At 70.0% G+C, this 56,004-nt stretch carries 54 protein-coding genes and 2 pseudogenes (2 of these 56 only partly in view); 30 read left to right on the top strand and 26 right to left on the bottom strand.

The window, feature by feature from the left end; genetic code table 11:
• Positions 1–127: the final stretch of a chemotaxis response regulator protein-glutamate methylesterase gene (gene cheB / locus HWY45_RS00725; protein ID WP_059884219.1), read on the top strand. 881 nt of this gene lie to the left of the window's left edge; 127 of the gene's 1,008 nt are visible here — the last part of the coding sequence; its start codon lies off the left edge, out of view; the stop codon is at positions 125–127.
• A 47-nt stretch (positions 128–174) separates the two neighbouring features.
• On the top strand, positions 175–1,293 hold the full coding sequence (locus HWY45_RS00730) for a diguanylate cyclase (RefSeq protein WP_059884220.1): 1,119 nt from the start codon (positions 175–177) through the stop codon (positions 1,291–1,293).
• A gap of 39 nt (positions 1,294–1,332) precedes the next feature.
• Here the strand turns inward: HWY45_RS00730 and HWY45_RS00735 are convergent, their stop codons facing one another.
• From HWY45_RS00735 to HWY45_RS00745, 3 genes are all read right to left on the bottom strand, one after another.
• Entirely contained in the window at positions 1,333–3,585 is a 2,253-nt protein-coding gene (locus HWY45_RS00735) for a putative bifunctional diguanylate cyclase/phosphodiesterase (RefSeq protein WP_059884221.1), read from the bottom strand.
• A 566-nt stretch (positions 3,586–4,151) separates the two neighbouring features.
• The gene (locus HWY45_RS00740) at positions 4,152–4,763 is read right to left on the bottom strand and encodes a J domain-containing protein (RefSeq protein WP_059884222.1); all 612 of its coding nucleotides are present in this window, start codon (positions 4,761–4,763) and stop codon (positions 4,152–4,154) included.
• 86 nt (positions 4,764–4,849) lie between these two features.
• Positions 4,850–5,809, bottom strand: coding sequence for a LysR family transcriptional regulator (locus HWY45_RS00745; RefSeq protein WP_059563599.1), 960 nt, complete (start codon positions 5,807–5,809; stop codon positions 4,850–4,852).
• Positions 5,810–5,965: 156 nt separating this feature from the next.
• On the opposite strand from HWY45_RS00745, the gene HWY45_RS00750 reads away from it, so the two are divergent.
• From HWY45_RS00750 to mmsB, 3 genes are all read left to right on the top strand, one after another.
• Positions 5,966–7,285, top strand: coding sequence for an MFS transporter (locus HWY45_RS00750; protein ID WP_059808324.1), 1,320 nt, complete (start codon positions 5,966–5,968; stop codon positions 7,283–7,285).
• 98 nt (positions 7,286–7,383) lie between these two features.
• Complete coding sequence (locus tag HWY45_RS00755; RefSeq protein WP_059884223.1) at positions 7,384–8,910, top strand: CoA-acylating methylmalonate-semialdehyde dehydrogenase; 1,527 nt, start codon at positions 7,384–7,386, stop codon at positions 8,908–8,910.
• Positions 8,911–8,975: 65 nt separating this feature from the next.
• Positions 8,976–9,872, top strand: a complete 897-nt coding sequence (gene mmsB, locus HWY45_RS00760; RefSeq protein WP_059884224.1) for a 3-hydroxyisobutyrate dehydrogenase — start codon at positions 8,976–8,978, stop codon at positions 9,870–9,872.
• A gap of 58 nt (positions 9,873–9,930) precedes the next feature.
• Here the strand turns inward: mmsB and HWY45_RS00765 are convergent, their stop codons facing one another.
• From HWY45_RS00765 to HWY45_RS00780, 4 genes are all read right to left on the bottom strand, one after another.
• Positions 9,931–10,263, bottom strand: coding sequence for a hypothetical protein (locus HWY45_RS00765; RefSeq protein ID WP_059884225.1), 333 nt, complete (start codon positions 10,261–10,263; stop codon positions 9,931–9,933).
• Positions 10,264–10,462: 199 nt separating this feature from the next.
• On the bottom strand, positions 10,463–11,914 hold the full coding sequence (rpoN, locus tag HWY45_RS00770; RefSeq protein WP_059884226.1) for an RNA polymerase factor sigma-54: 1,452 nt from the start codon (positions 11,912–11,914) through the stop codon (positions 10,463–10,465).
• Between the two features lie 224 nt (positions 11,915–12,138).
• A complete protein-coding gene (locus tag HWY45_RS00775; protein WP_059884227.1) occupies positions 12,139–12,450 on the bottom strand; it encodes a hypothetical protein in 312 nt (103 codons plus the stop codon).
• Positions 12,447–12,647 (bottom strand): hypothetical protein, encoded by a 201-nt coding sequence (locus tag HWY45_RS00780; RefSeq protein ID WP_230946920.1) that lies wholly within the window; start codon positions 12,645–12,647, stop codon positions 12,447–12,449. Before HWY45_RS00780 ends, HWY45_RS00775 begins: the two co-directional genes overlap by 4 nt.
• 388 nt (positions 12,648–13,035) lie before the next feature.
• Between HWY45_RS00780 and HWY45_RS00785 the strand changes: the two genes are divergently transcribed.
• The 3 genes from HWY45_RS00785 (at position 13,036) to HWY45_RS00795 (ending at position 14,244) form a co-directional block, all read left to right on the top strand.
• Entirely contained in the window at positions 13,036–13,191 is a 156-nt protein-coding gene (locus HWY45_RS00785) for a hypothetical protein (protein WP_167361398.1), read from the top strand.
• Positions 13,192–13,241: 50 nt separating this feature from the next.
• The gene (locus HWY45_RS00790) at positions 13,242–13,673 is read left to right on the top strand and encodes a CBS domain-containing protein (RefSeq protein ID WP_059563590.1); all 432 of its coding nucleotides are present in this window, start codon (positions 13,242–13,244) and stop codon (positions 13,671–13,673) included.
• 76 nt (positions 13,674–13,749) lie between these two features.
• Positions 13,750–14,244 (top strand): PRC-barrel domain-containing protein, encoded by a 495-nt coding sequence (locus tag HWY45_RS00795; RefSeq protein WP_059884230.1) that lies wholly within the window; start codon positions 13,750–13,752, stop codon positions 14,242–14,244.
• A gap of 444 nt (positions 14,245–14,688) precedes the next feature.
• Here the strand turns inward: HWY45_RS00795 and HWY45_RS00800 are convergent, their stop codons facing one another.
• Positions 14,689–15,300: a DUF4142 domain-containing protein gene (locus HWY45_RS00800; RefSeq protein WP_059884231.1), complete on the bottom strand. Its 612-nt coding sequence runs from the start codon at positions 15,298–15,300 to the stop codon at positions 14,689–14,691.
• A 144-nt stretch (positions 15,301–15,444) separates the two neighbouring features.
• Positions 15,445–15,849, bottom strand: a complete 405-nt coding sequence (locus HWY45_RS00805; protein WP_059884485.1) for a BON domain-containing protein — start codon at positions 15,847–15,849, stop codon at positions 15,445–15,447.
• Between the two features lie 259 nt (positions 15,850–16,108).
• Between HWY45_RS00805 and HWY45_RS00810 the strand changes: the two genes are divergently transcribed.
• From HWY45_RS00810 to HWY45_RS00820, 3 genes and pseudogenes are all read left to right on the top strand, one after another.
• Entirely contained in the window at positions 16,109–16,306 is a 198-nt protein-coding gene (locus tag HWY45_RS00810) for a hypothetical protein (protein ID WP_059563587.1), read from the top strand.
• A gap of 228 nt (positions 16,307–16,534) precedes the next feature.
• Positions 16,535–16,840 carry a hypothetical protein gene (locus HWY45_RS36675; RefSeq protein ID WP_059884232.1) on the top strand — a complete coding sequence of 102 codons (306 nt, stop codon included), beginning with the start codon at positions 16,535–16,537 and terminating at the stop codon, positions 16,838–16,840.
• A gap of 24 nt (positions 16,841–16,864) precedes the next feature.
• Positions 16,865–17,926, top strand: a pseudogene (locus HWY45_RS00820) (LysR family transcriptional regulator); the annotation flags it as partial.
• A 389-nt stretch (positions 17,927–18,315) separates the two neighbouring features.
• Here HWY45_RS00820 and HWY45_RS00825 read toward each other — a convergent pair.
• A complete protein-coding gene (locus HWY45_RS00825) occupies positions 18,316–19,899 on the bottom strand; it encodes an MFS transporter (RefSeq protein ID WP_059884233.1) in 1,584 nt (527 codons plus the stop codon).
• A gap of 100 nt (positions 19,900–19,999) precedes the next feature.
• Here HWY45_RS00825 and HWY45_RS00830 point away from each other — a divergent pair, with 100 nt between their 5' ends.
• Positions 20,000–20,878 (top strand): LysR family transcriptional regulator, encoded by an 879-nt coding sequence (locus tag HWY45_RS00830; RefSeq protein WP_059808356.1) that lies wholly within the window; start codon positions 20,000–20,002, stop codon positions 20,876–20,878.
• Positions 20,879–20,938: 60 nt separating this feature from the next.
• Here the strand turns inward: HWY45_RS00830 and HWY45_RS00835 are convergent.
• Positions 20,939–21,288 (bottom strand): annotated as a pseudogene (locus HWY45_RS00835) (phage protein NinX family protein).
• A 246-nt stretch (positions 21,289–21,534) separates the two neighbouring features.
• On the opposite strand from HWY45_RS00835, the gene HWY45_RS00840 reads away from it, so the two are divergent.
• Together HWY45_RS00840 and HWY45_RS00845 are read left to right on the top strand one after the other, a co-directional pair.
• The gene (locus tag HWY45_RS00840; protein ID WP_059884234.1) at positions 21,535–22,635 is read left to right on the top strand and encodes a glycosyltransferase family 2 protein; all 1,101 of its coding nucleotides are present in this window, start codon (positions 21,535–21,537) and stop codon (positions 22,633–22,635) included.
• A 15-nt stretch (positions 22,636–22,650) separates the two neighbouring features.
• The gene (locus HWY45_RS00845; RefSeq protein WP_059884235.1) at positions 22,651–23,913 is read left to right on the top strand and encodes a glycosyltransferase family 87 protein; all 1,263 of its coding nucleotides are present in this window, start codon (positions 22,651–22,653) and stop codon (positions 23,911–23,913) included.
• On the opposite strand, the gene HWY45_RS00850 is transcribed toward HWY45_RS00845, so the two are convergent.
• The 13 genes from HWY45_RS00850 to HWY45_RS00910 form a co-directional block, all read right to left on the bottom strand.
• Complete coding sequence (locus tag HWY45_RS00850) at positions 23,877–24,917, bottom strand: TadG family pilus assembly protein (protein ID WP_059884236.1); 1,041 nt, start codon at positions 24,915–24,917, stop codon at positions 23,877–23,879. The genes HWY45_RS00845 and HWY45_RS00850 overlap by 37 nt on opposite strands.
• Entirely contained in the window at positions 24,910–25,338 is a 429-nt protein-coding gene (locus HWY45_RS00855; RefSeq protein ID WP_059563580.1) for a TadE/TadG family type IV pilus assembly protein, read from the bottom strand. The genes HWY45_RS00850 and HWY45_RS00855 overlap by 8 nt, the downstream gene beginning before the upstream one ends.
• Positions 25,335–26,198, bottom strand: a complete 864-nt coding sequence (locus HWY45_RS00860; protein WP_059563579.1) for a tetratricopeptide repeat protein — start codon at positions 26,196–26,198, stop codon at positions 25,335–25,337. Before HWY45_RS00860 ends, HWY45_RS00855 begins: the two co-directional genes overlap by 4 nt.
• Entirely contained in the window at positions 26,195–27,139 is a 945-nt protein-coding gene (locus tag HWY45_RS00865) for a type II secretion system F family protein (protein WP_059884237.1), read from the bottom strand. Before HWY45_RS00865 ends, HWY45_RS00860 begins: the two co-directional genes overlap by 4 nt.
• Positions 27,136–28,113, bottom strand: a complete 978-nt coding sequence (locus tag HWY45_RS00870; RefSeq protein WP_059808374.1) for a type II secretion system F family protein — start codon at positions 28,111–28,113, stop codon at positions 27,136–27,138. The genes HWY45_RS00865 and HWY45_RS00870 overlap by 4 nt, the downstream gene beginning before the upstream one ends.
• Complete coding sequence (locus tag HWY45_RS00875) at positions 28,110–29,507, bottom strand: TadA family conjugal transfer-associated ATPase (protein ID WP_059884238.1); 1,398 nt, start codon at positions 29,505–29,507, stop codon at positions 28,110–28,112. Before HWY45_RS00875 ends, HWY45_RS00870 begins: the two co-directional genes overlap by 4 nt.
• Positions 29,504–30,718, bottom strand: coding sequence for a CpaE/TadZ family protein (locus HWY45_RS00880; protein WP_059884239.1), 1,215 nt, complete (start codon positions 30,716–30,718; stop codon positions 29,504–29,506). The genes HWY45_RS00875 and HWY45_RS00880 overlap by 4 nt, the downstream gene beginning before the upstream one ends.
• Positions 30,719–30,735: 17 nt before the next feature.
• Complete coding sequence (locus HWY45_RS00885) at positions 30,736–31,119, bottom strand: CpaD family pilus assembly lipoprotein (protein ID WP_059563574.1); 384 nt, start codon at positions 31,117–31,119, stop codon at positions 30,736–30,738.
• Positions 31,120–31,136: 17 nt separating this feature from the next.
• A complete protein-coding gene (locus HWY45_RS00890) occupies positions 31,137–32,516 on the bottom strand; it encodes a type II and III secretion system protein family protein (protein ID WP_059884240.1) in 1,380 nt (459 codons plus the stop codon).
• A gap of 51 nt (positions 32,517–32,567) precedes the next feature.
• Entirely contained in the window at positions 32,568–33,569 is a 1,002-nt protein-coding gene (gene cpaB, locus HWY45_RS00895) for a Flp pilus assembly protein CpaB (protein WP_059884241.1), read from the bottom strand.
• A 19-nt stretch (positions 33,570–33,588) separates the two neighbouring features.
• The gene (locus tag HWY45_RS00900; protein WP_059563571.1) at positions 33,589–34,077 is read right to left on the bottom strand and encodes an A24 family peptidase; all 489 of its coding nucleotides are present in this window, start codon (positions 34,075–34,077) and stop codon (positions 33,589–33,591) included.
• Positions 34,078–34,166: 89 nt separating this feature from the next.
• Complete coding sequence (locus tag HWY45_RS00905) at positions 34,167–34,349, bottom strand: Flp family type IVb pilin (protein WP_059884242.1); 183 nt, start codon at positions 34,347–34,349, stop codon at positions 34,167–34,169.
• A 413-nt stretch (positions 34,350–34,762) separates the two neighbouring features.
• Entirely contained in the window at positions 34,763–35,125 is a 363-nt protein-coding gene (locus tag HWY45_RS00910; protein WP_150998204.1) for a hypothetical protein, read from the bottom strand.
• An 87-nt stretch (positions 35,126–35,212) separates the two neighbouring features.
• Here HWY45_RS00910 and HWY45_RS00915 point away from each other — a divergent pair, with 87 nt between their 5' ends.
• The 6 genes from HWY45_RS00915 (at position 35,213) to HWY45_RS00940 (ending at position 41,042) form a co-directional block, all read left to right on the top strand.
• Complete coding sequence (locus HWY45_RS00915) at positions 35,213–36,298, top strand: ABC transporter substrate-binding protein (RefSeq protein ID WP_059884243.1); 1,086 nt, start codon at positions 35,213–35,215, stop codon at positions 36,296–36,298.
• A gap of 16 nt (positions 36,299–36,314) precedes the next feature.
• Positions 36,315–37,160: an ABC transporter permease gene (locus tag HWY45_RS00920; RefSeq protein ID WP_059884244.1), complete on the top strand. Its 846-nt coding sequence runs from the start codon at positions 36,315–36,317 to the stop codon at positions 37,158–37,160.
• 41 nt (positions 37,161–37,201) lie between these two features.
• Positions 37,202–38,002 carry an ABC transporter permease gene (locus tag HWY45_RS00925; protein ID WP_059884245.1) on the top strand — a complete coding sequence of 267 codons (801 nt, stop codon included), beginning with the start codon at positions 37,202–37,204 and terminating at the stop codon, positions 38,000–38,002.
• Between the two features lie 51 nt (positions 38,003–38,053).
• Complete coding sequence (locus HWY45_RS00930; RefSeq protein WP_059884246.1) at positions 38,054–38,911, top strand: ABC transporter ATP-binding protein; 858 nt, start codon at positions 38,054–38,056, stop codon at positions 38,909–38,911.
• A gap of 147 nt (positions 38,912–39,058) precedes the next feature.
• Positions 39,059–40,012, top strand: coding sequence for a TauD/TfdA dioxygenase family protein (locus HWY45_RS00935; protein ID WP_059884247.1), 954 nt, complete (start codon positions 39,059–39,061; stop codon positions 40,010–40,012).
• A gap of 82 nt (positions 40,013–40,094) precedes the next feature.
• Complete coding sequence (locus tag HWY45_RS00940) at positions 40,095–41,042, top strand: TauD/TfdA dioxygenase family protein (protein WP_059884248.1); 948 nt, start codon at positions 40,095–40,097, stop codon at positions 41,040–41,042.
• A gap of 51 nt (positions 41,043–41,093) precedes the next feature.
• Here HWY45_RS00940 and HWY45_RS00945 read toward each other — a convergent pair whose 3' ends face one another.
• Complete coding sequence (locus tag HWY45_RS00945; protein ID WP_059884249.1) at positions 41,094–42,755, bottom strand: ABC transporter substrate-binding protein; 1,662 nt, start codon at positions 42,753–42,755, stop codon at positions 41,094–41,096.
• 228 nt (positions 42,756–42,983) lie between these two features.
• On the opposite strand from HWY45_RS00945, the gene HWY45_RS00950 reads away from it, so the two are divergent.
• The 3 genes from HWY45_RS00950 (at position 42,984) to HWY45_RS00960 (ending at position 45,209) form a co-directional block, all read left to right on the top strand.
• Positions 42,984–43,391: a DUF427 domain-containing protein gene (locus tag HWY45_RS00950; RefSeq protein WP_059884250.1), complete on the top strand. Its 408-nt coding sequence runs from the start codon at positions 42,984–42,986 to the stop codon at positions 43,389–43,391.
• A gap of 214 nt (positions 43,392–43,605) precedes the next feature.
• Positions 43,606–44,604: a sulfonate ABC transporter substrate-binding protein gene (locus tag HWY45_RS00955; protein WP_059884251.1), complete on the top strand. Its 999-nt coding sequence runs from the start codon at positions 43,606–43,608 to the stop codon at positions 44,602–44,604.
• A 65-nt stretch (positions 44,605–44,669) separates the two neighbouring features.
• Entirely contained in the window at positions 44,670–45,209 is a 540-nt protein-coding gene (locus HWY45_RS00960) for a hypothetical protein (protein ID WP_059884252.1), read from the top strand.
• Between the two features lie 2 nt (positions 45,210–45,211).
• Here the strand turns inward: HWY45_RS00960 and HWY45_RS00965 are convergent, their stop codons facing one another.
• A complete protein-coding gene (locus HWY45_RS00965; RefSeq protein WP_059884253.1) occupies positions 45,212–46,369 on the bottom strand; it encodes an iron-containing alcohol dehydrogenase in 1,158 nt (385 codons plus the stop codon).
• A gap of 434 nt (positions 46,370–46,803) precedes the next feature.
• On the opposite strand from HWY45_RS00965, the gene HWY45_RS00970 reads away from it, so the two are divergent.
• The 7 genes from HWY45_RS00970 to HWY45_RS01000 all read left to right on the top strand — a co-directional run.
• Positions 46,804–49,509: a type VI secretion system Vgr family protein gene (locus HWY45_RS00970; RefSeq protein ID WP_081069871.1), complete on the top strand. Its 2,706-nt coding sequence runs from the start codon at positions 46,804–46,806 to the stop codon at positions 49,507–49,509.
• 6 nt (positions 49,510–49,515) lie between these two features.
• Positions 49,516–51,315, top strand: coding sequence for an alpha/beta hydrolase family protein (locus HWY45_RS00975; RefSeq protein WP_059884255.1), 1,800 nt, complete (start codon positions 49,516–49,518; stop codon positions 51,313–51,315).
• The gene (locus HWY45_RS00980; RefSeq protein ID WP_059884256.1) at positions 51,312–52,649 is read left to right on the top strand and encodes a T6SS immunity protein Tli4 family protein; all 1,338 of its coding nucleotides are present in this window, start codon (positions 51,312–51,314) and stop codon (positions 52,647–52,649) included. Before HWY45_RS00975 ends, HWY45_RS00980 begins: the two co-directional genes overlap by 4 nt.
• A gap of 62 nt (positions 52,650–52,711) precedes the next feature.
• Complete coding sequence (locus HWY45_RS00985; protein WP_059563611.1) at positions 52,712–52,975, top strand: PAAR domain-containing protein; 264 nt, start codon at positions 52,712–52,714, stop codon at positions 52,973–52,975.
• Positions 52,976–53,113: 138 nt separating this feature from the next.
• Positions 53,114–54,418 carry a TolC family protein gene (locus HWY45_RS00990; protein ID WP_059884257.1) on the top strand — a complete coding sequence of 435 codons (1,305 nt, stop codon included), beginning with the start codon at positions 53,114–53,116 and terminating at the stop codon, positions 54,416–54,418.
• Positions 54,419–54,428: 10 nt separating this feature from the next.
• Positions 54,429–55,886: an efflux RND transporter periplasmic adaptor subunit gene (locus HWY45_RS00995; RefSeq protein WP_059884258.1), complete on the top strand. Its 1,458-nt coding sequence runs from the start codon at positions 54,429–54,431 to the stop codon at positions 55,884–55,886.
• 63 nt (positions 55,887–55,949) lie between these two features.
• Positions 55,950–56,004 carry the start of an efflux RND transporter permease subunit gene (locus tag HWY45_RS01000; protein ID WP_059884259.1) on the top strand. The gene runs 3,206 nt beyond the window's last position, so the window shows 55 of its 3,261 coding nt (coding positions 1–55); its start codon is at positions 55,950–55,952; its stop codon lies beyond the right edge, outside the window.

Genomic DNA, 56,004 nt, shown 5'->3' on the forward strand with positions numbered 1-56,004 from the left:
CGCGCAGGACCAGGCGACGAGCGCCGTCTACGGGATGCCGAAGGCGGCCGCGACGCTCGGCGCCGCGCGCGCGATCCTGCCGCTCGAGCGCATCGCGGGCGAGCTGGCGGCGCTCGCCCGGATCTGAACCCATCGCCCCACACGACAGTACTGGCAGAAACAGGTATCGACGACATGACTAGTGACACCACGCGAAGCTGCGGCGACGACGGCGACATGCCCGCCGCGGACGGCGCGGACGCGGCGCTCGAGGCCGCGCGCAAGACGCTGCAGAACCCGCCGGCCACCGACGTGCCGGTGATGGTGCTGCTCGTCGACGACCAGACGATCGTCGCCGAGGCGATACGGCGCGCGCTCGCCGACGAAGAGCGCATCGACTTCCATTACTGCACGCGCTCGGACGACGCGATGACCGCGGCGATCGAGACGCGGCCGACCGTGATCCTGCAGGATCTCGTGATGCCCGGCATCGACGGGCTGAGCCTCGTGAAGGCGTACCGCGCGAACCCGGCGACCCGCGACGTGCCGATCATCGTGCTGTCGACGAAAGAGGAACCGATGATCAAGAGCGCCGCGTTCGCCGCCGGCGCGAACGACTACCTCGTGAAGCTGCCGGACCGCATCGAGCTGGTCGCGCGGATCCGCTACCACTCGCGCTCGTACGTGAACCTGCTGCAGCGCGACGAGGCCTACCGCGCGCTGCGCCAGTCGCAGCAGCACCTGCTGGAAGCGAACCTCGAGCTGCGGCGCCTCACGCACTCGGACGGCCTCACGGGGCTGTCGAACCGCCGCTATCTCGACGAATACCTGGGCGCCGAATGGCGGCGCGGCGCGCGCGAGCGCACCGAGCTGTCGCTGCTGATGATCGACGTCGACAACTTCAAGCTGTACAACGACACGTACGGCCACGTGTCGGGCGACGACGTGCTCAAGCAGGTCGCGTCGACCGTCGAGCGCTGTCTCGGCCGGCCCGGCGATCTCGCGGCGCGCTTCGGCGGCGAGGAATTCGCGGTGGTGCTGCCGGGCACGTCGCCGGGCGGCGTGCGCCTGCTGGCCGAGAAGATGCGCCTCGCGATCGAGGCGCTGAAGCTGGAGCACGCGCATTCGTCGACGGGCCGCTACGTGACGATCAGCATCGGCGGCGCGGGCGTCGTGCCGTCGGCCGACACGCCGATGACGTCGCTGATCGAGGCCGCGGACCGCGCGCTGTACCGCGCGAAGCGCGACGGCAAGAACCGCGTGGTGATCGGCGCGGCCGCGCGCGCGCAACAGGAAGGCAGCCAGCCGGCCTGACGCGCGGCTTGCGCCCTGCCCGCGCGTGCGCCGCGCGGGTCAGGACACGGCGGCGAGCCGGCGCGCGTAGTCGGCCGGCTCCAGCGGACGGCTGAACAGGTAGCCCTGCTGCTGGTCGCAGCCGATCTGCCGCAGGAACGACGACTGCGCCTCGGTCTCGACGCCTTCGGCCGTGACCGTCATCCCGAGCGAATGCGCCATCGCGACCACGGCCTGCGTGATCGCGACCGCGTCGCGGTGCTCCGGCACGCCCGACACGAACGAGCGGTCCACCTTCAGGTTGTGCAGCGGAAAGCGCTTCAGGTAGGACAGCGACGAATAGCCGGTGCCGAAATCGTCGACCGAGATCCGCACGTTCATCGCCGTGAGCGCCCTGAGCATCGGCAGCACGGTGTCGGTGTCGTACATCAGCAGGCCTTCGGTGATCTCGAGCTCCAGCGCGGACGGGTCGAGCCCCGCCTGCTCGAGGCAGCGGCCGACCGATTCGACGAGCCCCTCGTGGAACTGCCGCGGCGACAGGTTGACGGCCATCATCAGGTCGGGCGCGATCGTGCGGCGCCATTCGGCCGCCTGCCGGCACGCGGTTTCGAGCACCCACTGGCCGATCGCGACGATGAGCCCCGTGTCTTCCGCGACCGGGATGAATTCCGCCGGCGACAGCGGCCCGAGCTCGGGGCTCGTCCAGCGCAGCAGCGCCTCGGCGCCGACCGTGCGCCCGTCGCGGCCGTCGACGACGGGCTGGTACGCGAGCCGCAGCGCGTTGGATGCGAGCGCGCGGCGCAGCGACTGCTCGATCGCGAAGCGGCGCTGCAGCCGCAGGTTCAATTGCGCGGTGAAGAACGTGAAGCAGTTGCGCCCGCGCTGCTTCGCGTCGTACATCGCGGAATCGGCGTTGCGCATCAGCGTCGCCGCATCGTCGCCGTCGCGCGGCGCGAGGCTGATGCCGATCGACACGCCGAGGTAATACTCGTTGTCCGCGACCGCGAACGGCCGCGCGATCGCATCGGTCACCCGCCGCGCGAGCGCCGCGAGATCGTCCGGTGCGTCGTAGTCGTCGACCAGGATCACGAACTCGTCGCCGCCGACGCGCGTCAGCGCGTGCCGTTCGCCGACGCAGGCCGCGAGCCGCTCGGCCACGCTGCGCAGCAGCGCGTCGCCCGCGTCGTGGCCGGCCGTGTCGTTGACCTTCTTGAAGCCGTCGAGATCGATGAACAGGATCGCGACGCGCGCGGCGCCGGTAGACGCGTCGCGCGCGTCGAACAGCTCGCGCATCCGGTCCGCGAGCCAGCGGCGGTTGTAGAGGCCCGTCAGCGCATCGCGCGTCGCGAGGTAGCGCAGTTGCTGCTGCGCCTCGCGCACGGGGCCCACGTCGTTGAACGACACCAGCACCGAATCGGCCTGCGTCTCGCCCGGCCGGACGATCGGCACCGCATTGCCGCGCACCCACGTCACATCGCCGTCGGCGAGGCCCAGGCCGACCGTATAGCCGAGCCACGGCACGCCGGTCGCGAGCGCGCGCCGGCTCGGCCAGTCGTCCGGCGCGATCGGCGTGCCGTCCTCGTGGAACTCGCGCCAAATCACGGTCGACAGCCGGCAGCCGACGAGGCTGCCCTGCGCACGCAGCATCCGGCTCGCGCTCGGGTTGCTCGCGGTGATGGTGCCGTCGCGCGCGACGACGAGGATGCCTTCGTTCAGGCTGTTGACGACGAGCCGGTGATGCTCCTCGCTGCGCGCGAGCTGCCGCGCGATGCGATCCTGGTGCACCGCGAGCCCGACGCTGTTGCTGATGTCGCGCAGCAGCGCCGTTTCCTCGTCGGTCGGCCGGCGCGGCGTGCGATGGTAGACCGCGAACGCGCCGAGCACCGCGCCCGCTTCGTCCTGGAACGGCACCGACCAGCACGCGCGCAGGCCGAGCGGCAGCGCGAGGCCTTTGTAGACCTCCCACAGCGGATCGGTGGCGATGTCCTCGACCGCGACCATGCGGCGCTCGTACATCGCGGTGCCGCACGACCCGGCGACGGGGCCGATCGTCGCGCCGTCGATCGCCGCGCTGTAATGAGCCGGCAGCGACGGCGCGGCGCCGACGCGGATGTGCACGCCGTCGTCGTCGAGCAGCAGGATCGTGCACGACGCGCCCGCGCCGAGCAGCGCCTCGGCGCGCCGGCACACTTCCGCGAGCAGTTCGGGCAGCGGCGTGTTGCGCGTGATCAGGCGCAGCACGCTCTGCTCGGATGCGAGCACTTCGGCTGCGAGGCCAAGGCTGTAGCGAGGGCTTTGCGGTGAGGTATCCAAGTGAAACAGCCCGTCCGTGTTCGATCGCGCCTGGGGCGCCTGATTCGTTATCGTGTAATCGCGCCGCTTTCTTGATCCGGGTTTACGCCGAGATTCGGCGCAGCCGGACGGACGCCGTGCGGGCGTCGTGCCGCAGTACATTTAACACCAATCGGATGTCCGCAGCATGCTGAATTGCATAGGGAGTTGCACGGGACGGGGATGAGGCGGGGAATGTGCGCCGCGCGGCGACGAACCAATCGGCAGGATCGTTGCGCACTGCGAAGGAGCAACGCGGTAAGCCCATCGTCGATTTGTGAAGTTTTCGATGCGGCGAGCGGCTTTTGCCGCGCCGTGCGGCGCCCGGCCGGCGGCCGATGCAATCAACGGCTCCGCCCGGCACGCATGCCGGGCTCGAGCCGTCAGTTCGGATTCGAATCACGGGCAACCGCGCCGCGACTTGTAAGCACACGTTTCGCGGCGCGCGCGGCCGTCAACGTTTGGTTACATCCTTACGGCGGAATTCGGCAGGTATGACATGACGGGCACGGCGCATGGCCAGATGGGGCCGGACACCTCATCGACGCCTACTGGCGCAGCCCGAACACGCTGTGCCACAGCGCGCTGAAAAAGTCCGTGTGCGCGTGTTCGTCGCTGCGGCGGGTGTCATCCTTCGGTGCGTCCGCCGGCGCCGGTTCCGGCTCGCGTGCGTCCTGGGTCGATGCCGCCGGTTTCGCCGGCTCGTCGCGCGCCGCGCCCCGTGAGACGTCCTGCCGACGCGACGCATGCAGCGCGGCCACGCTGTTCGCAATCTGTTCGGCGATCGGCGCTTCGCAATCGCGTCCGAGCAACACGCCGAACACGACGTCGCGGTTGTGCCCCTGCTCGGCGAAGCGCATCGCCAGTGCCACGCGCTCCGCGTATTGCGCGTCGCGCTCGGCCTGCCTGCGCGCCTCTTCTTCGTGCAGGTGCGCGTGGCGGCGCATCTCCTCGGCATAGACGGTGTCGTACACGCGGCGTTGCGCGGGGTCCGAGAGAATCGCGTAAGCCTCGTTGATCTCCTGGAACCGCACATGCGCGGCGTCGCACCCGACGTTGCGGTCGGGATGCGCCTTCATCGCGGCGCGCCGGTAGCCGCGCTTGATTTCGGCGTCGGTGGCATCCTCCGGCACACCAAGCAATTCGTACAGGGTCGTCATTGCGGACCGGGTGAGAGTCGGATCGCGTCGATCCTAGCACGCCAATGCAGCACCGGCGTGGCTCGGGCAGTGACGCCCAACCCAGCCTAACCCGCCGCCCCGACGAACCGCATTTCCCCCGACTCCCCCGCCAGCAACGCCCGATTCGCGTCCGCCGCCGCCCGCAGGTAATCCCACAGCGCCGTCACCCGCCGCAGCTTGCGCAAGTCCTCCCGGCAGGTCAGCCAGAAGCACCGCGTGACGGCGACCTCGTCGGGCAGCACCGGCACGAGCGCCGGCTGCTGCGCAGCGATGAAGCACGGCAGGATCGCGAGCCCGCCGCCCTGCAGTGCCGCGAAATACTGTGCGATCACGCTCGTCGTCCGCAGCCCGGCCGTCGCGCCGGGCACCGCGCGCTCCAGGTACAGCAGTTCGCTGCTGAAGGCCAGATCGTCGACGTAGCTGATGAACGTGTGCGCGGCAAGATCGCCGACGCCCGCAATCGGCGCATGGTTCGCCAGATACGCCTGCGTCGCATACAGCCGCAACTGGTAATCGCACAACCTGGTGCACACATACGGCCCGCGTTCGGGCCGCTCGAGCGTGATCGCAAGGTCGGCCTCGCGCTTGGGCAGGCTCACGAAGTGCGGCACCGGCAGCAGGTCCACCGTCACATGCGGGTGCGCGGCGCGGAACTGCGCAAGCTGCGGCGCCAGGAAGAAACACCCGAAGCCTTCCGTCGACCCGATCCGCACGTGCCCGGACAACGCATGCCCCGTATTCGCGACCTGGTCGCACGCCGACTGCACCGTCGTCTCCATCGCGTCCGCGTAGGCGACCAGCCGCTGCCCTTCCGCGGTCAGCGTGAAGCCGCCCGAGCGCGACTTGTCGAACAGCAGCGTGCCCATCGCCTCCTCCAGCGCGCGGATGCGCCGGGCGACGGTCGTGTAGTCGACGCCGAGCCGCTTCGCGGCGCCGCTCGCACGCTGCGTGCGCGCGACTTCGAGGAAGAACCGCAGGTCGTCCCAGTTCAGGTTGCCGGAGACCGGCTCGGGAAGGTGTCGCATCGTCGGGAAGGCAGGGTGGGAAGGTCTCCGGGCCGGCCGTCGATATGCAAATTTGCATATCCAACCGGTTTCTTTATCGGTACTCCATGAATCTGCGCATAACTATACTCGACCACGACCTGCGGACTACGAGCCGCGGCACACTCAGGAGACACCATGCAGACCCGATCCACCCTTGACGAACATGCGGCGATGGCGGCCCCGGCGCCCGCCCGCACCGCGAAGGACTACCTGCTGGCCGGCTGGGCCAGCATGGCCGGCACGACGATCGAGTGGTACGACTTCTTCCTGTACGGCACCGCCGCCGCACTCGTGTTCAACCGCATCTTCTTCCCGTCGCTCGACCCCGTCGTCGGCACGCTCGCCGCGTTCGGCACGTTCGCGGTCGGCTTCATCGGCCGGCCGATGGGCGGCATCGTGTTCGGCCACTTCGGCGACCGCCTCGGCCGCAAGTCGATGCTGATGATCACGCTGCTGCTGATGGGCGTGCCGAGCATGATCATCGGCCTGATCCCGTCGTACGACAGCATCGGCTACTGGGCCGCCGCGCTGCTGATCGCGATGCGCTTCCTGCAGGGGATGGCGGTCGGCGGCGAATGGGGCGGCGCGGTGCTGATGGCGGTCGAGCATGCGCCGGACGGCCGCAAGGGGCTGTTCGGCAGCCTGCCGCAGACGGGCGTCGGCCTCGGCCTGATCCTGTCGTCGGTCGCGATGGCCGCGGTGGCGGCGCTGCCCGAGGCCGACATGCTGTCGTGGGGCTGGCGCATCCCGTTCCTCGCGAGCATCGCGCTCGTCGGCCTCGGCTGGTTCATCCGCGCGAAGGTGCCGGAATCGCCGGATTTCGAGAAGATGAAGCACCAGGGCAAGGCCGAGAAATCGCCGGTGATCGCGGCGATCCGCCGGCATCCGCGCGAGGTGCTGACGATCGTCGGCGCGCGCGCCGCCGAGAACACCTGGTTCTACATGGTCGTCACCTTCGCGCTCGCGTATGCGACCCAGCAGCTGAAGCTGCCGAAGGCCGACATGCTGCATGCGATCACGGCCGGCGCGGTGCTGTCGCTCGTGACGATGCCGCTGTGCGGCCACCTGAGCGACCGCATCGGCCAGCGCCGCATGTTCGCGTTCGGCCTCGTGCTGATGTGCGCGTTCGCCGCGCCGTTCTTCATGCTGCTCGGCACGCAGCAGACGGCGCTCGCGTGGTGGGCGATCGTGCTCGGCCTCGGCGTCGTGTTCCCGATCCTGTATGCGCCGGAATCGCTGCTGTTCGCGAAGCAGTTTCCCGCGGAAATCCGCTACAGCGGCATCTCGCTGTCGGTGCAGCTCGCCGGCGTGCTCGGCGGCGGCTTCGCGCCGATGATCGCGACGTCGCTGCTCAAGGCCGGCGGCGGCCAGCCGCACTACGTGATCGCCTACCTCGTCGGGCTCGGCGTGTTCGCGCTGGTCTGCACGATGCTGATGCGCAACCCGCGCGGCTGACGCCCTTGCCGTTTTTCCCCGCCCGGCCCGGCGCGCATTCGCGCCGAGCGCGGGCCCCGCTTTCGCCTTTGATCGACGTTTCGTCTCGGAGATTGTTCATGAACGCTGCCGTACCCCAGTCCACCCTCGCCCTGCCCACCGCCCGGCTGCTGATCGACGGCCAGTTCGTCGAATCGCAAAGCGCCGAATGGGGCGACATCGTCAACCCCGCGACGCAGGAAGTGATCGGCCGCGTGCCGTATGCGAGCGTCGACGAGGTCGATGCCGCGATCGCGTCCGCGCAGCGTGCATTCCAGACCTGGAAGACGACGCCGATCGGCGCGCGCATGCGCATCATGCTGAAGTTCCAGGACCTGGTGCGCCAGAACCTGGAACGCATCGCGAAGACGCTGACGGCCGAACAGGGCAAGACGCTGCCCGACGCGCAGGGCGACATCTTCCGCGGCCTCGAGGTGGTCGAGCATGCGTGCTCGATCGGCACGCTGCAGCTCGGCGAGTTCGCGGAGAACGTCGCGGGCGGCGTCGATACCTACACGCTGCGCCAGCCGATCGGCGTGTGCGCGGGCATCACGCCGTTCAACTTCCCCGGCATGATCCCGCTGTGGATGTTCCCGATGGCGATCGTGTGCGGCAACACGTTCGTGCTGAAGCCGTCCGAGCAGGACCCGCTGTCGACGATGCAGCTCGTCGAGCTCGCGATCGAGGCCGGCGTGCCGAAGGGCGTGCTGAACGTCGTGCACGGCGGCAAGGTCGTGGTCGACCGGCTGTGCACGCATCCGGACGTGAAGGCGATTTCGTTCGTCGGCTCGACGCGCGTCGGCACGCACGTCTACAACCTCGGCAGCGAGCACGGCAAGCGCGTGCAGTCGATGATGGGCGCGAAGAACCACGCGGTGGTGCTGCCCGACGCGCATCGCGAGCAGACGATCAACGCGCTCGTCGGCGCGGGCTTCGGCGCGGCCGGGCAGCGCTGCATGGCGACGTCGGTCGTCGTGCTGGTCGGCGCCGCGCGCGACTGGCTGCCGGACCTCGTCGAGAAAGCGAAGCAATTGAAGGTCAACGCGGGCCACGAGCCGGGCACCGACGTCGGCCCGGTCGTGTCGAAGGCCGCGCATGCGCGCATCGCGGGGCTGATCGACGAAGGCGTGAAGGCCGGCGCGACGCTCGTGCTCGACGGCCGCGACGTGAAGGTGCCCGGCTACGAGCGCGGCAACTTCGTCGGCCCGACGATCTTCTCCGGCGTCTCGACCGACATGTCGATCTACACCGAGGAAATCTTCGGGCCGGTGGTGGTCGTGCTCGAAGCCGACACGCTCGACGACGCGATCGCGCTCGTCAACCGCAACCCGATGGGCAACGGCGTGGGCCTGTTCACGCAGAGCGGCGCGGCCGCGCGCAAGTTCCAGAGCGAGATCGACGTCGGCCAGGTCGGCATCAACATTCCGATCCCGGTGCCGGTGCCCTACTTCAGCTTCACCGGCTCGCGCGGCTCGAAGCTCGGCGATCTCGGCCCGTACGGCAAGCAGGTCGTGCAGTTCTACACGCAGACGAAAACCGTGACCGCGCGCTGGTTCGACGACGACGCGACGGCGGGCGGCGTCAACACGACGATCGCGTTGCGCTGAAGGCTATGCATAGGACCGGAGTAACCGCTAAAGCGCCAACTCCGGTCGACACCAGGAACCAGATCATGGAAATCGCATTCATCGGGCTCGGCAACATGGGCGGCCCCATGGCCGCCAACCTGCTCAAGGCCGGCCACGCGCTGGCGGTGTTCGACCTCGACGCGCACGCCGTCGAGGCCGCCGTGCGCGCGGGCGCGACGGCCGCTGCCTCGCCGCGCGACGCGGCGGCCCGCGCGTCGGTCGTGATCACGATGCTGCCGGCCGCGCAGCACGTGCGCGGCGTCTACCTCGACGACGACGGCGTGCTCGCGGGCGCACGCGCCGGCGCGACGCTGATCGACTGCAGCACGATCGATCCCGGCACGGTGCGCGCAGTGGCCGATGCGGCCGCGCGGCGCGGCCACCCGCTCGCCGACGCGCCGGTGTCCGGCGGCACCGCCGGCGCGCAGGCCGGCACGCTGACCTTCATGGTCGGCGCGGATGCGGCGCTGTTCGAGCGCATCCGCCCGGTGCTGCTCGACATGGGGAAGAACGTCGTGCACTGCGGCGGCACCGGCACGGGCCAGATCGCGAAGATCTGCAACAACCTGCTGCTCGGCATTTCGATGATGGGCGTGTCGGAAGCGATGGCGCTCGGCGCGGTGCTCGGCATCGAGCCCGGGGTGCTGGCCGGCATCATCAACACGTCGACCGGCCGCTGCTGGAGCTCGGACAGCTGCAACCCGTATCCGGGCGTGCTGCCCGCGGCCCCCGCCGCGCGGGGCTACACGGGCGGCTTTGCCGCGAACCTGATGCTGAAGGATCTCGGGCTCGCGACCGAAGCCGCGCGGCAGGCGCGCCAGCCGGTGTGGATGGGCGCGCTCGCGCAGCAGCTCTATCAGTCGATGAGCCAGCAGGGGCTGGGCGGACTGGATTTCTCCGCGTGCGTGAAGCTGTACGAGGGGCAGACGGCCGGCGCATGACGCTGCGCGGGACGGAACGCGGCGGCGGCGCCTGATACGGCGCCGCCGGCGGCAATGCTCAGCCGCGCGAGTCGGCAGTGGTCTCTAAGGTCGGATGGCACTCGAATGCGAGCTCGGAGCTGGCGCTCACGCCGCGGCCCGCAGACAGCGATTCGCGCTTCATGCTCGCGCGCATGCCGCGCTGCGAGCAGTAGTTCGTCGCTTCGTCGACGGCTTTCTCGTGAGCGGTCGCCCAGGTGGTCGACATGCCGACCGTGCGGGTCGACACGGTGTAGACGTTCGGCTTCGACGTCGACGCGACGTCGGACGTGGTCGAGCAGGCCGCGAGCAGCCATGCGACGGCCACGACCGGCAGCCAGCGCAAGGATCGGAAAGAAACGGGATTTGACATGGGGCAGCAGATATGCGTCGAATCGACGGCATTTGGCAATATTTCCGACATTATGCCCGGCTATTCGACGAAGATCATGTCACGTATTGTGAACAGACTGTTTCGCCTGATTAAACGACGGGGCCTGCGCCGGTCGCGATGACGCGAACCGGCCCCGAAAACGCGGAAAACGCATGAAGGAAGCGCCCCCCTGCTCCCGTCACGCCGGCGCGCGCCGCCGCAGCTCGGCGGGCGGAATCTTCATCGCCTGCCGGTATTTGGTCACGGTGCGGCGCGCGAGCAGGATGCCGCGGCCGGCGAGGCGCTGCGTGAGCGCAACGTCCGTCAGCGGATCGGCGGGCCGCTCCGCGGCGATCATGTCGCGGATCAGCACCTTCGCGGCGGCCGCCGAGCTGGAGCCCTGGCCGGCCGCCTCGAGCCGGCGCGGGAAGAAGTGCTTGAACTCGAACGTGCCGAACGGCGTCGCCATGTACTTGTTGCCGGTCGCGCGCGACACGGTCGATTCGTGCAGGTCGAGTTCCTCCGCGATGTCGCGCAGCACGAGCGGCTTCAGCGCGATCTCGCCGTAGCGGAAGAAATCCCGCTGGCGCGCGACGATGCACGCGCCGACGCGCTGGATCGTATCGAAACGCTTGTGCGCGTTGCGGATCAGCCAGCGCGCCTCCTGAAGCTGCCGGCCGAGCGGAGAATCGCGCTCGCCGCTCGAGCGCGCGAACAGTTCCGCATAGCGCTGGTGCAGCCGGGCGCGCGGCAGCACCGCCGGATTGGTCGTCACGACCCATTCGTCGCGCACCTGGCGCACGATCACGTCCGGCACGACGTAATCGCCGCGTGTACTGCCGTAGTGATTGCCGGGGCGCGGGTCGAGCCCGCGCACGAGCGCGCACGCGGCATGCAGCGTGTGCACGTCGCAGCCGAGCCGGCGCTGCAGCTCGGCCGTCTCGCGCCGCGCGAGCCGTTCGAGATGCTCGCGCGCGATCGCCTTCGCGCTGTCGAGCGCCGGCGTGTCGGCCGGCATCGCGTCGAGCTGCAGCAGCAGGCACTCGGACAGCGAACGCGCGGCGATCCCGGGCCGGTCGAGCGACTGCACGAGGCGCAGCGCGACGGCGAGATCCCGTTCGCTCAGCAGCAGCGCCGGGTCGGCGGCGAGCACGAGATCCGGCAGCGACTGCCGCAGGTAGCCGTCGTCGTCGAGCGCGTCGATCAGCAGATGCGCAGCCGCGTGGTCGCGCCGGTTCAGCGGATGGAGCCGCAGCGCATCGTGCAGTTGCGCATGCAGCGAGGGCTCGGCCGCGGTCCATTCGCCGGGGCCGGTGCCCGGCCCGTCGTCGTCCTGGCGGCCGGGGCCCCGCGCCGACGGCTCGGCCGTGTAGGTGGGTTCGCCGTCCGGCGGCGGTGCGTCGTCGGGCATGTCATCGGGCATGTCGCCGCGCGTCTGCTCCGCGCGATCGGCCTCGGCGTCGGCCTGGGGCGCGACACCGGCTTCCTCGTCGGCGGCACGGCCATCCTCGAGAAACGGATTGGTATCGAGCGCCTGCCGCAGTTCCTGCTGGAATTCGAGCGACGACAGCTGCAACAGGCGCAGCGATTGCTGAAGCCTCGGCGTGAGTGCCAGATGCTGCCGCATCTGGAGCGTCAGCGTGATGGACATCGGCGGACCTCCTCGGTGGTCGGTGATACGGGCCCACCACTCGCACGCAACTTCCACGCCATCCGCGCGCCGTGCGGCACAACGACGGGCGGTGCGGTTCGCACGCCGCGCGGCGCATCGGACCCTGTCCTTTTTACAACCGCGCGGCAAGTCTGACCCGCGCAACCGGCGCTACGCGGCACGCGCCGTGCGCGCGGTGGCCCGCGGCCGGCGCGGGCGCACGGTCAGAACCGGTTGATATGGAAATCCCCCGCGCAGGCGGTCGGGCTGCGCCGCGCCATCATCTCGGCGAATTCCGTCTCGAGTCGCGCCAGCGCGCGCCGCTGCTGCGCGATATCCCAGTGCGCGAACGCGTCGAACGCGTCCTCGTCGAACGTCACGGTAACCGCGGCCGGATGGCCGTCGGCCCGAAAGCCGACATGCAGCACGCCGGCAGGCCGCTCCTCGACATGAAACGGCACCCCGCGCGCCTCGAAGTAGCGGCCGAGCGTCTCGGCAATCTCGCGCCGCAGGCCCGGCACCACGCGGATGCTCATCGCCAGCCGCCTCGGCACGTCATCGCGCCGGCACGCGGCGCGCGCGCCGCATGCACCGGCGGCTTGCCGCCGGGCGGTTCGCGCCGCGGCGGCGGGTGGCCGGGCCGATCGCCTTCCGGATACCGGTACGGCCGGGTCGGATCGGGCGGCAGGTCGTCGTCGAGCGGATCGGGGTCGTCCGAATCGATGTCGGGCATCGTCGGCTCGGGCCGGTGCAACCACCTCGCAAGCACCTGTTCCATCTGCGCCCCCTCATGTCGTTACGCATGCCGCCGGTTCGCAATCGGCGTGCCGCTCGGCCGGTGTGCAATTGCTACACCGGCCGCGGCATATTTTTCATGCTGCGTTTCGCTGCGCGATCGCGTGCTGCTCCGGGGCTCCGGGGCTTCGGCGTACCGGCGTACCGGCGTACCGGCGTACCGGGGCTCCGAGGCTCCGAGGCTCCGAGGCTCCGGCACTCCGGCCAAACGCCAAACCGCATACACACGCAGGGTCGGGAATACACATTGCGGAGACGAGGGCATGCCGCATGGCACATCGGGCATGCCCGGGGCCGACCATGCACCGACTCTGCAGGAGAAGAAAATGTCTCAGACGAATCCCAAGCCCGTGACGAATCGCAAGCCCGCGCGATGGCGCGAAGTGGAAGGCGCGCTCGAAGTGACCGCGCTGGCGGCGGTCGAATGCGCGCTGGTGCTCGGCCTGCTGACCGCGCTCGGCATTCCGCACGGCGGACTGTAGCCGCGGCCGGCGCGCGCCGGCTCCCTTCATCGATCTGCAAGGAGACGCTCATGCATCGCGTCGACGAAATCATGTCGCGGGACGTCGTGCGCGTGGCGCCGACCGACACGATCCGCCATGCCGCGCAGTTGATGGCGCGCTACGACATCGGCGCGTTGCCGGTGTGCGACCACAACCGGCTGGTGGGCATGGTGACGGACCGCGATCTCGCGGTGCGTGCGATCTCCACCGGCAAGCCGCCCGAAACGCGGGTGCGCGAAGTCGCATCGGGGCCGCTCGAATTCTGCTTCGACGACGACGCGCTCGACGAAATCCAGGCATACATGGCCGCCGCGCAGCTGCGCCGCATGCCGGTGATCGATCACGACCGGCGGCTGGTGGGCATGCTGACGCTCGCCGATATCGCGACGCGCGCAGACGGCGCATCGCGCGAGGAAGTCGCGAACACGCTCGAACGCGTGTCGCAACCGAAGCCGAAGTAAACGCGCCGGCCCGCCCCTCATCCGCGCGCACGCCGCCCCGTGCGGGCCGCGTGCGCGCCCCATCAGGAGCACGATCATGCAGACACCCGCCCCCGACCGCACCCGCATCATCCGCAAGGAGCGCGACACCGCGCGCGGCCCCGGCCCCGACGTGATGGCCACCGGCACGCTGACGGGCGACCGGGTCTATGCAGCCGACGGCGACGACGTCGGCCGGATCAAGGACATCATGCTCGACGTGCATTCGGGCCGCATCGCGTATGCGGTGCTGGCGAGCGGCGGCACGCTCGGCATCGGCGACAAGCTGCTCGCGATTCCGTGGAGCGCGTTCACGCTCGACACGCGGCAACGGTGCCTGCGCCTGGCGGTGCCGGCCGCGCGGATCCGCGATGCGCCGGGATTCGACCAGGATCATTGGCCGGAGACGGCCGATGCGCAGTGGGCCGCCCTGTCGCATGCGGACGACAGCGCGCCCGACTGGAACATGGACGACGACTACGACTCGGAGATGGATGCGCCGCCGCACGAGGCGTCGCCGGACGGCCCGGAGCGCGGCACGGAGCGCGACTGAGCAGCGGGTTGGGTCGTCGGTGCGCCGGTGCGTCGGCCCGTAGGCGCATCAGCGCATCAGCGCATCGACACATCGGCACATCGGCGCATCGACGCATCGACGCATCGGCACATCGGCGCATCGGCACATCGGCACATCGGCGCACCGGCACATCGGCACATCGGCACACCGGCACATCGACACATCGTCGCATCGTCGCATCGGCACATCGACACATCGACACATCGACACATCGTCGCATCGTCGCATCGTCGCATCGTCGCATCGGCGCATCGGCACATCGGCACATCGGTGCATCGGTGCATCGGCGCATCGGCGCATCGACACATCGGCGCATCGGCGCATCGGCGCATCGGCGCATCGGCGCATCGGCGCATCGGCACATCAGCACATCAGCACATCAGCACATCGACACATCCACACATCGGCACATCGGCGCGCACATCACGGCGCGCCTGGCGCACCGAGCTTGCGCGCCAGTGCCTGCGCCGCCGCGAGGTGCTGCCTGAGAAGCGGCAGCGTGTCGTTCGCGAAGGCGCGCAGATCGGCGTCGTGGCCGTTGCGCGCCTCGTCCTCGAACACCCGGATCGCCTTGCGATGCGCTTCGGGTCCGGCCACGGCCAGATACGCCGCGTCGAAATCGCGGCCGGCACGGCGGCGCAGCGCCTCGACGTCCGGATCGACGATCTGCACGGTCTGCACCGGCAGGCCCTTGCGTACGCCGAGCCCGCGCAGCCGCGCGCTCACCTTGCCGTGATCGTCGACCATCCGCTTCGCGAACGCGCGCACGTCGGGCGACGACGCCTTCTCCAGCGCGAGCTGGCTCGCCTGCATCTCGCTCTTGCCGGCGAGCCCCGCCTTGTCGACGAACTCCGCATCGATGCCTTGCGGACGCTTGGACATCTGCGCGTCGTCGGGCACGGGCGGCGGCTCGATCACGCCGCGCGGCGCACGCGTGTTCGACGCGGGCGGCGCGTCAGGCGTTTGTGCAGGCGTGGTCGCTGCCACACCCAGCGCGGCGGCGATCGCCGCGCACGTCCAGATGCCGGTTCTCATCGGATACCTCCTGACGCTTCGGCGACAGCCGGCCCGACGCCTTCGACGCCGACGCCGGCGCGCCATATCCGCGATCGGCGCATGTGCAGCAGCAGGCCGACCACATTGCGCAGTGCGCGGTGCGCGCACCGCTGTCCGCCGCGATCACTTCGCGCGGATCGAGAGTTCGTCGCGCACGTGCTGCACGCCGTCGATCTGCTTCACGATCCTGACGGCCGCGATGTGCTGCTGCTCGTCGGGCACACTGCCGGTCAGCAGCACGTCGCCGTGCCGCGTCGTCACGTGGATGTCGCCGGACGACAGATCCTCCCTGCCGAACATTGCCGCCTTCGCCTTGGTCGTGATCGTCGCGTCGTGAATCTCCGTGCCGATCATCGCCACCAGCGAAGATGCGTCCGCGTCGGTCGCGTCGCCCGTGTCGCCCGCGGCCGACGCGCCGGGCACGACCACGAGGAACGCGACGGCCGCGACGGCAATCGCCGCGCCCGGTCGCATCGCCGCGCGGCGTTTCAGCCCCGGGCGCCCTGCCCGCCACTGACTCGCGCTCATCGTGACCTCCATTCGTCGATCCGGCGTTCGCCGGTTACGGCCACGAGGTCGCAAGCTGCGTGCCGCGACGACTGGCCGCCTGATCGCACACGCCCCGGCGCGCGTCGACGGCCCGCGCCGGCGGTCGATTTCTGCACGACCTTTGAAATTTTTTGCGCACACGACACGACACCGGGCGACGGATGACGCCCGATATCGTGTCGAACTGACCGGCTAGCCGCCGCTCGCGCCCGGCGCGGATGCGGCCCCCGGCGCCCCCATGCCGCCGCTCGTCGCGCCCGCCGCGCTGCTGGCCGGCGCGGTGCCCGGCACGGTGGACGGCGAAGGCGCCATGCTGCTGCTCGATGCGCTCGAGCCCGAGTCGCTGTCGCTCCGCTTCGAGCATCCCGTGCCTGCCGCGACGCCGGCCACCAGAAGGCCGACGGCGAGCGCGCGCCATACGTTGCGTAGTGATTGACGTTGCATGACACCTCCCGTGTCGAAGGAACTTCGCCCCCCGATCAGCAGGTTCCGTGCCACGCCCGCGCGACGATCTCGCCCCATTCATTTCCCGAATGACGCTCACCCGAATATTTAATTTCCCATTGCCCCGGACGCCACACATACTCGCGAAGGAATCCGACACATAACGTCCACGGCGCCCGGGCCGAAGCTGCGCACAGAAGCGGCATGCCCGCGCCCCTACATGGAAGGAGACATCGGCGTGCAACTGGAAGCCACTCACCGCGCGGGCCTCGGGCTCGCGGCGGACGACGCAGTGCATCGGGGCGACGCGGCCGCGCGCGACCCCGCGCTCAGCCTGCGGCTGCAGGTGTTCGCGGGCGGCGCGCTGTGGCTCGCGATCTACGGCACGCTGGTGCTGAACTTCTGCGACTTCGCGCGCCCGTCGCCGAGCGCGAGGACGGTGCGCGTCGGCAACTTCCGGGGCCTGCCGGCCAACATCCTCGTGTTCGCGGCGGTCAGCTTCGTGCTGGCGGGCGCGCTCGGATAACCCTCGCCCGAAAGCCTGCCCGCCATGCCCGCCCCGCCCGACGCAGGCGACGCAGGACACCCGCACGACGCCGCCGACGTGCTGGACGTGCTCGATGCGCGCCTGATGCGGATCCTGCTGGTGCTGCTGACCGAGCGAACCGTGTCGCGCGCGGCGGTGCGGCTCAACATGTCGCAGCCGGCGACGAGCGCCGCGCTGAAGCGGCTGCGCACGCTGCTCGGCGATCCGCTGCTGGTGCGCAGCCGCTACGGGATGGTGCCGACCGAGTTCGGCGCGCGGCTGATCGACCCGCTGCGCAATGCGCTGCGCGTGATCGACTTCATCCGCATCCAGCAGCCGACCTTCGACGCGCGCACATCGGTGCGCGCCTACCGGATCGGCTGCCCCGACTACCTGAACGTGCTGTTCGTGCCGAAGCTCGTCGCGCTGTTCCGCGCACGCGCGCCGCACGCGACGCTCGAATTCCATCCGCTCGGGGACGGCTTCGACACCGAACGCGCGCTCGCCGACGGCGAACTCGACATCGTGATCGACAACCGCGCCGCGCGCACGTCGCGATTCCGCCAGGACGACCTGTTCGACGATCGCGTGGTCTGCCTGATGTGCGCCGCGCACCCGGTCGCGAAGCGCGGCAGGATCACCGCCGCCGAATACGCGCAGGCGCCGCAGCTGTGCCCGACGCCATCGTGGCTCGAAGCGTCCGGCGCGATCGATCGGCAGCTCGAACGCGTCGGCCTGCAGCGCCGCATCGCCGTCACGCTGCCGCACTTCGAGCTCGCCGCGCATGCGCTGGTGCGCTCGGACCTGATCCTGACGACCACCGTCCGGCTCGCGCGGCACTACGCGAAGCTGCTGCCGCTCGGCGTGGTCGCGCTGCCGGCGGAGCCGCCCGACATCGTCTACCGGATGACGTGGAACGAAGCCGGGCCGTGCGTCGATGGCGTGCGCTGGCTGCGCGGGCTGATCGCCGAGGCGACGCGCGGCTGGCTCGACGCGGACGCCGCGCGTCCGGGCGGTGCGGCGGTGAAGGCGGCGACGCCTGCTGCGGGATCGCCTGCCGCGGGGTCGCCCGCCACGGGATCGCCCGCTGCGGGATCGCCCGCCACGGGATCGCCCGCCACGGGATCGCCCGCCGCGGGATCGCCCGCCGCGGGATCGCCTGCCGCGGGATCGCCTGCCACGGGATCGCCCGCTGCGGGGTCGTCCGCCGCGGGGTCGTCCGCCGCAGGATCGCCCACCGCGGGATCGCCTGCCGCGGGATCGCCCGCCGCGGGATCGCCTGCCGCGGGATCGCCCGCCGCGGGATTGCCCGAACCGGCGCGCGGCAGCGGCCGGCGGCACGGGTCGCGCTGCGGGCAGGCTCGGCCGGCCGCCGTCGCGCATTCCGCGCGGGCGCATCGCGGCGCGACGAAGCCGCATTGACCTGCCGACGACGGCCTGCCCGGTTCGTTCACCACGCGCCGCCTGCTTCCGCTTCACGTCGCCGATACGCCGCTCGGCCGCGGTTGCGCAAGCAACGTCTTCACGACGAGCGCCCCGACGAGCGCCAGCCCCCCGCTCACGAGCAGCGCATCCGCGAACCCGCTCGCGAACGCCGCCGGCGCGGCGTCGCCGAGCACGCGCGCCGCATGCGGCGGCACGCGGGCGAGCGCCCGCGCGAGATCGCCGGCCAGCAGGCTCGACATGAACGGCGCATCGACGCTCGCGCGCAAACCCGGCGTCGCCGCGAGCAGGTGGTCGAGCTGCGCGTGCGTGCGCGCGGCCAGGACGGCGCCGAGCACGCCCACCGCCGTCACGATCGCGGAAAACCGCGTCGTCGTGCTGATCCCGGACGCCATGCCGGTGCGGTGCGGCGGCACGCACGCCATGATCGCCTTCTGCGTGTCGCCGTTCATGATGCCCGCGCCGCAGCCCGTCACGAACATCCCGAGCGCGACCAGCCGGTAGTCGCCGCTCGCCGTCAGCGCCGCGGTCAGCAGGTTGCCGGCGCCGATCAGCGCAAGCCCGCCCGCCAGCACGCCGCCCGGCGACACGCGCGCCGCCAGCATCGCGCCGAACGACGGCCCGACGATCATCGCGAACGCGAACGGCAGCATGCCGAGCCCCGCGTCGATCGCCGACATGCCGAACGCGTTCTGCAGATAGAGCGGCAGGAACGTCATCATCACCTGCGCGCACGCCGCGTAGCCGAACATCGCGAGCACCGCGCCGACGAAGCGCGGCGCGCGGAACAGCGCGAGGTCGATCATCGGCCGCGCCTGCCAGCGCTCCGCGCCGACGAAGCCCGCGAACAGCGCGGCGGCGAGCGCGAAACGGCCGAGCGTCGCCGCCGACAGCCAGCCGTGCGACGGCGCGCCGATCAGCGCGGCGATGCCGCAGGCGAGCGCCGCGCCGAACAGCAGGCTGCCGACGGCGTCGACGCGCTTCGCGTGCGGATCGCGCGATTCGTCGATCGCGACGCGCGCGCCCACGCCGAGCAGCACGCACACCGGCAGGTTGAGCAGGAACACCCAGCGCCAGCCGATCCACTGCGTGATCGCACCGCCGACGAGCGGCGCGATCGCGGTCGCGACGCCCATGCACATCCCCCAGATCGCCCACGCGCGGGTGCGCGCGCGCCCTTCCGGAAAGCGGTTCGCGATCACCGCGAGCGCGGCCGTGAGCAGCAGCGCCGCGCCGCCGCCCTTCACCGCGCGCGCGGCGATCAGCCAGCCGGCCGACGGCGCGAGCCCGCAACCGAGCGACGCGACGAAGAAGATCGCGAGGCCCGCCGCCAGCATCCGCTTGCGGCCGAAGCGGTCGGCGAGCCCGCCGGCCGGCAGCAGGCACGCGGCGAACGCGGTCATGTACGCGCTGACGACCCATTCGATGTCGGCGAAGCTCGCATGGAAGCTGCGCGCGATGCTCGGCAGCGACACGGCCACGACGTTGGTGTCGAGCACGATCAGCGAACAGGTGGCGGAGGCGACGACGAGCGTCGCGACGGCCGGCATGCGGGCGCCGGTGGACGGCGCGGCTGCGGGGTCTCCCGCATGCGGCGCCGGGGAAGGCTGGGACATCTGCAACTCCGGAACAGGATGAACGAGCCCTATGCTAGGCTTGCCCGGTATTGCCTGTCATTGAACCTTCCACGCTGTTTTATTGACGATTTTTGCAATCATGGACCGGCTCGAATTCCGCCATGTGCGCGCGTTCCTCAGCGTCGCGCGCCATCTCCACTTCGCCCGCGCGGCCGACGAACTCGACATGGCGCCGCCCGCGCTCACGCGGCAGATCCAGGAAGCCGAGCGGCTGCTCGGCGTGCGGCTGTTTCACCGGTCGCGGCGCGCGGTCACGCTGAGCGCCGCGGGCGAGGCGTATCTCGTCGAGGCGAGCGCCGCGTTCGAGCACCTGCAGCGCGGCCGCGAACTCGCCGCGCTGGCCGAGCGCGGCGAGCTGGGCCGGATCGAGGTCGGCTACGTGTCGTCGGCCGTCTATTCGGGCGCGCTGCAGCGCACGGTCGGCGCGTTTCGCGCCGCCCATCCGCGCATCGAGCTCAACCTGCGCGAGGTGCCGATGGACGACGTCGCGAAGCAGATCGACGCGGGCCGGCTCGACATCGCCTATGTCCGGCCGCCGCTGCCGCTGCCCGGCGAGCTGCGCACCGTCACGCTGCAGCGCGACGTGTTCATCGCGGCCGTCCCGGCCGACTCGCCGCTGGCCGCGCGGGAGACCGTGAAGGCCGCCGAGCTCGCCGGCGCCCGCTTCGCGGTGCCCGAGCAGGAGCTCGGCACGCTCGAAGTCGCGCGGCGCGGCCGTTTCGCGCCGGTGGTCGCCGCGCGGCCGGGCGGGCTGCTCGCGGTGCTGGCCTGCGTGTCGGTGAACGGCTGCGTGGCCGTGATCCCCGACGTGCTCGCGCAGTGCGTGTCGCTGCCGGGCGTCGCCTACCGGCCGCTCGCGGGCAAGCCGATCACGTCCGAACTCGCGCTCGCGTGCCGGCGCTTCGAGAAGGCGCCTGCGGTGCGCGCGTTCCTGCGGGCCGTGTCGCGGGTTGAGTGACGGGCGGAACCGATTCCGCGATCCACGGCGCGCCGGTCGCGCGCCAATGCTCATGCACGCTCACGGCGCTTTCGTCATGTCGAGATCCGGCACGTCGTCGCCGAACGCCGCGGCGACGCGCGTGCGCATCGCCGCGACCAGCAGCGTCGGGCCCGACTGGTTGAACGTGCAGCGCTCGCCCGCCGACGGCACCGCGCGGTGCAGCACCGCCCGCCACGCGCCGCGCCCGGCAGGCGTTCGACGAGCGGGCCGCCGTCCGCCCACGACGACGACGGCGCAAACGGCACCGGCACGCCGCCCGCGCCGCAGATCGCCCGGCATATGCCATCGGCGACGCGCGGCGCGCCGAGCCCTTCGGCCACCGCCACCCAATAGTCCAACGGCGCGCCGCTCAAATCCTGGACTTGCATCGCGCCCTCCTGCGCCGTCGAAAACCCCATCGCAGCGCCCGCGCACCCGGCTCGCCGGCCGCCGGCGAACCGGGTTTCCACGGGTGAAACGGCCCGCCGCGCGCCCCCCTGCATCCATGTTACGAATCGCCGATTCCTGCGTACAATGGCCGGAACCAGAATACGCGCCGGACCGGGGCGGGCCCGTCCGGCGGACGACCACGGGTTCGCACGATGCCGCGCACGCCGGATCTCTCGGGGGGACGCATGTCCACGCACGCCAGAAAACCGCTGGTATCGCTCGTCGTGCCGTTTCACGACGAAGAGGAAGCGATCGACGCGTTCTTTGCCGAAACGCTGCCCATACTCGAATCGGTCGACACGGTGCGCTTTGAAATCGTTTGCATCAACGACGGCAGCCGCGATCGCACGCTCGACCGGCTGATCGCGGTGGGGGCCGGCGACCCGCGCATGCGCGTGATCGATCTGACGCGCCGCTTCGGCAAGGAAGCCGCGCTCACCGCCGGCCTCGACGAAGCGGCCGGCGCCGCGGTGATCCTGATCGACGCCGACCTGCAGGACCCGCCCGCGCTGATCCCCGCGATGATCGAGCACTGGCGCGCCGGCGCCGAGGTGGTCGCCGCGAAGCGCACCGACCGGATGTGCGACCCGTTCATGCAGCGCGCGGCGGCCGCGCTCTACTATCGCGTGCACAATGCGCTGTCCGAAGTGGAGATGCCGGAGAACGTCGGCGACTTCCGCCTGATGGACCGCGAGGTGGTCGACGCGCTGCGCGCGCTGCCCGAGCGGCGGCGCTTCATGAAGGGGCTGTTCGCGTGGGTCGGCTTCCGCACCGCGATCGTCGAATACGCGCGCGCGCCGCGCAGCGGCGGCCACTCGAAATTCTCCGGCTGGCGGCGCTGGAACTTCGCGCTCGAAGGCATCACGAGCTTCAGCACGGTGCCGCTGCGGGTGTGGACCTATCTCGGCGTCGCGTTCGCGATGCTCGCGCTCGTGTACGGCGCGTTCATCGTCCTGCGCACGCTGCTGTTCGGCAACCCGGTGCACGGCTACGCGTCACTGATTTCCGTCGTGCTGTTCATGGGCGGCATCCAGCTGATCGGCATCGGCGTGATCGGCGAATACCTCGGCCGCATCTATCACGAATCGAAACAGCGCCCCGTCTACCTCGTGCGGCGCCGCTACCGCGCCGAGCGGGCCGCCGCCGCGCAGCCCGCGCGTCACGCGAGCGCGCTCCCGACGTCGAAGCTGCTGCAGTTCCCGCTCAAGCGGGCGAGCGTCCCGCGCCGCCGGCCGGCGATGCCGGCGGCGGCCGGCCACGGCGTCAGAAAAGTCTCGGGCAAGTAACCGGGCACACTGCGCATGGACATTTCCCGACACTCGATGCAAGCGACAGACCGCCCCGTGCGCGCGTGGCTGACGCCGAAGCGCGTCGTCGTGTACAGCGCGTTCGTGCTCGTGTTCTGCCTGCAGTTCGCCGCGATCTGGGCATGGGTGATCCACAGCGCGCCCGGCCCCGTCACGTCGCGCCCGGGCGCCGACTTCTCGGTGTTCTGGTCGGCGTCCTACGTGATGCTGCACGGCACGCCGTGGCAGGCCTACGACTACCCGACCTTCTCGCGGCTGTCGGCCGGAATGTTCCCGTACTTCCATCGCGAAGGCTTCCTCGCGTGGCTCTACCCGCCCACCTACCTGCTGCTGGTGACGCCGCTGGCGCTGCTGCCCTATGCGGTCGGCTATCCGCTGTTCGTCGCGTTCGGCGTCGTCGTGTTCGGCTTCGCGGCGTGGCGCGTGTCGGGCCTCGCGGCGATCCCCGGCGCGGGCCGCTGCTGCGCGTTCGCGCTGGTCGCCGCGCCCTGCGTGTTCGTCACCGCGATGTTCGGGCAGAACGCATTCCTCACCGTGTCGTGCGCGGCGCTGGCCGTCTACTGGGCCGAGCGGCGGCCGATGTGGGCCGGCCTGTGCATCGCGCTGCTGTCGGTCAAGCCGCAGATGGCGCTGCTGTTTCCGTTCGTGCTGGTCGCCGCGCGCGCGTGGCGCACGATCGCGTGGGCCGCGCTGGCCACCACCGCGTTCGTCGCGCTGAGCGTGCTGGTCTGCGGCGTCGAATCGCTGCGCCTGTTCGTCGCCAGCGCGGGGCTCGCGCGCTCGATCATCCTCGAGCACAGCGTCGTGTTCTGGCTCGCGTCGCCCACGCCGTTCGCGGCGTTCCGCTTCGCGGGCCTGCCGCTCGCGGCCGCGTATGCCGCGCACGCGTGCGTCGCGGTAATCGCGATCGCGGCCGCGTGCATCGTGTGGGCGCGCTCGCGCGACATCCGCGTGCGCGCGGCGGTGCTCGCGGTCGCGACGCTCGCCGCGAACCCGTACGTATGGCACTACGAGCTCGTGTGGCTCGGCATCGCGGCCGCGTGCATGCTGGGGATCGGCTGGCGCGACGGCTGGCTGCGCGGCGAGCAGGCCACCATCGCGCTGATGTGGCTGCTGCCGCTCGGCGAATACCTGAACCCGTGGCTGCAGCTGCCGCAGATCGGCCCGGCCGTGACGCTGCTCGCGCTGCTGATGCTGCTGCGCCGCGCGCGCGCCGGCGCTCACATCGCGAGCCGCGGCGGCACGTACACGCCGTAGTACGGCCCGACCCCGGTCGCGACGCCGGTCATCTTCACGCCGGCGACGAAATGGCCCTGGATGTACTTGTACGAGCCGCCGAGCGACACGTCGACGTGGAACGCCGCGAACGCGACGATCGGCACGTAGGTGCTGCTGGCCGTCTGCGTGACGACCGGCAGGATCACGGTCGAGCCGACCGGCACCGACGTGTAGAGCGTCGCCTTCACGCCGGTCGCGAGGTAGATGCTGTCGCCGATGTTCAGCGTCGTCGGGTTGCCGCTCGCCATCAGCGCCCCCATCGTCGTCGTGTCGGTCGCGGTCGACTGGAACGACGTCCACTGCCCGCCCATGCACAATGCGCCGTAGGTCTGGCCGTTCGTGATCGAGAACTCGTAAGGCTGGTTCGTCAGCGGGTTGATCAGCGGCTGGTTGGTGGCCGCGTTCCAGTACTGGTTGTACACGCACTGGTCGATCGCGACCGGAAACAGCCCGCCGGCCGCCACCCCGCCCGGCGCGGCCAGCACCGCCACCGCGGTCGCGCTGCCGGACGCGCCGGGAATCCCCAGCAGCCCGCCGAGCAGCAGCGGAATCGAGCCGCCGTTCACGCCCGGCGCGCGCGACACGGTCACCTGCACCGCCGGCACGTCGTACGCGCCGGGCGTGATGGTGGTCGCCTGCATGCCCGCGGGGCTGCGCGTCATGTTCCAGTACCCGGTGGCCACCGTGCCGGACGACAGCGGGGCGCCGGCCGCCGAATTCTGCGCGATCACGCCGTTCGCCGCCGACGCGGCCTGCGACCAGTTCAGCGCGCCGCCGCTCGGCGACATCATCGCGTCGGCCCCCGCGAGCGCAGCCGCGTCGGCGGCGTTCTGCAGCTGGTTGCGCGCGATGGCCACCCACGCGACGTCGATCGCCAGCGCGCCGAACGACAGCAGCGGGATCAGGAACAGCAGGAAGAACAGCGCGATCGAGCCGCGCTGCTGCACGCCAACGATGCGCCGCGCGCCGCCCGCGTCACTCATAGAGCATCACCGAGGTGGCCGAGACCGTCACCGGGCCGGTCAGCGCGCTGAACGCGGAACCGAGCACCAGCCCCGTATACGTGTAGGTGACCGTCACCGTCAGCGCGGTGCCCGACGTTGTGCCGTTCGCCTGGGTCACGTTCACCGTCGGCGTGGTCGGGGTGCCGCCGGTGATCAGGCTGTTCTGCGTGTAGCTGAGCGCGACGTTGGCGATCTGCGTGGTGGTCAGCATCGGCACGCGCAGCACCACGCCGGCGCGCGCGGCCTCGCGGCTCGCATTCGTGATGACGGCCTTGTCGCACAGGATCAGGCTCGTGTCGATGATGCCGAGCAGCACCATCAGCAGGAACGGCAGCATCAGCACGAACTCGAGGGACACGACGCCGCGCGCGCGGCGCGCGCCCATCGCCCCGCGTGTCATTTTGCGGCCCCCGTGCCCGGCGGCGCGGCGCCCGGCTCCAGCGCGCCGGACAGCGACGCCGAACCGACGCCCCCGCCCGCCCCGCGCGACGCGAGCCGCGCGCGCACCGCCTGGTAGAAGCGCAGGTTGTCGGCCACCGCCGACGCGGGCAGGTCCGCGGACAGCAGCTTCTTCGCCGAATCGGTATTGCCGAGCACGCCATACGCGAACGCGAGGTTCTGGCGCGCCTGCCACGGCGCGTCGGGCAGCCCCGCCACGTCGAGCAGCACGTTCACGCCCTCGCGCGGCCGGTTGCTCAGCACCAGCGACAGCCCGAGATCGACGCGCAGCCCCTGCGCGTCCGGATGCGCGCGCAGCGCGTCGCGATACACGGCCTGCGCATCCGCATGGCGGCCCTGCAGGTCGAGCACGGTGCCGAGCCCTTCGGCGGCGAGCGGGTGGTTCGGCTGCGCCGCCAGCAGGTCGCGATAGCGCTGCGCGGCATCGTCGAGCCGGCGCTGCCGCAGCGCGACGCGCGCGAGCCCGAGCTGCGGGCCGAGCTCCGCGGGCGCCTGCCGCTGCGCTTCGTCGTAGAGGATCCGCGCCCGCTCCAGGTTGCCGGTGCGGTAGTTGACGTCGCCGAGCCCCAGGCGCGCGGCGAGCGAATCGGGGTGCGCGGTCAGCACCTTCTCGTACAGCGTCGTTGCGAGATCGACGTTGCCGCCGGCGAGCGCGCTGTCCGCGATGCGCAGTTCGGCCTGCGGATCGTCGCGCTTGTGCGACAGCACCGGCCGCGTCTGGACGCCCGGTGCGCCGCAGCCGCCGGCCAGCACCGGCAGCACGGCCGCGAGCATCAGCACACGTACGACGGATCGGGTCATTTGAATACCTCGAGCAGGCGGATCGCCGCCGGGCCCGCCGCGATCAGGCAGACCGTCGGCAGAATGAACAGCATCATCGGCAGCGTGATCTTCGGCGCGAGCTTCGCGGCCCGTTCCTCGAGCGCGACGATCTGCTCGTTGCGCTCGGTGCGCGACAGGGTCCGCAGCGCCTGCGTGATGGGCGTGCCGAACCGCTGCGACTGCGTGAGCGTCGTCGCGAGCGAGCGCGCGGACGTGAAGTCGACGCGCGTCGCGAAATGCGTGAGCGTCGCGGACACGTCGCCGCTCAATGTCAGCTCGTCCGCGCACACCGTCAGCTCGTCGGCCAGCGGCGGGCAGATGCGCGCCAGCTCGTGCGCGACGCGGCGGATGCCCGACGCGAGGCTGTTGCCGGCCATCGTGCAGATCACGAGCAGGTCGAGCGCATCCGGAAAGCACGCGGCGATGGCCCGCCGCCGCCGCCGGATCATCGCGCCGAGCACGTACTCGGGCACGATCACGCCGATCACGAACGCGGCCACCATCGCCAGCGCGCGGATCACGAAGTATTCGCCGAGGCGTGGAATGAACGGGCTGAAGACGATCGCGATGCCCGCGAACAGCACGCCGCAGCCCAGCTTGATGCCGATCATCTGCGACACCGCGCGGCGGTCGCGAAAGCCCGCGCGCGCCAGTTGCAGGCCGAGCTTCACGCGCTGCATCGGGTCGAGCACCGGCAGCCGCTCGCCGAGCTGCGCGAGCCGCTGCGTCACGCCCTGGCGGACGTCGCCCGGCTGCAGCCGCCCGGCCGCGAGCGACGGCGCGCGCTGCCCGGCCGCCTGCTGCACGCGCGCGGCGATGCGCCGGCGCGTGCCGCCGCCGGGCGTGAAGAGCGCCACGGCCACGCACACGAGCAACAGCAGCAGTTCGAGGCCGCGGGCGGCCAGCATCGACATCGTCATCGCGCGGTATCCAGTTTCGAGATCTTGCGGATCGTCAGCAGCCCGACCGCCAGCAGCCCGGCGGCGATCGTCAGCATCATGTTGCCGGCATGGGTCGTGAACAACAGCATCACGTAGCCGCGGTTCACGAGGAACAGCGCGCCGATCATCACGAACGGCACGGCCGAAATGATGTTCGTCGTGATCCGCCCTTCGGCGGTCAGCGCGCGGGTCTTCAAGCGGATGTCGCGGCGCGTGCGGATGATGCTCGACAGCTCGTCGAGCGTCTCGCCGAGGCTGCCGCCGGTTTCGCGCTGCAGCAGCAGGTAGACGGTGAAGAACGAGAAGTCCGCGATCATCAGCCGGTCCGCCGCCTGCGTGAGCACCTCCTTGAGATCCGCGCCCACCCGCAGGCTGTCGCCCATCGTGCGGAACGTCGAGCGCACCGGCTCGGCCGCGCCGTCGCCCACCGTGCTGATCGCCTGCGTGACCGGAATGCCCGCGCGCACGGCCCGCACGATCAGGTCGATCGCGTCCGGGAACGCCTCGAGAAAGCGGATCCGGAAACGCTCGACCAGCGCGCGGTAGCTCGCGCGCATCGCGACCAGCGGCAGCCCGACGTAGATCAGCGGACGCAGAAAGCCCGGCGGCCCGATCAGCTTCACCGCGACGATCGCCGCGAGCGCGCCGGCCACCGTGCTGGCGATGACGATCCGCATGCCGCCTTCGCCGCCCACCGCGCGCACGCGCGTCACGTAGCGCTGCAGCCACGTGCGTGCGCGGCTTTGCCGGCGTTCGAGGTTGAACAGCGCGATGCCGCCCCCGTCGGCCGCGCCCGCGCCGCGGCCCGCGAGCGACGGCGACAGGCGCCGCATCCGCTCGCGAATGCGCTGCGCGGGCGTGTGGCGCGCGCGATCGAGCAGCGACGACAGCGCGAGCCCGATCCCGAGGATCACGACGAACGCGCACACCGCGAACAGGTCGGCGGCCCTCATTGCCGGAACACCTCGGCGAGCGCGTCCTCGACGCCGTAGTACGCGGCGCGCGCCGCGAACGCCGGCCGCAGCGACGACGCGTCGAACACGCCCTTCACCGCGTCGCGCGTGGTGTCGCCTTCCTGGCGGAACGAGAACAGGTCCTGCGTGATGACCACCTCGCCCTCCATCCCGACGATCTCGGTGATCCGCGTCACGCGGCGCACGCCGTCGCGCATCCGCTCGACCTGCACGAACAGGTGCACCGCGCTCGCGATCTGGCGGCGGATCGACAGCAGCTGCAGGTTCGCGTTCGCCATCATCACCATGCTCTCGAGCCGGCTGATCGCGTCGCGCGGCGAGTTCGCGTGGATCGTCGTCATCGAGCCGTCGTGGCCCGTGTTCATCGCCTGCAGCACGTCGAACGCCTCGGGGCCGCGGATCTCGCCGAGGATGATGCGGTCGGGCCGCATCCGCAGCGCGTTGCGCACGAGGTCGCGCTGCGAGATGCCGCCGAGCCCCTCGGTGTTCTCCGGCCGCGTTTCGAGGCTGACGACGTGCGGCTGCAGCAGCTGCAGCTCGGCCGCGTCCTCGATCGTCACGATCCGTTCGTGCTCCTCGATATGCTGCGACAGCGCGTTGAGCAGCGTCGTCTTGCCCGAGCCGGTGCCGCCCGAGATCACGATGTTCAGCCGGCACGTGCAGGCGATCTTCAGCGCCTGCAGCATCGCGGGCGAGATGTTGCCCTGCTGCGCCATCCGCGCGAGCGTGATGTCGCGCTTCGCGAACTTGCGGATCGAGATCGACGGGCCGCGCATCGCGATCGGCGGCAGCACGACGTTCACGCGGCTGCCGTCGGCCAGGCGCGCGTCGACCATCGGGCTGCTCTCGTCGACGCGGCGGCCCACCGCCGCCGCGATCCGCTGCGCGACGCTCGTCACGTGCGCGTCGTCGCGAAACTTCAGCGACGTGAGTTCCAGCCGCCCCGCGCGCTCGACGTACACCTGGTCGGGGCCGTTGACGAGGATGTCCGTCACCGTGTCGTCCGCGAGCAGCGGCTCGATCGGCCCGACGCCGAACATGTCGTTCAGGATCGCGTCGACGATCAGCACCTGCTCGCCGGCCGTGATCTTCAGCTGCTCGCGCTCGACCGTGTGCGCGGCCACCTGCTCGATGCCCGCGCGCACTTCGTCGCGCGTCTTCATCAGCGCCGCCGACATGTTCATCGACGCGAACACCGCGGTGCGGATCGCATCGAACTTGCCGGAGCGGATCAGCGACTCGTGGGTGTCGGCGGCCACGGGCGCGCGGGTCGGCATCGGCGCAGGCGCGGGCGAGCGCACGGCGGCCGGGGGCGAGGCCGGTGCCGCCGGCACGGGGTCGGCCGTCGGCCGGCTGCGGGTGCCGAACTTCACGATCCTTTCCTCCACTTGACGAAGCGCGCGTACCACGGCTCGGCGACGGCCATCGATTCGCCGGTGATGCCGTTCGCGAGCAGCCGGATCTCGTCGCGGAAACCGCTGCGCTTCGCGCCGTCGAGCGGCTCGCCGAGGTTCTCCGCGACCGCGAGCGTCTGCGGCTCGTGCGGCAGCTCGCGCAGCCGCACGCCGCCGAACGCCTCCTCGAAATCGGCCGGCGCGACGCGGCCCTCGACCGGCGCAAGCGGATTGTTCAGCACCATCGACAGCAGCCGCTCGCCCGGCAGTTCCCGCGCGAAGCGCGCGAGCCGCGCGGCTTCGTACGCGGCGTGCACCGAGCGGTCGGCAACGACATAGATGAGATCGGACGCCTCGAGCGCGTCCTCGAACAGCCTGCCCACGCCGCCGCCGACGTCGAACAGCACGTAGTGGAAGCGGTCCTTCAGCATGTCGACCAGGCGCGCGATCGCGCCGTCGCGCAGCGGCGCGTCGGCGCCGTACGCCAGCTCGGCCGACAGCACGTGCAGCCGGTCGCCCTTGGTGACGAACATGCGGTCGAACAGCGCGTCGTCGGGGCGCTGCTCCATGTTCAGCAACTCGATCAGCCCGTTGTTGCTGGACAGCCCGAGCATCGAGTTCGCGCCGCCGCCATGCAGGTTCAGGTCGATGTATGCCACGCGGCGGCGCTTCTCGCCCGCCAGGCAGCGCGCGAGGCTCACCGCGATCGTCGTCGCGCCCACGCCGCCGCGCGCGCCGACGAAGCTCACGGTCTTGCCGGTGCGCGCCTGCACGACCGATTCCGTCGCCGTCAGCGCGCGCCGCATCAGCTCGACGGTCAGCGGCTTGACGATGTAGTCCTGCACGCCGATGCCGAGCAGGTTGCGGAACAGCCCGACGTCGTTCTGCGTGCCGATCGCAACCACCCGCACCGACGGGTCGCACACTTCCGCGAGCCGCATCAGGTCCGACACCGGCAGCACCGAATCCGACACGTCGACGACGAGCTGGCGCGGCGAGCGCTCGTGCTGCTGCAGCAGCCGGATCGCGTCGTCGCAGGTGCCCGTGTGCAGGTGCGCGCGCGTGATCGACAGATCCTGCGCGACGCGCCGGATCACGTCCTCGCTGCCCGCATCGGACACCACCGCAAGGAGATCCGCCGCTCCGGCGGGAGCGGCGCGTTTGGCGTTCTGGCGTGCAAGGACCTTCATGGGCGTCGGGAGTCGGTTCAGTGGCCGGGCGAGCCGGTCGTCGTCAGCGTCTTGCCGGGCGTCGGCTGCTTCACGCGGTCCTCGACGTAGCGGCGCACCGCGTCGGACGCCACGGCCGCGTCGGCGCCGCCGTACGGCACGGGCGCGACGAGATCCTGCGGCCGCGCGAGCATCGTCGCGAGGTTCGTGTAGGTCGCGCAGCCGAACGGCACGCCCGGCCGGCCGAAGCCCGCGTCGACCAGGTGCGACGGCTGCATCAGCTTCGCGCAATCGGGCGGCACCGCGCGCGTGCCGTCGAAGCCGATCGCCCGCGCATCGGGCAGGTTCAGCGGCGGCGGCGCCGACAGGCAGCCCGCCAGCAGCAGCGGCAGCAAGGCGGAGACGGTGGTTCGAACTCGCATGCGCGCGCTCCCCGAAGTCAGTACACGAAGCCCGCGGCGCCGACCAGGCGCGGCGTGTCGCCCGACAGCAGGTCGAGCCCGAGGTTGCGCTGCACCGCGAACTCGAGGTCGCTGCTCGGCCGCGCGACGGTATCGATCGCCTGCTCGAGCTGGCCGGGCCCGGCCGGCTGGACGATGTACGGCGTGACGATCACGACCACCTCGGTCTTGCTGTCCTGGAAGTTCTTCGACGAGAACAGCCGGCCGATGATCGGCAGCCGGCCGAGCCCCGGGATCTGCGACACGGTGTCGGCGGTCTGGCTCTGCAGCAGCCCGCCGATCGCGAAGCTCTGCCCGCTCGACAGCTCGACCGTCGTCTCGACGCGCCGCACGCTCAGCCCCGGCACCTTGACGCCGCCGGTCGTCACGCTGTTGGTCGCGTCGACCTCGCTCACCTCCGGCCGCACCTTCAGGCTGATCCGGTTGTCGGCGAGCACGGTGGGCGTGAAGTCGAGCGACACGCCGAACGGCTTGAATTCGACCGTGATCGCGCCGTTGTTGCCGCTCTGCGCGACCGGGATCGGAATCTCGCCGCCCGCGAGGAAGCTCGCGGTCTCGCCGGACATCGCGGTCAGGTTCGGTTCGGCGAGCATCGTGATCAACCCTTCCTGGTCGAGCGCGTCGAGCACGACGTCGATCGACCAGCGCCCCGCGCGAAAGCCGCCGAGCACCGAGTACGCGCCCGTCGGCGACAGGTTGAACAGGCTGGTGGTCGGATCGAACAGCGTGCGCCCGTTGAACAGCCCGCCGACGAAGTTGCCGGCGCCGCCGAGCGCGCTCCAGTTGATGCCGAGCTGCTGCGTGATGTTGCGGCTCACCTCGGTCACCCGCACGCGCAGGTTCACCTGGATCGGGCGCGACAGCATCAGCCGGTTGACGATCTTTTCCTTGTCGTGCAGGTACGGCGTGAGCGACTGCATCACGGCGTCCGCATCGGCCGCGCTCGGCACCTTGCCCGACACCATCAGCGAGCCCGGCGCGCCGGACACCGACAGCTTCAGCTGCGGGAAGCGGCTGTCGAGCACGCGCTGCAGCGACGCCGTGTCGACCTGCACGATCACCGTCCTGCGCAGGATCGGCCGGTGGTTCGCGCCGAGGGCGATCAGCGTGGTGGTGCCGGCCTTCTTGCCGAACACGAACACGGTGCGCGGCGACGGCACCTGGATGTCGGCGATGCTCGGATCGGCGACGAACATCGCGCTCGCGGGCTCGGGCAGCGACAGCATCTCGCCCTTGCCGGTCGCGATCGACAGCGCCGCGCCGGCATCCGTCGCGCGCGCGTCCTGCGCGAGCGCGACGCCGGGGGCGGCGGCGCAGGCCAGGCACCAGAGAGCGATCCAACGAACCATGCGCACCATGCGTATTCCCGTCAAATCAAACGCCGGCCGTCGGGCGGCCGGCCCGATCCGTCACTGCGGCGCGGCCGCCCTCGGCTGCGCCGCCGCATCCGCGGCGATCGTGCCGCCGCCCGGCAGCCCCGGTAGCCCGGACGGCAACGGCGGCAGGCCCGGCGTGCCGATGCCGCCGCCGCGCGAGCCGTCGTCGACCGACGAGCCGCGATAGATCACCACCGTGTTGCCCTGCCACGCCGGCCGCACGCCGCCATCCGGCGCGGCCGACGGCGCGCGTGCGACCTCGCGGGCCGCGCGCGACACGTCGCCGGCCCACACCGGTTGCGTATCCGGCTCCTGTTCGTCGCCGCCCGGCGTCTGCCCGCGGTCGCGCATCGCGAAGCTGCGCAGCGCGAGCGACAGCGAGCCGAGGCGCGTCGCGACCAGCACGACCTGCGCGGTGCGCGGCGCGACTTCGAGCGTGACCGTGCGGGCGCGGGCGGTCGCGTCCGGCGCGCTCGCGGGCGCCTTCGCGCGCTGGAATTCCGAGCCGACCGCAAGCACGCGCGCGCGCCGCACGACCGTCTCCGCTTCGTAGGTGCCGGGCGTCGTCGCCGTGCCGCCGATCTGCTGCGTGAGCACCACGTCGACGAAGTCGCCCGGCTGGATCAGCCCCGCGTTGCCCGACACGTCGTCCACCGGCACCGAGATCGCGCGCATGCCGGGCTGCAGCGCCGCCGCGAGAAAATCCGGCGCGCCGGCCGGGATCACGTTCTCCGCGCGGATCGGCGTGCCGGCGCCGACGCGGCTGCGCAGCAGCGCGCCCTTCAGGTCCGCGCCGGGCTGCGACTCGACGAACGCGCCGGGCGGCACCTGCGCGCGCGGCAGGCGCTTCCACGCGAGATCGTTGTCGCGCAGCAGCAGCCCCTCCGGCAAGTCGGCGGCCGCGACGCGCACGCGCTCGTCCGCCGCTTCGCCGGCGATCTTCGGCGTCGACGCGGCGACGTACACTTCGCGCAGGATGAACGCGCCGATGCCGGCGGCGACGATCAGCACGGCCAATCTCAGGGTCTTGGGCATGGCGGCGTGCGTCCCCCGGCTAGGTTGGCGAAACCGCGTAAGGAAACGGCGCCCAGACGGCCAGCGCCCCGCCGAGCGCGAGCGCGACGCCATATGGCACACCGCGCACGCCACGCCCGGCGGCCGCGCGTGCGGGCGCCGCGCGCCGCCGCCATGCGCCGCCCGCCAGCATCGCGATGCCGCACAGCGTGCCGCACGCGCCGACGATCACGAGCACCGGAAACGCCAGCGCCGGGCCGGCCCACAGGAACACCGCCGCCGCCAGCTTGACGTCGCCGCCGCCGAGCCAGCCCGCGTGACGCATGCCGCCGAACAGCAGCAGCATCGCCGCGGCGGTCGCGACGTGGCCGGCCAGCGGCGCGACGCCTTCGCGCGCGAGCGCCGCCGCGACGACATACAGCATCGCGAACGCCAGCACCGCGCGGTTGGACAGGCGCCGGTCGCGCAGATCCTGCACCGCGAGCGACGCCAGCACGACCGTCGCCACCGACTGCACGAGCGTGAGCATGGGAGAGCCGTTCGTCGGCGCGCCCCCGGCACGATGCGCTCTGCCGCTGCGGATCCGTGCAAGCGTCGGTGGCGCGCGGGTTCAGGGGATCAGATCAGGCTCGTCACCTTCGTGATCAGCGTCGAGAACACGCTCGGCAAGCCGCCGGACGTGCTGCTGAGGATCGCGCCGACCGCCGCCAGCGCGACCACGACGATACCGGCCAGAACCGCATATTCGAGCGAGCTGACGCCACGTTCGTCGCGCAGCAGGGACTTGACGTATTGCAGCATGACAACCTCCGTGTGACGGGGCCGGTAATCGACCGTTGAACGTAAAAAAGCTGCGTTGCTCCGGCGGCTGCGCATGGCGTGAGCCAGGTTGCGACTCATGCGGGTGGCCCGGCATCGGCCGCCCGCATCCCCCGGAGTCCTCTCGACTGCTGCGACACGCTGAATGCAACGGCGGCACGTGCCGTTTCATTTGCGCCTCTTTCGCGCGGCCGTGCTGCCACGATGCCGGCCACGTCGATTCGTCTAGGGTATAGACAATTTTTTGGGCGATTTCAAATAATTTGGCGTCGGAGTGCATTTATGGATAGCACCCCGCAACGATGAAAACCATGCAGCTCATCCGCTGCAATTATTTCTCGCGACAATCGACGCGGATCGCACGCCGCAGAAAGATTGTTAACTGCCGCGATACGTCATTTCCAGCGACCCGGATAACCCATTTTCATTCGATTTTTCGATATGCCGGACAGCTTCATGTTCGCCATTTCAAGCGTCGGATCGCGTGCATGCGCCGGAAATTCATTCGCACGCCGCGCGGAGAACCCGGTAAATATGACGGGCCCGAATCGCGCTCTTTTGATCGAATGCTCCGGCCGGTCGGCATGCCAATCCGCCATCGCCGTTGCAGCGCGTTTCCATTCGGCGACTGCCGGATTCGGCATGCGACGCCATTTGAGACGATCGGAATCCTGATCGAATGTCCAATACCCGCCCGCCGCATGCCGCGCCCACCACCCGGCCCGGCAACCCGCGAAGCGGCGATAAGCATAGTTCAAATCGTTGCTTGTCCCGCGCGGGCGGCGTCCACCAGAATGGCCCGATGCCACCCGGCCCGACTTCGTTCCCTCTTGACCCGACGCACCATGACCGATCGATTCCCTTCTCCCCTGCGCCTGCTGCGATCGCTGCTTGCCGCCACCCTGATGACGCTGGCCGCCACCGCCGCGCATGCCGACAAACCCGCCGTGATCCGGATCGGCGTCGCCCAGCAGGGTTCGGGCGACCCGCCGACGTTCGGCGGCTCGTCGGCCGCGACCGTACAGATTCAGCAACTGCTCGAAAAGGAATTCGCGGCCGACGGCATCAAGGTGCAGTGGCTGTTCTTCAAGGGCGCGGGCCCGGCCGTCAACGAGGCGATCGCCGACAAGTCGCTCGATTTCGCGTACCAGGGCGACCTGCCCGCGGTGCTCGCGCGTGCGAACGGCCTGAAGACGAAGCTGTTGGTGGCCACCAGCGTGCGCGGCGGCGTCAAGATCGCGGTGCCGCCCGATTCCGACGTCCGCTCGCTGAAGGACCTGAAGGGGCGGCGCGTGTCGATCTTCCGCGGCACCAACCTGCAGCTGGTCGCCGACAACGCGCTCGCGAAGAACCAGCTCGACGAGCGCGACCTGCGCGTGATCAACCTCGACAACGCGAGTTCGCTCGCCGCGCTCGCGTCGAAAGGCATCGACGCGTCCGTCGGCGACTATTCGCTGTACAAGCTGCGCGACGCGGGGCTCGCGCGGATCGTCTACGAATCGCAGCAGGACGGCCCGCAACTGACGCGGCAAACCCACCTGCTGGTGCTCGACGAGTTCGAGCGCGCGCATCCGGACATCGTGCAGCGCGTCGTCACCACCGTCGTCAAGGGCGCGCACTGGTCGTCGGACGAAGCGAACCGCGACGCGCTGTTCAAGCTCTGGGCGAAAAGCGGCGTGCCGGTCGCGTCGTGGCAGGCCGAATACGCGAACCAGCGGCTGAAGGACCGCGTGTCGCCGCTGATCGATCCGTTCCTCGTCGCGCGCTACAAGGCGGTCGCGCAGGACGCGCTGAGGCTGAAGCTGATCCGCCAGCCGGTGAGCGTCGACGGCTGGTTCGAGCCGAAGTATCTCGACCAGGCGCTGCGCACGCTGAAGCTCGAACAGTTCTGGCCGCGCTACGACGCAGCCGGCAAGCCGCTGTCGTCCTGATTCGGGAGGCTGCCGGATGAGCGATACCGCGATCACGATTGCCGCCGCGCCGCACGCAGGCGAGGCCGTTCGCCCGCCGCGTGCGGCGGCCGGCCTGCGGCGCTGGCTGTGGCGCCTCGCGCCGTGGGCGCTGCCCGCGGCGCTGTTCGCGCTGTGGACGGTCGGCTGCGCGCGCGGCTGGATCGCGCCGCAGATCCTGCCGCCGCCCGAGCGCGTGGTTGACTCGCTCGCCGAACTCGCGGCGAGCGGCGACCTCGCGCGCCACACGCTGGTCAGCCTGCAGCGCGTGCTGCTCGGCTTCGCGCTCGGCACCCTGCTCGGCTTCGTGACCGGCGCCGCGCTCGGCCTGTCGCGCACGGCCGCGGCGTACGTGCTGCCGAGCTTCAACGCGATCGTGCAGATTCCGGTGCTCGGCTGGCTGCCGTTCCTGCTGCTGCTCGTCGGCGTCGGCGAGCCGCTCAAGTACCTGCTGATCGCGCATGCGGCGCTGGTGCCCGTGACGTTGAGCACGCTGCAGGGGTTCCGCCAGGCGCCCGCCGCGCTCGACGAGGTCGCGCGCGGGTTCGGCTACAGCCGCCGGCAGCGCATCCTGCACGTCGTGCTGCCCGCCGCGGTGCCGACGCTCGCCACCGGCGTGCGGCTCGCGTTCACGAAATCGTGGCTCGCGCTCGTGGTCGTCGAGCTCGTCGCGTCGTCGGAAGGGCTCGGCTACCTGATCGTCTATGGCCGGCAGTTGTTCCAGCTCGACCTCGTGATGGCGGCGGTGGTCGTGGTCGGCGCGGTCGGCTTCGCGATCAACCGGCTGCTCGATGCGCTGGAAGCGCGCCTGCGGCGCGGCCTGCCGTCGGCGTTTCGCGGCTGATTTCGCGGCTGACCCCGCGCCCATTTCCGGAGGCAACCGCCGTGTCATTCGCTTCTTCCCCCGCCGCCGCGCCCGATCGCCGCCACGCGGCCGACTGGCGCGGCATCGTGCTGCCGCTCGCCGCGTTCGCGATCTGGTGGGCACTCGCCGCGTCGCACGTCGTGAAGAGCGGGCTGTTCGTCAGCCCGGACGCCGTGCTGCGCACCGCATGGGCGCAGGTGACGAGCGGCGCCCTCGCCCGCGCGCTGTCGGCGTCGCTCGCACGCGAGGCGTGCGGCTTCGCGATCGGCGCGGCCGGCGGGCTGCTGCTCGGCACCTCGCTGGGCCTGTCGCGCATCGCGGCGCGCACGATCGGCCCGAGCTTCGACACCTTCAAGCAGATCTCGCTGTTCGCATGGATTCCGCTGATTTCCGTGTGGTTCGGCCTCGGCGACGCCGCGAAAGTCGTGTTCCTGTCGCTCGCCGCGCTGCTACCGGTGGCCGCGCACACCTGCGACGGCATCCACGCGGTGCCGCGCGCGTACGTCGACGTCGCGCGGGCGCTGCGCTATTCGCGCGTCCAGCTCGTGCGGCACGTGATCCTGCCGGCCGCGCTGCCGTCGATCTTCACCGGGCTGTATCTCGGCCTCATCTATTCATGGCTTGCGACGCTCGGCGCCGAATACCTGCTGGTAGCCGGCAGCGGCATCGGCAACACGCTGATCGACGGCAGCGAACAGTTCCGGATGGATCTCGTGCTGTTCGGCATCGTCGTGGTCGGCGCGACCGGCTGGGCCATCAATGCGCTGGCGCGCGCGCTCGAACGCCGGGTGCTCGCCCGGCGCGGCGACCTGCGCGCTTGACGCTGCTTCGTTCTGCTTCCCAGTTCCGTATCGCCTTCACCGGATAGCCTCATGACGACCACCGCCTCCGATTCGATCGACATCCGCCACGTCGGCAAACGCTACGTGCAACGCGGCGCGTCCCTCGTCGTGCTCGACGACGTGTCGCTGCACGTGCGCGCCGGCGAATTCGTCACCATCGTCGGCGCGAGCGGCTGCGGCAAGTCGACGCTGCTGCGGCTGATCGCGGGCCTCGACGCCGACTACGACGGCGAGATCCGCGCCGGCGACGCGCTCGTGCGCGACACGTCGCTGCAGCGCGGGATCGTGTTCCAGGACCATCGGCTGTTCCCGTGGCTCACGGTCGCGCAGAACATCGAGGCGGCGCTGCGCAACGCGCCGCTCGACCCGGCCGCGAAGCGGCGCGCGGTGGCCGACCATATCGCGCTGGTCGGGCTGAACGGCTTCGAGCACGCGTATCCGCACCAGTTGTCGGGCGGGATGGCGCAGCGCGTCGCGATCGCGCGCGGCCTCGTGAACCGGCCGCGCGTGCTGCTGCTCGACGAGCCGTTCGGCGCGCTCGATGCGCAAACGCGCGCGCGCATGCAGAACGAACTGCTGCGCATCTGGGAACAGGAGCGCATCACGATGATCCTCGTCACGCACGACGTCGACGAAGCGGTGTACCTCGGCGACCGCGTCGTCACGATGGCGCCGCGCCCGGGCCGGATCGAACGCATCGTCGGCGTCGACCTGCCGCGGCCGCGCCGCCGCGACGCCCCCGCGTTCGCGCGGCTGCGCGACACCGTGCTGGCCGATTTCGACGACAGCGAACCGCCGGGTGAAGACAGGCCCGGCAGCGGATCCGGCGGCACGCCGGCCGACGCGGGCCGCCCGCATCCGATCGGCGCGTGGCGGCTCGCGTGGTAGCGGCGCCGCCCACGCCGCGCTCAGCAGCGAACCGCATATCGATCATGCGTGCCGCGCCGCTAAGGTTGTGACGATTCATCGGTTCAGTTTCGGCGCGCGCGCTGATTGAATGAAGGCTCGATCCCCCTCGCGTCCAGGAGATGCCCGATGTCCGAAGTCCAGCACGCCGTCCACCCGTCATCGCATGCGCCGCACGCGGAACCCCGCGCGTCGGCCGTCCCGCTTCAGCTCCGCCCGGTCGCGGGCCGGATCGGCGCCGAGATCGCCGGCGTCCGGCTGTCGTCGACGCTCGACGACGCCACGTTCGACGCGATCCAGGCCGCGCTGCTGCGCCACAAGGTGCTGTTCTTCCGCGGCCAGGCGCATCTCGACGACACCGCGCAGGAGGCGTTCGCGCGCCGCTTCGGGCACACCGTCGCGCATCCGACCGTGCCGTCCGTCGACGGCAGCGCGCACCTGCTCGAACTCGACTCCGTGCACGGTGCACGCGCGAATTCGTGGCATACCGACGTGACGTTCGTCGATGCGTATCCGAAGATTTCGATCCTGCGCGCGGTCGTGATCCCGCCCGTCGGCGGCGACACCGTGTGGGCCAACACCGCGGCCGCCTATGCGAACCTGCCCGAGCCGCTGCGCGCGCTCGCCGACACGCTGTGGGCCGTGCACACGAACGCGTACGACTACGCGTCGACGCACGTGAACGCCGACGAAGCGCAGCTCAAGCGCTATCGCGAGGTGTTCACGTCGACCGTCTACGAGACCGAGCACCCGGTGGTGCGCGTGCATCCGGAAACCGGCGAGCGCACGCTCGTGCTCGGCCACTTCGTGCAGCGTTTGAAGGGCCTGTCGGCACACGATTCCGCGCATCTGCTGCAGGTCTTCCACGAGCACGTGACGCGCCTCGAGAACACCGTGCGCTGGCACTGGCAGGAAGGCGACGTCGCGATCTGGGACAACCGCGCGACGCAGCACTACGCGATCAACGACTACGGCGACGCACGGCGGGTCGTGCGCCGCGCGACCGTGCACGGCGACGTGCCGGTGGGCGTCGACGGCCGGCAGAGCGTCGTGCTCAAGGGGCCCGGCGCGACGCTGCAATGACGCCTCGCGCATCGCGGCGGCGGCGCCGCGGTGTCACCACGATTCCGCCCTGCCCTTCGTCCCTTTCAGCCAGGAGCCTCCCATGAGCGCCGTACTCGAACCCGACACCCGCTCGATCGACGTCATCCCGCTGTCCGCGCACATCGGCGCGGAAATTCGCGGCGTCGACCTCACGCAGCCGCTGGCGGCCGCGCAGGTCGCCGAGATCCGCGCCGCGCTGCTGCGCTGGCGCGTCGTGTTCTTCCGCGAGCAGTTCCTCACGCACGCGCAGCACGTCGCATTCTCCGCGCAGTTCGGCGAGCCCACCGTCGGCCATCCGGTGTTCGGGCACGTCGACGATCATCCGGAAATCTATTCGGTCGCGAAGTACCGCAAGGCGATCCGCTTCGACGGCGAGCCGATCCGCCGGCCGTGGACCGGCTGGCACACCGACGTGACGGCGGCCGTCAATCCGCCGTGGGCATCGATCCTGCGCGGCGTGACGATTCCGCCGTACGGCGGCGACACGCAATGGACCAACCTCGTGCGCGCATACGAGACGCTGTCCGCGCCGCTGCGCGGCTTCATCGACGGGCTGCGCGGCATCCACCGCTTCACGCCGCCGCCGGGCGCGCGCGCCACCGGCGCGTTCGACGACGCGGTCGCGCAGCGCCCGCTCGTGACCGAACATCCGCTCGTGCGCGTGCATCCGGAAACCGGCGAGCGCGCGCTGTACGTGAGCCCGAGCTTCCTGAAGTCGATCGTCGGCCTGACGCCGCGCGAGAGCCAGGCGCTGCTCGAGCTGCTGTGGGAACACGTGACGCGGCCGGAATTCACGGTGCGCTTCAAGTGGGAACCGCGCAGCATCGCGTTCTGGGACAACCGCGCGACCGCGCACCTCGCGCCCGTCGACATCTTCGATCTCGACGCCGATCGCCAGCTCTATCGCACCACGCTCGTCGGCGACGTACCGGTCGGGCCGGACGGCGCGCCGTCGGTCGCGCTCGACGGCACGCCGGTGGGCGCGGCGGCCGCCATCGCGCTCAACTGAGCGTCAGCCGAAGCCGGCAAGCGCGCCGCGTCCTGCGGCGCGCTCCCCCCATCAATCCAGCCACACCCCGTCGAACCGGTGCCCGCCGAGCGGCGAGTATGCGAGGCCGCGCACGCGCTTCGACATCGGCAGCGACACGATCGACGTCGCGATCGGCGTGAACGGCACCTGATCCTTGAACACCACCTGCGCCTGCTCGTACAGCGCGGTGCGCTTCGCGACATCGGCATTCGCGCGCGCCCGGTCGACCAGCTGTTCGAAATCCGCGTTGCACCACTTCGACAGGTTGCTGCCGTGCACCGCGCTGCAGCCGAGCAGCGCGCCGAGCCAGTTGTCCGGGTCGCCGTTGTCGCCGGACCAGCCGTACAGGATCGCGTCGTGCTGCCCGTCGAGCTTCGAGCGGCGGTTGTACTCGCCCCATTCGTAGCTGACGATCTTCGCGCGCACGCCGATCTTCGCCCAGTCCTGCTGGATCAGCTGCGCCATCAGCCGCGCGTTCGGGTTGTACGGGCGCTGCACGGGCATCGCCCACAGCGTCAGCTCGAAGCCGTTCGGAAAGCCCGCGCGCGCGAGCAGCGCCTTCGCCGCCGCGAGGTCGCGCGGCGCATCCTTCAGCCGCGGGTTGTACGACCATTGCGCGGGCGGCATCGGGTTCGTCGCGATCGTCGCGTCGCCGTTGAACACGGTCTTCAGGATTGCGGCCTTGTCGACCGCGATGTCGAGCGCGCGCCGCACGTCCACGCGGTCGAGCGGCGGATGCTGCGTGTTGTACGCGACGAAGCCCACGTTGAAGCCCGTTCCCGAGAACAGCGTGAGCTTCGCGTCGCGCCGCACCGTGTCGAGATCCTCGGGACGCGGGAACACCGACATCTGGCATTCGCCGCCGACGAGCTTGCGCAGGCGCGTGGCCGGGTCCGGCGTGATCGCGAACACCAGATGCGCGAGCTTCACGTCGTCCGGCTTCCAGTAGTCGGGGTTCGCGTCGTAGCGGATCACCGCGTCCTTCTGGTACGCGCGCAGCTGGAACGGCCCGGTGCCGACCGGCAGCTGGTTGATGTCGGCCTCGCGATGCTGCGCGGCGAGCTGCGCCGCATACTCCGCCGACAGGATCGACGCGAAGGCCATCGCCAGGTTGCGCACGAACACCACGTCCGGCGTCTTCAGCACGAAGCGCACCGTGTCGTCGTCGAGCTTCTCGATGCGCTCGACGTTGCGGTCGAAGCCGAGATCGCTGAAATACGGGAAGCTCGTCGGGTACGCCTTGCGGAACGGATCGTCGCGGTCGAGCATCCGGCGGAACGTGAACACCACGTCGTCGGCCTGGAACGGGCGCGTCGGCTTGAACCACGCGGTGGTCTGGAACTTCACGCCGCGCCGCAGGTGGAACGTATAGACGCGCTGGTCGGGCGACACGTCCCAGTGCGTCGCGAGCCCCGGCTCGAGATCGAGCGTGCCGCGCTTGAACTGCACCAGGCCGTTGTAGATCGTGAACGTGCTCGCGTCGAAATCGGTGCTCGTCGTGTGCTGGCCCGGATCGAAGCCGGCCGGGCTGCCTTCGGTGCAGAACACGAGCGTCTTGCCGGCGGGCGCGGCGAAGGCGGGCGCCGTCGCGCCGGCGAGCAGCAGCGACGCGGCGATGCAGCGAAGGGCCGTCACGGCACGCGGCGCGTGGCGCGCGCGGCGCACGGCCGACGAAACGAAAGGGATCTTCATGGTGGCGGAAAGGGTGGCTGTCATGCGAATGACGACGGCCGATCTTCGCGCGCCTCCCGCCGATCGCTTACCAATTAATTCCGCGTTGCTTATCGCTGCGGGTGCATCCCGCTGCCCGTGCACGGAGATCGCCGCGCGAGCATCGCCGGCCGCCTTCTGGCCCCCTGCGCGTTTTCCGAAACGGGCGCATCGTGTCGGTTCATGCCGCCGCTTCCTGGAGGACACACGATGCCTGTCAGCCCCGATACATCCGCTCGCCCGGTAAAGACGCCGGGCCCCGATCACCCGATCACGGTCGAGCCGCACCCGTTGCGCGTCGTGGTCAAGGCGGCCGGCAAAGTCGTCGCCGATACGCGCCGCGCGCTGGCGCTGCGCGAGGCGGCGTACCCCGCCGTGCTCTACATCCCGCGCGACGACGCCGACATGACGCTGCTCCAACGCACCGATCATGCGACGTACTGCCCGTACAAGGGCGACTGCGGGTACTACTCGATTCCCGCCGGCGGCGCACGCGCGGTCAATGCGGTCTGGACCTACGAGCAGCCGTACCCGGCCGTCGACGCGATTCGCGGGCACCTCGCGTTCTATCCGGATCGCGTCGATTCGATCGAGGAAAGCCCGATCGGCACCGATTGAGCGTCACGGCACCCTGCCGATCCATCGTTCACGCATCGGGCGCGCCGCTGATTTGCATATGCGCATTCGTTGGTTGGCCGCCGGCGTGCGCGGCCGTATCGTCGTGGGTCCGGCGCGGGCCGGCCCGTGGCGCGTGTCGCCCGTGGCCGGCCCCGCCGTGTGCCGACCGCACCGCTTCCGCGCGCGGCCCGCTCCCTCGCCGCCAGGACACCCGATGAACGACACACCGCACGCAGACGTCGCCACCGATACGACACCGCCGAACCCGCATCGCCGCCAGTGGCTGCAAGGCGCCGCCGCCGGGCTGGCCGGGCTCGCGCTCGGGCCGCTCGCGGGCCGGCAAGCGCACGCGCAAGGCAACGGCACGCGGCTGCGCGTCGGTTTCCAGAAGTACGGCAACTTCGTCGTGCTCAAGGCGCGCGGCACGCTGGAGAAGCGGCTCGCGAGCCAGGGCGTGTCGGTGCAATGGCTCGAGTTTCCCGCCGGGCCGCAACTGCTCGAAGGGCTGAACGCCGGCGCGATCGACGTCGGCACGGTCGGCGAAACGCCGCCGATCTTCGCGCAGGCCGGCGGCGTCGACTTCGTCTACATCGGCCACGAGCCGCCCGCGCCGCGCGGCGAGGCGATCGTCGTGCTGCCCGATTCGCCGATCCGCACCGTCGCGCAGCTGCGCGGCAAGAAAGTCGCGCTCAACCGGGGCTCGAACGTCCACTACCTGCTCGTGAAGGCGCTCGAACATGCGGGCCTCGCGTACACCGACATCCAGCCGATCTACCTCACGCCCGCGGACGCGCGCGCCGCGTTCGTGCAGCGCAACGTCGACGCGTGGGTGATCTGGGATCCGTACCTGGCCGCCGCGGAACGGCAGCTGAACGCGCGCGTGGTCGCGAACGGCGAAGGGCTCGTGCGCAACACGCAGTACTACCTCGCATCGCGCAAGTACGCGGCCGCGCAGCCGCAGGTGCTGCGCGCGCTGCTCGACGAAGTGGACGCGGTCGACCGCTGGGGGCGCGACCACGTGCCGGAGGTCGCGGCGCAGTTGTCGCCGCTGGTCGGGCTCGACGCGCCGACGCTCGAAATCGCGCTGCAGCGCGCGGGATACGGCGTCCAGCCGATCACCGACGAGACGCTCGCCTACCAGCAGAACATCGCCGACGTGTTCAGCACGCTGAAGCTGATCCCGGGCAAGGTGACAGTCGCGAACGCGCGGTAGGCGGCACGCGATGGCGGATATGGACCGATCGCGCGGCGCGCGCTTCGTGTACGCTACCGCCCACCATGACGATCCATCCCCTCCGCACTTTCCTGATCGCCTCGGCGCTCGCCGTTTCCGTGACTTCGCACGCGCAGCAGGTCGGCGTGGTGACGGGCGGCGTCTACTACACGCCGAACCCGCATCTCGCGGCCGGCACGCCGCTGCAGATCCTGCCCGACGACGACAAGGGCGTCGCCCGCTGTTGCGCGACCATCAAGGGGCCCGCCAGGAAACCGCCAAGGCAGGTTTTCGACAGCCTGCGCGACCGCACGATGGCCGCGTATGCACTGACGATGCCGCCGTCGATCCCCGCTGACGCGTCGGGCTTCGGCGTCGTCGGGCCCGCGCGTTTCGTGCGCGCAGGCGCGCATCCGGAAGCCGTGCTCGACGACGACCTGCGGCTCGCGTTTTCGACCTGCACGTCGACGGAAGGCGTGCATTACCTCGGCAGGAAGCCCGGCAGCCGCAAGCTGCTGGTGCACCTGTACCTGTACTTCGACGGCGAGTTCGAGCCGAACTGCAAGGACAGCGACCTCGACGGCGGCGGCGCGGCCGGCAAGTAGCGTCACCACGCCTGCCGGTAGATCTCCAGCGCATCGGCCTCCGTCACCTCGCGCGGATTGTTCACGAGCAGGCGGGTTTGCAGCATCGCTTCGGATGCCATCCTCGGCAGGTCGCCCTCGGTCACGCCCACGTCGCGCAACCGGCGCGGAATCCCCGTCGCGACGATCAGCCGATCGATTTCGTCGATCAGCGCGCGGGTTTTCGCGTCGTCGCTGCCGGTCGCGGCCGGCGCGACGATCGCCGCGAGCTCCGCATAGCGCGACGCGGCCGCCGGCGCGTTGAAGCGCAGCACGTGCGGCAGCACCAGCGCATTCGACAGGCCGTGCGGCACATGGAAGATCCCGCCGACCGGATACGCGAGCGCGTGCACGGCCGCGACCGGCGCATTCGCGAACGCCTGCCCCGCGAACATCGCGCCGACCAGCATCGCCTCGCGCGCGTGGCGATCGTTGCCGTCGTCGCAGGCCGCGAGCAGGCTGCGCGACAGCAGCGCCAGCGCCTGTTGCGCGAGCATGTCGGACACCGGGTTCTTCAGGCGCGCGGACGTATAGGCCTCGATCGCGTGAACCATCGCGTCGATGCCGGTCGCCGCGGTGGCCGCACGCGGCAGGCCGAGCGTCAGTTCGGCGTCGAGGATCGCGACGTCGGCGAGCAGGCGCGGCGACACGACGCCCATCTTGCGCGCTTCGCCGACCGTGACGATCGACACCGCCGTCACTTCCGAGCCGGTGCCGGCCGTGGTCGGCATCTGCACGAGCGGCAGGCGCGCGCTCGTGACCTTGTCGACGCCGTACATGTCCGCGAGCGGCTGCTGCCCGGGCGCGAGCGCCGCGATCAGCTTCGCGACGTCCATCGACGAGCCGCCGCCGAGGCCCAGCACGATTTCCGCATCGGCCGCGACCGCGCGGGCGGTTGCGTCGAGCACTACGTGCTCGGGTGGATCGGCGATCACGTCGTCGATCACCGTCACCTGCCAGCCGTGCGCAGCCAGGCTTTCGAGCGCCGGCGCGAGCACGCCGCTGCGATGCAGGAACGCATCGGTGACGACGCACAGCCGCGCGAGCGACGGGAAGCGTTCGCGCAGCAAGGCGCCGAGCTTGCGTGCCGCGCCGAACTCGACGATCAGCGTCGGCACGGTGCGGAATTGGAATGGGGTCATCGGGTGTCTCCGGAGTTGGCGCCGCGCGCGTGTCCGGCAGCGCGGCGTGGCTGCCTGCGGGTCGGCGGTCGGGCAACGGCGGGAGCGTTGGCCGACTGCGTGAACATGCGGGGTTTCACGGTAAGCGTCAAGTCCGGGGCGGAGCGAGGTTCGGTTCGGGGATTCAAGCGGCGTTACAGAAAATCCAGGATGCGACCCCGCGATCTACGGCCCAATCGTGGGACATTGTCGATCCCCTTTTCCGCACTGGAAAAGTGCCCGGGCAATGTGGTATACGTCTCGCTGAAAAAGGTTGAAGCGCGAAACTGAGAGATTTCGCGGGCGTTTTGCGAGTAGAGCAATGGCGGCCGACAACGGCACGCTTTGACGAAACCGCATCATCATTCCGGGGCGATTGCGCGGCGACCGAGATCCGCCGTGCAGCCGATGAAACCATGCCAATATCTTCATCCGTGCCGGCGGCGTCCGGCCTGTCGGGTGGGCCTTCCGACGCGCAACTGGCGGCAATCGCCCGGCAGTTCGATCAACTCGCGTCGCCCTTCTCCCAGGCCCAGCGGTTGTTTCGGATCGCGCTCGCCCCCGACTCCGGCCTCCCGGACGGCGCACTTCTCCCGTTGCGGCTCATCGGTAGCGAAGGCATTTGCGAACCGTTGCGATACTCGCTCAAATGCCTGTCGACCGACGTGCGTTTGCCGCTCAAGACGTTGAGCGGGCTGCCAATTGCCTTCCATATCGTCGACGACCACAATCGCAAACACACGATCTGCGCGATCGTCACCGCAGTCGACCAGATCACCTCCGACGGCGGATTCGTGCTGAACGAGCTGACGTGCGTCGACGCACTCGGCGTGATCGAGGAACGGGTCACGTGGCGGGTGTTTCCGGCGGCATCCGTCATCGACGTCACCGATGCGATCCTCGGCGAACACGTGCGTGAAAACCACGTTCTGGCCAGCGCCTTCGAGCTGGACACGAGCCACTTGCGCGGAACGTACCCGCAACGGGCGTTCACCATGCAGGCCGGCGAAAGCGATGCCGGGTTCCTGATGCGGCTCTGGCGTCGCGAGGGCATCGCATGGTATTTCACGCATGAAGTCAAGAATGACCACCCGGTTCATACATTGCGGCTGGTCGACGACATTCACGCGTGGCGCAATAATCCGGCGCACTCGGTCCGGTTCAATCGCGCCGACGCAACCGAGCCCGAGGACACCATCGTCGCGTTCCGCGCACATCGCCGCGTGACGCCCGCAAGCGTACAGGGCCGCTCGCATGATTATCGAACCGGCCGTCCGCAATCGGTGTCGGAAGATAGCCGTGCCGATCAGGGCACGCGCGGTCACGCGCTGAGCGCGACGCTCAGCCGCTACCACTATGACGCCCCTCACGTCGCCGACAGCCTTCTGCATTACGAACAGATCAACAGCCGTCGTCAACAGGCGCACGCGCTGCGCTCCAAGGACTTTTCGGGCGAAAGCGTCGTACGCGCATTCAGTGGCGCCGCCGGCTCGATCTTTACGTTGAACGGTCATCCCGAGATCGATACGCATGCCCCCGATCAACGCCGCTTTCTGCTTACGTCCGTCGAAGTCGACGTTCGCAACAACTTCCTGCCGCGGTCGCCAGGCAATCGCCTGACCGCGGACGCGACGGACGAGCCTGGCTACCTCAATCGCTTTCGCTGCATACGCGCGGATATCCCCTTCGTGCCCGACTACGACCCCGCCGCCGTGCCGCATCCGGGGCCGATGACCGCGAGCGTTGTCGGCGCCCCGGGCGCCGAGATCGACGTGGACGAAGAAGGCCGAATCGCGGTCCGCTTCCACTTCGCCCGGCAAGAGGATCACCCAGTCAAAGGGGCAAGCGGCACGCCGCGCGACTCCGCGCGCATTCGCTACGCTCCACCGTGGGCCGACCAGCGCGCGGGCACGGCATTTTGGCCACGCGTCGGCAACGAGATCCTGATCCTGTTCCAGCATGGCGACCCCGACAAACCGATCGGCATCGCGACCCTGCACGGCGCGAACACGCCACCGCCGCAGTTCTCCGGCGCTGGCGCGCTGCCCGGCAATGCGGCGCTGTACGGGATTCGCTCAAAGGAGGTCAAGGGCGTTGGCTACGGCGAGCTTCTGTTCGACGACACGACCGGGGAGACGAAGACCAAATTGTCGTCCGAGCATGGCAAGACCCAGCTCAATCAAGGCTGGATCGGTCATCCGCGTGCGGACGGCCGATCCGAGAAGCGCGGCGAGGGTTTCGAATTGCGCACTGATCTATCCGGCGCAATTCGCGCTGCACAGTTGATGATCAGCACGGATTCCCGTCAGAACGCGACCGGCAAGGTCATGGACCGGCAGGAACTGATCGGACAGCTGGAGACGGCCCTCGCGATCGCCAGGCAGCTTGCGAGCCTCGCCGAAACGCATGAGGCGGATACGACCGATACCGACGGACAAGAGAAGCTCGTCGAGCAGATCAGGAAATGGGAGGACGGGGCCGGCGGCGGCGCGATCGCGTTGAGCGCTCCAAACGGCATCGCGGCTGCGACGCCGCGCAACATCGTCGCGTCGGCAGGCCGGCACCTGGACATGATCGCCGTACAGGATGCCAACCTCAGCACGGGACGCAAGATCCTGCTGCGTGCGGCCCAGGGCCTGTCCGCATTCGCGAAGGCCGGCATGAAGCTGATTGCGGGCACCGGCGACGTGGTCGTTCAAGCGCAACAGGGCAAGGCCGAAGTCGGCTCCGCCGAGCGGCTGCATCTGTACTCGCTGAAGGAACTGCTGATCGAGGCGCCGAGCATCACGTTCAAGGCCAGCGGCGTCACCTACTCGCTTGCCGACGGCAAGGTGCTCGCGTCGTCGAGCGGCCCGCACACCATCGAGTCCGCAGGCTTCACGCATTCGGGCGGAGGCGGCGGCAATCCCGACCTGCCTCACATGCCGGCGTCGACGATGCAGACAGACGAGAAATTCGCCGTCGCGACGCGTCGCGGCGACGCGTTCTCACGGCTCGGGCATCAGGTCGAGGACGAGACTCAGGCCGTGCGCGACACCGGCCGCCTTGCTGCCGATGGCGCACACGAAACGACCGTGCAGGATGCCCAGATTCGACCGCTGACTTTCATTCCGAAACTTTGATCGACCATGGCGACGCCAGAAACCGAACCTCCGCTCACGACCGGCTGCCCGGTCGACCCGAAGGCGCGCCGTCGCGTATCGTTGCAGTTCGACGACCAGACGGGCGACCCCTACTTCGAAAGCGTCACGAGCCCGACGAATTTCAAAATGCGGGCATTGTGCGTATTGCCGCCACGACATGTCATTCCGGTCATCTTCGTGCCCGGGATCATGGGCAGCAATCTCTGTTCGAACGGCACGGACGCGGACGACGGAACCGCGGCATGGCGACCGCCGAACGGCAAGATACAGGGTCTGGGGGAATTGTGGCGACGCGCCCATCAAACGCCGGCCGAGCGTCAGAAGCAAATGAAGCCCGAATCGGTTCGAGTCGATACCGGCGGAAAGATCAGCATTCCGCGCAGCCTGTACACGATCACGGAAAAGGAAGCGCGCAAGCGTGGCTGGGGCGAGGTGCATCTCGACAGCTACGGACATGTGCTGGCCGAACTCGAGATCGCGCTGAACGAACAATACCTCGACGCAGGCACGAAGGACCACACCCTGATGCCCGTTTGGGAGATCGCCAAGACCCTGAGACGCAGGGAAGGCAGCCACGCGTCGGGTAAGGACGTCGACGTGGTCGACAAGGACTGGCATCCGGTCAACACGACCGTTCCCCCCCTCGGCAGCCAGGAATTCTCCAGGCTCGACGACTATTTCTTCCCGGTATGGGCTTGCGGCTATAACTGGCTGAAGAGCAATGAAGAATCGGCACAGGAGCTGATTGCCCGCATTCACACGGCCCTCGACTATTACAAACGTGGAAATTACTGGATTTCAACCGACAAGGTGATCGTCGTCACCCATTCGATGGGAGGGCTCGTCACGCGACGCGCGGCTCAGGATCTCCAGGATACGATCCTGGGTGTCGTTCACGGTGTACAGCCCGTCGGCGGCGCCCCGGTGGTCTATCGCCGCCTTCGAGCCGGGACCGAAACGAACGGCTGGTTCGATCTGCAGGGCATGGCGCTCGCCGCCGTGTTCGGATGGAGCGCTGCCGACATTACGTGTGTGATGGCAAACTCTCCAGGCCCGCTCGAATTGCTCCCGACGAAGCAGTATCCGGGCGGCTGGCTACGCTTCGTTCAGGAGCGAGGGGGTCAAAGCAAGGAAGTGATGCCCCGCTTGCCGAATGCGGACCCCTATCTGGAAATCTATTCGAAGCGTGCACAGGAGGTATGGTGGGGCATGGTCGACGAGATGCTGATCGACCCCGCCAACAAGACGCCCAAGGGAATGGAACCCTATGGGCAATACATGGTGACGCTCGGCGCGGCGGAAAAATTTCACGACACCGTGAAACTCGATTGCCACCCGGTGACCTATGCGCATTACGGCTACGACGCCAGGCAGATATCGTTCGGGCGCATCGTATGGAAGACGAGCGACGAGATCCGTCCCGGCTCCGACCTCGGATCGGATATCGCCAGCCTCCTGTCGAATGCGAAAGCAGCATCATTCAACGAGCTGGGCAAATCCACCGTCCAATTGGGCGATAGCAACATCCGGTTCCGCCTCGAGAACCATCAGGAACCGACTGAATACGACATGGCCAATGCCGGCGACGGCACCGTTCCGTCGCAGTCGGGCGCGCTGATCGAGAAGGGGTCGCCGGCGCCCAAGGTATTCCGCATGGATGGCTTCGACCACGCGGCAAGCTACAAGAACGAAAACGTCCTGAACAACGTGATGTACTGTATCGCGAAGATCGTACAGCTGGCGCCGGCGATCTCGGCCGATGCATCAGGAGGAGCACCCGCATGAACACAAAGGTGTGGCCGGCGCTGTTCGCCGGCCTGATTGCTTTTCCCTGCCTTGCGAAAGAGCCTTCGATGAGCAATGTGAAAACCTACTGCTACGGCCGCTATCTGGTCGATCTTCCGGCGGACGCCCAACTGACCGGACAGGGATATGAATACGACTACGGACGCATCGACGCATCGAAGGAGGACAGCGACCTGGCGGGTTTCGACAGGCGCATGAAGACACGGTACGAAGCCCTGAAAGCAGGCAAACAGAAAGACGGGTTCGACGTTGCCGCCGAACGTCAGCCGGCGAAGAACATCCGCATCTTCGAGCTCTCGAAGAAAGTGATTACGTTCATGGCGGGCGGCTTCGAAGCGTACAAGTGGGATCGCGGGACGACGTTCAGCATGCAGTACTCGGGCTATTCCGTCGAAAAGCTGCCGTCCGTCGTTGCCGGCGTGCAGGGTGAGGTGCTCGACAAGCTGCAGTATCGCGAACCGGACGACATTCCATCGAAATCCGGCTTCTGTCTCGGCAACGGCTTCATCGCCGGGGCCGGCACGACCGAGCAGCCGGAAGAAGCGTGGATGAGCTTCCGGTTTCCGCAATGGCCGGGGGTCGTCGTCACCGTGCGTTCGATGACCGTGTCGAAGCCCGGCGAGCCGAAGCTCCTCGCGCGCCTCGGCAATGCATCGTCCTCCCGATCGCTCTCCGGCTTGCTGGCCCAGGTCCACGTTCTGCGCAAGGGCGAGCGAATCGCAGCCGGCCGCGCCGGCGAGGAAATGCTTTCCACGGTTCCGACAGACGGCGGATACAGGCTGCATCAGTTCCGCTGGGAGGCGCAGGGTACGAAACTCAACGCCCCGCTGGACCCGACGCTGATCGTCGAATTCCAGAGCGGCGCGAAGTACGACCACGGGCAACCCATTCGCCCCAAGGTCACCGACGAGCAAGCCACCCAGCTGTTCGACGCCGTCGTCAATTCGATCCGGTTGCGGCCAAGCGCCGGCGGCACCTTGTCGGACGGCGGCCCCGCCGCGCCGCTCCCGCTCGGCACGCTCGCGGCCACCGGCGCCCCGTGTCCGCAAACGGGATGGTGGACATGCCCTGAAGCAAGCGGACACGAAATCGTGGGCGGCGCGCGCCAGCTGTTGACGCAAGGGTCGGTCACGCCCGCCGCGCAGGTGCTGGACAAGGCGCGCTGGTTCGACAAGGCGCGCGGCAAACACAGGCAATTCAGTATCTCGACCACCTGGCAACTCGTCGGGTACGCCGATCCGCAGCCCGACACCCCGCCACGCGGAAAGGCGGGAGACGGCGTCGACGACGCGACACCCGAAAACGATGCCTGACACGTGGGCGGTCATGTCCTGGCCTCGGCGTTTCCGGCCGATCCTCGCCGGTGGAATATATCGTGAAGAATGTCATTCGTATCGGCGACCCGACCAGCCACGGCGGGGTCGTGACAAGCGGGGACGATAGCTTTCTGGTCGACGGCCGTGCAATCGCGCGCGTTGGCGACACGTGCACCTGCCCGCTTGCGGGGCACCAGGCGTGCGTCATCGTCGAAGGCGACGCGGGATTCGTCGTCGGCGGTCGCGCGGTCGCGCTCGACGGCCATAAAACGAGCTGCGGCGCGATCCTCCGCGCCACCACAACGAACTTCGCTTCCGATTGACGTGACGTATCGCGCCGGGCTTCGATCGGCGCCACTCCCCCCCTCCCCGCGATTCTGACGAAATTGTCATCTTCGCCTCATGTTTGCATTGCACCCCGTCCGTAGCATCGACTGCGCTCAATCCCGCTCCAGTCGTCCATGCTCAAACGTAGAATCGCCGCCGTGCTGTTCGTCCCGTTCGCGGGCGCCGCGCTGGCACAGTCCCCGCCGCCGCCCGGCGAACCGGCGCGTGCCACGCTGAATCCTTCATCCGCGCCGTCCACCGCACAAGACCCACTATCGCTCACCGCCGCGCTCGCGATGGCCGGCGAACGCAACCCGGCGCTGCGCAGTGCCCGCTCGGACGCCGACGCGTCCGCCGGCACGCTGATGCAGGCCGGCGCGCGCCCGAACCCGACGCTGTCGTTCCTGCAGGAAGGCTTCGCCGCGCAGGAGCGCACCACCACCGGGCAGCTCTCGCACACGCTCGAACTCGGCGGAAAACGGCGCGCCCGGCTCGACGTTGCATCTTACGGGCGCGAAGCGGCGCTCGCGTCGCTCGACGAGCGGGCCGCCACGCTGCGCGCCGACGTCGTCCGCGCGTTCTACGGCCTGCTCGCCGCGCAGCGGCAGCTGAAGGTCGCGCAGCAGTCGACCGCCATCGCCGCCCGTTCCGCCGACATGGCCGACAAGCGCGCGCGCGCCGGCAAGGTGTCGCCGGTCGAGGCCACCAAGGCGCGCGTCGCCGAAAGCGGCGCGCGTATCGAACTCGCGAACGCGGCCGCGCAGGTCGCCACCGCCGCCGAGCAGCTCGCGAACGTCACCGGCAATCCGGCCGTGGCCGCCCGCACGGCAGCCGGCGACCTCGATGCGATCCCGGATGTCGCACCGCTCGCGCAGCTTCGCCAGCGCCTCGACGACGCGCCGCAGTCGCGCACCGCCCGCGCCGGCATGCTGCGCGCCAGCGCGCAGATCTCGCTGGAAAAGGCCCGCCGCATCCCGGATCTCACCGTGACCGCCGGGATGAAGCACGTCGTCGCGGGCGGCAGCCCCGACAACCAGGCGGTGGTCGGCGTGTCGATCCCGCTGCCGCTGTTCGACACCAACCGCGGCGCGATCCTCGAGGCCACCCACAAGGCCGAGGCGGCGCGCGCGAGCTTCGACAGCGAACGCGCACGCATCGACCTCGACTTGTCCCAGGCGTTCACGCGCTACCAGCGCGCCGCCGACGAGGCGCGGCAACTGAAGTCCGACGTGCTGCCGGCCGCGCGGCAGTCGCTCGACGCGATGGCGCGCGGCTACGAACTCGGCAAGTTCGCGCTGCTCGACGTCATCGACGCGCAACGCACGCTGTACCAGGCCGAATCGCGCTACGTGCAGGTGCTCGCCGACACCCACCAGGCCTACGCGGACATCGGCCGGCTCGTCGGCGAGCCGCTCGATCCCGCCGCCCCTCTCCGTTGAAGGTTCCGTCATGCAGCGCAAGAAACTGATCCTCGTCGCCGCCGCCACGCTCGGCGCGCTCTCCGTTGCGGTGGGCGCGCTCGCGCTGTCGCGCGGCCCGTCCGCCGCCGCGCCATCCGCCGCCCAGGCCGCCGACGGCGCCGGCCCGCATGGCGGGCAGATCGTCGCCGACGGCCCGCTGTCGGTCGAAATCGTGCTGTCGGAGAAACCCGGCGACGCGCGGCTGATCGTCTACCCGTCGCTCGACGGCAAGCCCGCGCCGAAAGGCGCGCACGTGGCCGGCGTGCTGACCCGCTACGACGGCGCGCGCGTGCCGCTCGCGTTCAACGAGGCCGGAGGAACGTTCACGACGGCCCAGCCGGTCGCGGCCCCGCATGTGTTCGACAGCGCGATCACGGTGAAGGCCGGCGGCCGCACCGCGACGTTTCCGTTCTCGCGCGCGGACGGCGCGATCGCGCTCAATGCGCAGCAGGCCGCCGCCGCCGGCATCGAGACCGCGCGCGCGGGCCCCGCGTCGATCGCGACGAGTTTCCAGCTGCCGGGCGAGATCAAGTTCAACGAGGACCGCACGGCCCACGTCGTGCCGCGCGTCGCGGGCATCGTCGAACGGGTGGCCGTGTCGATCGGCCAGCGGGTCGAGCAAGGCCAGCTGCTGGCCGTGATCGCGAGCACGGATCTCGCCGACCGGCGCAGCGAGCTGCTGAGCGCCGAGCGCCGGCTGCAGGCGGCCCGCACGTCCTATGCGCGCGAGCGCACGCTGTGGGAGGAGCGCATCTCGGCCGAGCAGGACTACCTGCAGGCGCAGGTGCAGCTTCGCGAAGCGGAAATCGCCGCGCAGAATGCGCGCCAGAAGCTGGCCGCGCTGAATGCGCCCGCGTCCGCGTCGGCGCTGAACCGCTTCGAGCTGCGCGCGCCGTTCGCCGGCACGATCGTCGAGAAGCACCTCGCGCCCGGCGAAGCGGTCGCCGCCGACGCGAACGTGTTCGTCGTGTCCGACCTGTCCACCGTATGGGCCGAGCTGGCCGTCCCCGCGCAGCGGCTGAACGACGTGCGCGTCGGGCGCGACGCGATGGTCAGCGCGGCGGCTTTCGATTCGAAGGCCGGCGGCCGCATCGCGTACGTCGGCGCGCTGCTCGGCGAGCAGACCCGCACCGCCGCCGCGCGCATCGTGCTGCCGAATCCGGACGGCGCATGGCGGCCCGGGATGTTCGTCAACGTGTCGGTGGACGCGGGCAAGCAGGACGCGCCCGTCGCGATCGCCAACGACGCGCTGCAGCAGATCGACGGCGCGCCGTCGGTGTTCGTCCGCTCGCCGAAGGGCTTCGTCGCGCAGCCGGTCGAGACGGGCCGGCGCGACGGCCAGGTGGTCGAGATCCTGGCCGGCCTCAAGCCGGGCCAGGAATACGTGACCGCCAACAGCTTCGTGTTGAAGGCCGAACTGGGCAAAGGCAGCGCGGACGAACACTGACCCCGCCCGACGCCGCCCGAGGGCGGCGCCTCTCTCTTTCGCATTCCCGAGGATTCCCGTTCCATGTTCGAGCGCTTGATTCGCTTCGCGATCGCCCATCGCTGGCTCGTGATGCTGG

This window comes from Burkholderia stagnalis, from assembly GCF_902830275.1.
In the GTDB taxonomy this organism is placed as follows: Bacteria; Pseudomonadota; Gammaproteobacteria; order Burkholderiales; family Burkholderiaceae; genus Burkholderia; species Burkholderia stagnalis.

Coding starts and splice junctions, on each gene's coding strand:
- HWY45_RS00730 (WP_059884220.1), top strand. CDS start 175: ATGACTAGTGACACCACGCGAAGCTGCGGCGACGACGGCGACATGCCC.
- HWY45_RS00740 (WP_059884222.1), bottom strand. CDS start 4,763: ATGACGACCCTGTACGAATTGCTTGGTGTGCCGGAGGATGCCACCGAC.
- HWY45_RS00745 (WP_059563599.1), bottom strand. CDS start 5,809: ATGCGACACCTTCCCGAGCCGGTCTCCGGCAACCTGAACTGGGACGAC.
- HWY45_RS00750 (WP_059808324.1), top strand. CDS start 5,966: ATGCAGACCCGATCCACCCTTGACGAACATGCGGCGATGGCGGCCCCG.
- HWY45_RS00755 (WP_059884223.1), top strand. CDS start 7,384: ATGAACGCTGCCGTACCCCAGTCCACCCTCGCCCTGCCCACCGCCCGG.
- mmsB (WP_059884224.1), top strand. CDS start 8,976: ATGGAAATCGCATTCATCGGGCTCGGCAACATGGGCGGCCCCATGGCC.
- HWY45_RS00765 (WP_059884225.1), bottom strand. CDS start 10,263: ATGTCAAATCCCGTTTCTTTCCGATCCTTGCGCTGGCTGCCGGTCGTG.
- rpoN (WP_059884226.1), bottom strand. CDS start 11,914: ATGTCCATCACGCTGACGCTCCAGATGCGGCAGCATCTGGCACTCACG.
- HWY45_RS00775 (WP_059884227.1), bottom strand. CDS start 12,450: ATGAGCATCCGCGTGGTGCCGGGCCTGCGGCGCGAGATTGCCGAGACG.
- HWY45_RS00780 (WP_230946920.1), bottom strand. CDS start 12,647: ATGCCCGACATCGATTCGGACGACCCCGATCCGCTCGACGACGACCTG.
- HWY45_RS00785 (WP_167361398.1), top strand. CDS start 13,036: ATGTCTCAGACGAATCCCAAGCCCGTGACGAATCGCAAGCCCGCGCGA.
- HWY45_RS00790 (WP_059563590.1), top strand. CDS start 13,242: ATGCATCGCGTCGACGAAATCATGTCGCGGGACGTCGTGCGCGTGGCG.
- HWY45_RS00795 (WP_059884230.1), top strand. CDS start 13,750: ATGCAGACACCCGCCCCCGACCGCACCCGCATCATCCGCAAGGAGCGC.
- HWY45_RS00800 (WP_059884231.1), bottom strand. CDS start 15,300: ATGAGAACCGGCATCTGGACGTGCGCGGCGATCGCCGCCGCGCTGGGT.
- HWY45_RS00805 (WP_059884485.1), bottom strand. CDS start 15,849: ATGAGCGCGAGTCAGTGGCGGGCAGGGCGCCCGGGGCTGAAACGCCGC.
- HWY45_RS00810 (WP_059563587.1), top strand. CDS start 16,109: ATGCCGCCGCTCGTCGCGCCCGCCGCGCTGCTGGCCGGCGCGGTGCCC.
- HWY45_RS36675 (WP_059884232.1), top strand. CDS start 16,535: ATGGAAGGAGACATCGGCGTGCAACTGGAAGCCACTCACCGCGCGGGC.
- HWY45_RS00825 (WP_059884233.1), bottom strand. CDS start 19,899: ATGTCCCAGCCTTCCCCGGCGCCGCATGCGGGAGACCCCGCAGCCGCG.
- HWY45_RS00830 (WP_059808356.1), top strand. CDS start 20,000: ATGGACCGGCTCGAATTCCGCCATGTGCGCGCGTTCCTCAGCGTCGCG.
- HWY45_RS00840 (WP_059884234.1), top strand. CDS start 21,535: ATGTCCACGCACGCCAGAAAACCGCTGGTATCGCTCGTCGTGCCGTTT.
- HWY45_RS00845 (WP_059884235.1), top strand. CDS start 22,651: ATGGACATTTCCCGACACTCGATGCAAGCGACAGACCGCCCCGTGCGC.
- HWY45_RS00850 (WP_059884236.1), bottom strand. CDS start 24,917: ATGAGTGACGCGGGCGGCGCGCGGCGCATCGTTGGCGTGCAGCAGCGC.
- HWY45_RS00855 (WP_059563580.1), bottom strand. CDS start 25,338: ATGACACGCGGGGCGATGGGCGCGCGCCGCGCGCGCGGCGTCGTGTCC.
- HWY45_RS00860 (WP_059563579.1), bottom strand. CDS start 26,198: ATGACCCGATCCGTCGTACGTGTGCTGATGCTCGCGGCCGTGCTGCCG.
- HWY45_RS00865 (WP_059884237.1), bottom strand. CDS start 27,139: ATGACGATGTCGATGCTGGCCGCCCGCGGCCTCGAACTGCTGCTGTTG.
- HWY45_RS00870 (WP_059808374.1), bottom strand. CDS start 28,113: ATGAGGGCCGCCGACCTGTTCGCGGTGTGCGCGTTCGTCGTGATCCTC.
- HWY45_RS00880 (WP_059884239.1), bottom strand. CDS start 30,718: ATGAAGGTCCTTGCACGCCAGAACGCCAAACGCGCCGCTCCCGCCGGA.
- HWY45_RS00885 (WP_059563574.1), bottom strand. CDS start 31,119: ATGCGAGTTCGAACCACCGTCTCCGCCTTGCTGCCGCTGCTGCTGGCG.
- HWY45_RS00890 (WP_059884240.1), bottom strand. CDS start 32,516: ATGGTGCGCATGGTTCGTTGGATCGCTCTCTGGTGCCTGGCCTGCGCC.
- cpaB (WP_059884241.1), bottom strand. CDS start 33,569: ATGCCCAAGACCCTGAGATTGGCCGTGCTGATCGTCGCCGCCGGCATC.
- HWY45_RS00900 (WP_059563571.1), bottom strand. CDS start 34,077: ATGCTCACGCTCGTGCAGTCGGTGGCGACGGTCGTGCTGGCGTCGCTC.
- HWY45_RS00905 (WP_059884242.1), bottom strand. CDS start 34,349: ATGCTGCAATACGTCAAGTCCCTGCTGCGCGACGAACGTGGCGTCAGC.
- HWY45_RS00915 (WP_059884243.1), top strand. CDS start 35,213: ATGACCGATCGATTCCCTTCTCCCCTGCGCCTGCTGCGATCGCTGCTT.
- HWY45_RS00920 (WP_059884244.1), top strand. CDS start 36,315: ATGAGCGATACCGCGATCACGATTGCCGCCGCGCCGCACGCAGGCGAG.
- HWY45_RS00930 (WP_059884246.1), top strand. CDS start 38,054: ATGACGACCACCGCCTCCGATTCGATCGACATCCGCCACGTCGGCAAA.
- HWY45_RS00935 (WP_059884247.1), top strand. CDS start 39,059: ATGTCCGAAGTCCAGCACGCCGTCCACCCGTCATCGCATGCGCCGCAC.
- HWY45_RS00940 (WP_059884248.1), top strand. CDS start 40,095: ATGAGCGCCGTACTCGAACCCGACACCCGCTCGATCGACGTCATCCCG.
- HWY45_RS00945 (WP_059884249.1), bottom strand. CDS start 42,755: ATGAAGATCCCTTTCGTTTCGTCGGCCGTGCGCCGCGCGCGCCACGCG.
- HWY45_RS00950 (WP_059884250.1), top strand. CDS start 42,984: ATGCCTGTCAGCCCCGATACATCCGCTCGCCCGGTAAAGACGCCGGGC.
- HWY45_RS00955 (WP_059884251.1), top strand. CDS start 43,606: ATGAACGACACACCGCACGCAGACGTCGCCACCGATACGACACCGCCG.
- HWY45_RS00960 (WP_059884252.1), top strand. CDS start 44,670: ATGACGATCCATCCCCTCCGCACTTTCCTGATCGCCTCGGCGCTCGCC.
- HWY45_RS00965 (WP_059884253.1), bottom strand. CDS start 46,369: ATGACCCCATTCCAATTCCGCACCGTGCCGACGCTGATCGTCGAGTTC.
- HWY45_RS00970 (WP_081069871.1), top strand. CDS start 46,804: ATGCCAATATCTTCATCCGTGCCGGCGGCGTCCGGCCTGTCGGGTGGG.
- HWY45_RS00975 (WP_059884255.1), top strand. CDS start 49,516: ATGGCGACGCCAGAAACCGAACCTCCGCTCACGACCGGCTGCCCGGTC.
- HWY45_RS00980 (WP_059884256.1), top strand. CDS start 51,312: ATGAACACAAAGGTGTGGCCGGCGCTGTTCGCCGGCCTGATTGCTTTT.
- HWY45_RS00990 (WP_059884257.1), top strand. CDS start 53,114: ATGCTCAAACGTAGAATCGCCGCCGTGCTGTTCGTCCCGTTCGCGGGC.
- HWY45_RS00995 (WP_059884258.1), top strand. CDS start 54,429: ATGCAGCGCAAGAAACTGATCCTCGTCGCCGCCGCCACGCTCGGCGCG.